This window comes from Psychromonas arctica, from assembly GCF_038155225.1.
GTDB lineage: Bacteria > Pseudomonadota > Gammaproteobacteria > Enterobacterales > Psychromonadaceae > Psychromonas > Psychromonas arctica_B.
The window spans coordinates 1-57,671 of record NZ_JBAKBA010000026.1; the positions used below are offsets into that span (position 1 = coordinate 1).

The window sequence follows — 57,671 nt, forward strand, 5'->3', positions numbered from 1 at the left end:
GTTTAGATATTTGTAGGTTTAGATATTTGTAGGTTTAGATATTTGTAGGTTTAGAGGTTTAGAGGTTTAGAGGTTTGGAGATTTAGAGATTTAGAGATTTAGAGATTTATAGGTTTAGAAGATTTAGGACTTTAGAAAGTGGAGGCTTTATAGGTTTTAAACAACGCTAATACTAATTCCAGTCAGTATACGATAGAGGATTAACCTGTAAGCTAATCGGGTATTGAGTGGAATTATTATTATAATAAATAGTTATAAAGAATGTTAATCGTGCCGCTTATTAAGCAGCACATTTAATCTCGCACCTTAATGTTAGTGCGAGCTCTATAAATATTGAATCGTGATAAGTCTTTCTGAGAAAGGTAATAAGGTTAGAGGGGACCTTATTTTATTTACATATATAAAAATATTTATTCAGTACTGATATTGTCTATTCAGCCTGATTGTTAACCGAGCGGGGCTATTCTGCTCTCGTTAAAAGCGTTGATATACTTCTACTATTTTTCTGATGTATCTTTCTGTTCATTTACTTGTTGCTGATCTTCATCTTTGTTCTGTTGGAACCAAAATCTTTTTCTACCTGTAGAGCGAGCCATATATTTCCTTATGGAGTTAATACCAATTACCTAAAATAGAATGTCTAATGTTCGGTATTGGTTATTTCCGTTGTAACCGTCATATTATTACGCGGTATTTTAGTAACGGAATAGTTATAAATATTATTGTGCAAAAATTGCGTGCGCTGAAGTTGGAATTATTGAATGGTTTGAGAAGTTAAAGATAATACTAAGGACAACGGTGACGATGTAACTGAGGATAACTTGGACTTTATTTGACATTAATAACTCTGATTTTCCAGAGCGAAATGAATAATAATGGATTATTTTTTAAATAGCTAGTTTTATTTGGTTTATTTTCAATCAATGTGTTTATAAAAAAGATATTTAGTTGTTAAGCTTGATTTTGATGAGACCATTTTTTGCTAGCGAAACCCGTAATGTTAATAATAGGGTAATAGTAAGAGAGACACTTAACATGATTAACATGGCGATAAATATAAGTAGTTGATACTTGATTGCTACCATCGGCGTAACGCCTCCGAGTATTTGTCCTGTCATCATACCAGGTAAGGAAACGATACCTGTTGTTGCAATGGTCGCTAAGATTGGTGCTTGTGCTTTTTTTAATGATTGTTGTAAGAAAGGGAAAGCAGCCTGATAAGGAGACGCGCCTAGTGCAAGTGCACCTTCGTATTCATCTTGTTGTTGGTCAAAGGCATTAAATAAGTTTTGTAATGCCACTATGTTTGCACTCAAACTATTACCTAACAACATGCCCGCTAACGGGATCATATAGCGAGCGCTATACCAAGGGGCTGGTTGGATAATCAGAAGTGATAATACTAATAATATTGGTAATAAAGCACAACTAAGCGCGATGCTATTGGCAAAAAATAGATAGCGATTATTTAAACCACTTTTACTGATGATGCTGTAGCTACCGACTGTGATCATGACGATCAACCAAGCAGTATTTAATAGAATGCTGTCGAGTTCAAATATGTATTCGAGATACAGGCCGACTAATAGTAATTGTAAAAATAAACGTACAAATGCAGTGACAGTACTTTTGTTAATACCAAGTTTGAAATAGGCGTTAATTGTAATAGGGACAAACAGCAGTAAACTAAATAGTCCGAGTTGTAACCAACTTATATCGATACTTGTTTGCATATTAAATGCATTACCTTATCAGGTGAGCTTATCGAACAGTCGCTCAATCTTAAACGACTGTTATGTTAGTTATTATTGGTCTTCTAGCGGCAACCAATCTACGGTCACGCCTGATTGAGTAAACATCTCTTCACTGAGTTTAATTTTGTCTCCCCAACGTGATAAAAAGTCTTCACTTTGTGCTGGGCAATGCACTGCTTTAATCCCTGTTTGAATGATTTTTGCTGCGCAATTTGGACATGGAAAATGCGTCACCCAAATTTCACATCCACTTAAATCTCGTTTGGCATAAAGTATTGCGTTTTCTTCTGCGTGTAAGGTTTTGAGTAATTTGATTTCTCGATTATCAGTTTCAGCACTGTCTGAAATACCTTGTGGATAACCATTAAAACCTAGTGAAACAATACGGTTATGTTCGGTGATCACTGCACCAACTTGAGTCGATGGATCTTTACTCCATGATGCAACAAGTTCTGCCATTTGAATGAATCGTAGTGCCCATTTAGAAATCATATGCAATTTAACCTTTTATCATTAGTGTGTCGTTATGTCGCATTGCTTTGTCTTGCTCTGCTCTGCTTTGTGGGGATCGGTGTCTATTAATGTTCGCATAAACTATACCGGTTAAATCATTACCTTTATGCCTAGAATCTGTTTACCTCACGACTTGCTGATTTTGTACCTTGAACGGTAACGGGTATATATTACATTTTTGCTATTAACTTGCGTAGTGAGTTTGAACTTTATGTTAATTTTTTCTTAACGACTAATTAAATTCTTTCGAATATATTTAATCTTAGTGTTTTTATATTATCTAATCATAAAAATGAGGAGGTAATATATGATAGCTAATATTAGCAAAATACAATTTAATAAACACTTTATTCTATTTAGTGTATTAGCTACTTTATGTTTATTTCCTGTTATCTCCTCGCCTATTGCATTAGTACTTGGGTTCACTGTTGCGACCCTTGGTTTAGTCCCTTCACAAATCGATATTGGTCAACTGACTAAGAAGCTATTAGCGTTATCAATTGTTGGTTTAGGGTTTGGTATCAATGTTGAACAAGCGATTGAAGCTAGCTCTGCCAATATTGGTTTAATTATAGGGTCTATTTTTAGTACGTTATTAATAGGCATGTTATTAACTAAGTTATTTAAGATAGATGCTAAGACAGGCCACTTAGTTGCTTCTGGTACGGCCATTTGTGGCGGCAGTGCGATTGCTGCTGTTGCGCCGGCTATTCAAGCTAATAATGAACAAACTTCACATGCTTTGGCAACCGTGTTTATTCTTAATAGTATCGCTTTATTTGTATTTCCATTGGTTGGACATGCGCTAGGAATGAGCCAATATAATTTTGGTTTATGGAGTGCAATTGCGATTCATGATACTTCTTCTGTTGTTGGTGCTGCTTCAGCTTACGGTGATGAAGCACTACAAATTGCAACAACCGTAAAATTAGCACGTGCTTTGTGGATAATTCCAGTGGCTTTTATTAGTGCGCTTATTTTTAAAGGTGATAGTAAAAAGATTACTGTGCCGATGTTTATTATTTATTATTGTGTGGCGATTGCTGTTGCACATTTTTTACCGCAGTTTGATGGTTTATACCAAAACCTCTTTTTTGCTAGTAAACGTTTACTTGTTCTTTGCTTATTTTTAATTGGTTGTGGGATCACAGTAAAAACCATTAAAAGTGCTGGTTACAAACCCATGTTATTAGGTATTTTATTATGGGTAACAGTAGCAACAGTCGTACTGGCTTATATTCAATTTAACCCGTCATAATATGTCTAGACACTGACTCTGATTCATTTTATGCTAGCCCTAATTATTACTTAGGGTCTTAGCATTATGACAAAAATAGAAAAAAGCAGCGATAAACAAAATAACGAACTAAAGCCAGAATCAGGTTTGAGTAGCTTAGAGCGTCGCTTTTATGAAATTCGTAATAACAAAATTTTCGAACTGTTTGTTATTGGAATTATCATTTTCTCTGCCTTAATGATTGGCGCAAATAGCTACGAAGTTTCCCCTACTACATTACAATTTCTATCGGTATTAGATATCGCCATTACGGTTATATTTTTAGTCGAAATTATTATTCGTTTCATCGGAGAACCCAATAAAAAACGCTTCTTCCATAATGCTTGGAACGTCTTTGATACCTTCATTGTTTTGGTGAGTTTGATTCCTATCGAAGATAGTGAGTTGGCTATATTAGGTCGATTAGTGCGTATCTTCCGTGTATTACGTATGGTTTCTATTATTCCTGAACTGCGTATTCTGATTAACTCTTTGATTAAAGCCTTGCCGCAATTAGGTTATGTGATGTTATTGATGTTCATTATCTTTTATATTTACGCGGCTATCGGCACAACTTTCTTTGCTAACATTAACCCTACTTTATGGGGTGATATTGCGGTTAGTTTATTAACGTTATTCCGAGTCATGACCTTTGAGGATTGGACTGATGTTATGTATGAAACCATGGCGGTTTATCCGTTATCGTGGAGCTTTTACTTGAGCTTCATCTTCTTTACTGCTTTTGCTTTCTTGAATATGGTGATTGGTATTGTGGTAAATGTATTGGAGCAAGAGCGTCAATTAGAAGCCGATATAGAGAATAAAGTCTCTGAACAACCTACATTACTTGAATTGAAAGAAGAGCTTGCTGAAATAAAAGCGTTATTGAAAAAGCAGTAAGTTAAAGTAATCAGTAGAGGTAGAAGCAGCAGAGAAAGTGACAAACAGCGTTCATTAAAGGGCGCTGTATTGTCTGGTTATTCGTGTGGTGGTTGATCATTTTTCTGTGTACTGACAAAATAAAATAACAGTGAAAAAGCCAGTAATGAAAATGCAGCGGCAATAATGCCATGGCTTAAAATAGCGACGATGATCGATAGGATCACCAAGGTAATGATAAGTTGTGCTTTAAACATAAATACTTCTATCAGTTGTGTTAAATGCTGTTGTTAGTATGTTGCTTACGAATGCCGCCTTACTATGTAGTTTAAGTATGTAGTTTGAACATATAGCTTTATTACTTAACTTAGCGAACGGTGTCTATTATTAACAAGCTGAGTGGAAAGCGATAATACAAAATTGTTCTAACTAATATCAATCTGCTGTAATTAACCTTTATCATTGGTTTATCTATTATTCATTCCTATTTTAAACCACTCATTTTAGGGTGTAATTTTGTTTTAGGGCGAAACAAATTACTTGCAGTTAACCTCAGTAATGAACAAGCTAATGAAAGATAAGGCAGAATATCTACATTATTTAATATCATTCTTTATGAGTGATAAACAGGATAAACATGAGAAAGACAGATAAAAAAATCGACAACAAATTACGTGGAGTATTAACTGACGTCTGTGATATTGCTTTGGAGACGATACCAGGTTACCAATGGATAACGCATACGGTGAAATACGATGCCTTTCCCGCTTCTTTGCAAGTCAGTTGTGGATTTGCATCAGCTGATGCAATCGAGCAGTTACAGCTCGAACAGCAAGATGTAGTATTAAAGAAACTGATTTTTAAAAAGCTAGCGGCAGTGGACATTAATTTAAAAGATGTGAATAAACAGGTAAAGCTCGTCGTAGCCAAGTGATGTAGTTTGAATCGTCTTGTGAAAAATTGTTAAGTAGTGAGGTTTGTATATTACTGCTAAGTAACCGTGGCTTAAGTAGTGCTATTAGTAAATAGCCGGTAAGCACTTATTAAGAATGAAATAAGCCACTAGCCCAGTACGTAAAAACAGACTAAGTTAGTGGCAATGTTAATGATTAACTAACCTTTGTAGATTTTTGGATTAAATACATCGCGTAACCAATCCCCCAATAGGTTAATCACCAATACTAGGCTGATTAATACAATACCTGGGAAGATCGTTATCCACCATGCACCAGAGAATATGTATTTAAAGCCGATGCTGATTAGTGCGCCTAATGAAGGTTGGTCTACTGGTAAACCAAGACCTAAAAAGGATAGCGCCGCTTCTGACATGATAGCATTCGCCACTTGTACTGTTGATATCACTAGAATCGGTGATAGACAATTAGGTAGAATATGGCGGAACATAATACGCATCGATCTAAAGCCCATCACTTGTGCTGCTTCAACATATTCCTTTTTCTTTTCTGCTAGCACTGAAGCGCGAATTGTACGTGCGTATTGAGGCCATTCAGCAACCCCAATAATCACCACCAACATGATCACTGCGTAATCAGCAAAAAATTCTGCACCGAAACTGGCTTTAAAAATAGCGGTAATAATGATCGCGACCATCATGGTTGAAAATGATAACTGCACATCGGCAAAACGCATTAAGAAACTATCAATACGTCCACCGAAATAACCTGCTGATAAACCAATCACAATACCTAATGTTAGCTGTACTGCCACGGCTAAAAAGCCAATCGTTAATGATAGTCTTGAACCATATAAAATGGTCGACAAGATATCGCGACCTTGGTCATCAGTCCCTAATAAGAATCGCTCTTCGCCGCCCTCTAACCATGATGGTGGTAACTCTGAGTCCATCAGGTCGATGGACATTAAATCATAGGGATTAGTTGGTGCAATGATTGGTGCAAATAACGCAGCAAGAAAAAAAGTTAAGAATAATGCAAAGCTAAACATCGCGACTTTGTCACGCTTAAAGTGATAAATGAAATCTGAATCTTTTAATCGTTTCCAGCGTGAAGGCACTCTGTTCTCTTGAGTTAAGCTAGTCATATTATGCTCCTTTACCAGTGATGTTTACGGTTGGGTTAACCACGCCGTATAACAAATCAACGATAGTATTAGTAACCACAAAAAGAAGCCCAACAAAAATAACGTAAGCTGTAATAAGGGGCGTATCAACACGGTTAATCGCTTCTAAAAATAAGAAACCGGTACCTGGCCATTGAAAAACGGTTTCCGTTAAAATGGTATAAGCGACCATCGTTCCAATTTGTACACCGCCAACCGTTAATACCGGTAACATGGTGTTCTTTAAGGCATGCTGATAATAAATTTTATTCATTGCTAACCCTTTAGCGGTCGCAAATTTCACGTACTCTGAGCTTAATGCTTCTAACATTTCTGAACGCACTAAACGAATAAACAACGGCAACATAATAGAAGCCAATGAAATACAAGGTAACACTAAATGCAATAAACCATCGGTTGTTAAAAAGCCTGTTTCCCAGCCAAGTATTGAAACAGTTTCGCCTCGTCCGTAAGAGGGGAGCCATTGTAGTTCGATTGCAAATATATACATTAAAATGATTGCAGTTAAAAAAACCGGAATGGAAATACCGACACTACTGAGTGCCATGATCATTTTTGTCCACACGCTTTTGGGATGGATCGCAGAATAAACACCGAGCGGAATAGATACTACAACAATGATAATAGCTGCACCCAAAACCAGCTCTAATGTGGCTTGTAATTTATCTAAAATAACATCAACAGCAGGACGTTTAAAGAAATATGAGTTGCCTAAATCTCCTTGTAATGCGCTGGTAATGAAACGGGTATATTTTGTTATGTATGGGTCATTTAACCCAAGATCATCTCGTAAAACTTGTCGCTCTGCTTCTGATACGGATTGGCCTACCATTTCTCGAAGTGGATCGCCTAGGTTATCTTGGATTGAAAATGCGACTAGGCTGATCACAAACATTACTATTAATGCTTGGAAAAGTCGCTGGACCAAAAAGGTAAACATTAGTTGTTTCCTATAAAATGATTAACGGCCCAAACATTGGACCGTTTTGTATTGATTAACATTGATTGAAAAGAAGTTGTTTATGTAGAGGCCTTTATTCAACGACCTCTATTTAACCTTCTTTATTGAACAACCCTTACTTAATAACTCTTATTTAACAACTAAGTCACCAAGGTATGGGAAGTTCATTGAATTAACGATAGGTGTAATATTTACGTTAGATTTTGCACCCCATGCAAGGTTCTGCCAATGAAGCGGAACAAATGCTGCTTCGTTATAAAGAATTTTTTCAACTTCTTGTAACATCGCTCCACGTTTTGCAGGATCGGTTTCAACATTTGCTTTCTCTACTAACTCATCTACTTTAGGATTTGAGTAATGGCCACAGTTATATGCGCCTTTACCTGTTTCTGTATTACGAGTCATAGTTAAGAATTCTGAAAAGTTTGCTGAATCTTCAGTATCAGCATGCCAACCGAGCATCATCATATCTGCAGAACATTTATCAAACTCAGGCCAGTATTGTGCTTTAGGCATGGTTTTTAAATCAACAGTAATACCGATTTTAGCTAACATAGACGCTGCTGCTTGAGCAATTTGAGCATCGTTAACGTAACGGTTATTAGGCGCCATCATTGATAATTTAAAGCCTTTCTCGTAACCCGCTTCTTTCATCAATTGTTTTGCTTTTTTCAAGTCGTAACGCGGTACTAAACTTGCGTCGTAACCTGCGTAACCTTCAGGGCCTTGTTGGCCAGCCGTTGTTGCAAAACCTTTCATTATTTTTTTAACGATAGCGTCATTGTTAATTGCGTAAACAATTGCTTGGCGAACGCGTACATCTTTTAATGCTTCATTTGAGTTTTGGTTCATCTGTAGCGAGATAATACGTGTTCCCGGTAGCGTTACTAAATCGATATTTTTAGTTTGTTCTACTCGTTTTTGATCATTCGGTGCCACTGGATAAATCATATCCACATCGCCCGATAATAAGGCAGCAACACGGGTTGCGTTTTCCTTAATTGGCATTAATGTTAAATTATCAACGTTGCCTGGTGAGTTTGTATCCCAGTATTTATCAAAACGTTTGAATTCTACTTTCACACCTTGCTCACGAGAAGTCACGATAAACGGACCTGTACCTGACACATGTGTTGATGAAAAAGAATTACCGTGTTTAACAATGATTGATTTATCGATACCATCGACTTTACCTGAATAGAATTTACTATCCATTGGGAATAAATAAGTTGCAGTATGTAAAACTAGCGGGAATGGTTCATAAGACACTAAGTCGAAAGTGTAATCGTCAATTTTAGCTACTTTTTCAAATGGTTCGAAGATAGCTTTAAAATCTGCAGACGTTTTTAAACGGTTAAATGTCCATACAACATCATCTGTTGTAAGTTTATTCCCTGAATGGAAAGTCACGTCTTTACGTAAAGTAAAACGAAATGTCTTTTCATCAATACGTTCCCATTTTTCAGCTAAACGAGGTTCAAATTTAAGCTCTTGAGTGAAACGGAGTAGCGGATCAAATAACATGTGTGACATTTGCAACACACCCTCTGAAAGCTGCTCATGTGGATCAAGTGTTACTGGATCTGAACTGTAGGCAATGGTGATATCAGCTGCAGCGGCTGAAAAGCTCAAACCTGTAGCAAGTAATGCAATCGCTAATTTTGTTTTTAAAAACTTCATTTATAACTCCTTTTATGAAAAACAATGTTCGATATTTAATTTTTAATTAATGCTGTTTTAATTAGTTTTGTTAATTTTAAATGGCACTTCTTAACCCTTTAAACTCAGGCATTAATGAAATTAAATGCTTGCTATAAGGGTGTTGAGGCTGTGTAAATAATTGCTCACTTTCATTTACTTCTAATAACTTACCCTGTTGCATAACACCGATACGGTCACATACTTGACGTATTACTGGTAAATCGTGGCTAATAAACAACATGGTAAGGTTTAGCTCATCTTGCAAATCTTTAAGTAAGTTAAGGATTTGCGCTTGTACTGATACATCTAATGCAGACGTTGGCTCATCACAAATCAATAAGCGTGGACGCGTTGCTAAAGCACGTGCAATAGAAATACGTTGACGTTGTCCGCCAGAAAATTCGTGAGGGTATTTAACACCGGCCATTCTTCCTAACCCAACATGGTCTAATAGATCGAATACAATGCTTTGTATTTGGGATTCATTGGCTGCTAGTTTATGAAAGCGAATTGGCTCGGCGATAATGTCGTAAATCTTCATTCGAGGATTCATTGAGGTGTATGGGTTTTGAAATACCATTTGCATTTGGCGTCGGAAAGGTCGTCGTTCGCGTTCTGATTTTATAGCGGTTAAATCTATTCCTTCAAAGGTTATTTTACCTTCGTTAGGCGGATATAAACCAGTAATGACTCGTGCAATCGTTGATTTACCTGATCCTGATTCACCGACTAAACCAAACGTCTCACCTTCATTAATGCTAAAGCTAACATTTTTGTTGGCTTGCACGTATTCACGCTTACTTTCAAAGAACGAGTCTTTAGTGATAAAACGCAAACTGACATCTTCAACATTTAATAGAGGGCCATCATAACTACGCTGTTCTTCGCTTTGTCCTAACCAATGATTTTTAATATCTAACGCTTGATGCTCTTTTGCTTCTTCGATGTAGCTTACTAATGGAAAGCGGTCTAGCTTCCTATCCGAGCGTGGTACAGCAGAAATCAAGCTTCGTGTATATTCATGATCTGGATCACCGAGTACTTTAGCTGTTTTACCAAACTCAACCAGATCACCGCGATACATTACCGCCACTTTATCAGTTACATTTGAAACGACGCCCATGTCGTGCGTTACCAACATACAACCTACATTTTTTTCGATACACAAATTACGGATCAAGGTGAGGATTTGATCTTGAATAGAAACGTCTAATGCAGTGGTTGGTTCATCAGCAATAATTAAATCAGGCTCACCCGATAATGCGATGGCAATAACAACACGTTGGCGCATACCGCCAGAAAACTGATGTGGATATTGTTTAATACGTACTTCAGCTTCAGGAATGCCGACTTGTTGCATTAAGTTAATAGCACGTTGTGCCGCTTCTTCATTACTGACATCTAAGTTGGCATGGATAGTTTCAAGTAATTGTTGCTCAACAGTGAAAAGTGGATTTAGTGATGTCATTGGATCTTGAAAAATAAAGCCAATTTTATTACCACGGACTTTACGCATTTGTTCTAGCGTTAAGCCTGAAATTTTTTCACCGTCTAAAAACACTTCACCACCAGCGATAATACCTGGTGGACTTAGTAAATCGATGATCGCGTTACCGACGGTAGATTTACCTGCGCCAGACTCGCCAACAACACCGACTATTTCTCCTCGGTTAATAGAGAAAGAGAGTGACTTTACGGCTGCATGTGTACCAAAGCGTGATGGATATTCTATGCGTAAGTCTTTAACTTCTAATAATGCCATGTTAGTAATCCCTTACTTTTTGAAAGGACTTTTGTTTGATAAAGCCTTGCATATTTATACTTTTTTGTGATTTAAAACACATTTCTCACGCCCTTTATCTAACTAAGTGTCATAATTTTCAATCGATCACCTTAATTTATGTGATCCGCATCTACAATTATTAAATACTATTTTTGACTACTTGGTCAAAAATAAAAGTTATAAATTACCTTTTTTGTTCGTAATTATGATTTTAATTGCTAATAGTTGACTGAATGGTTAGTTAATTCATTATTTATGTTATTTATTTACTTAATTTTTAAGTTATAAATTATTTTGTGTCCTACTTGCTAAAATTGATTGTGTAATTAGATTGAAAGGCTATAACACTTCGATTCATCCCTATTCAATGTTATATTCACCCTTTGATTTTGATTATTTTTATTTAGGCTCGTTATGAAACACCAACAAGCAGTTTTTTTACAAGAAATGGGCATTACCCACTGGCAAGTAAGAAAACCAACATTATTTAAAACAGAGGAAATGCTTAAGCAATTAAACCTTTCTGTTTGTAAATTACTTGTGGTGTGTACAGAGGCAGATAAAAGTCATGAGTTGATGCCTGCTATTCTCAATGCCTTTAATATTAACGCTGATAGTGTTGTGTATTGTTCTCTTGCTCAATTTGAAAGCCAACAAGGTACACTGCCCGATTTAATTTGGTCAACCATCGGTGAAATAGAAGCTTCAGGAACCCATCAGTTGTTACATTCTCCCTCTTTAGCGACGCTAGCAGTTAATGGTAATGCTAAAAAAGTACTTTGGAAGCAATTCTGTGCCTATCAACAGTAATCAATCTATTATCGCGATGGCGGTGACAGATATACCGTCAGTATTTGCTATCGAATCTTCTGCGCATAGTCATTCATGGTCAGAAAAGCTGTTTTTAAGTAACTTTGGTAAACGTTATATCAACCATGTAATGATGCTCGATCAAGAAATTGTTGGTTATTTCATTGCGAGTTATGTTGCTGGTGAAGTGACATTATTAAATATTGCTGTTTCTCCTTCTCATCAAGGGCAAGGTGTTGGGCGTGCTTTATTATCTTATTTAAAAACATTTGCTAGTACGTTATCGCAAGAAGAAATCTGGCTTGAGGTCAGAGCCTCAAATCAAACTGCAATTAAGCTTTATGAAAATTTAGACTTTGTTGAAGTTGATGTACGAACTGCCTATTACCCAACTCATAATGGCCGTGAAGATGCCCTTATTATGTGTTGTTACTTATAAACGCTATGTGGTGTGCTTATAGCAAGCATGTGTTGTAACTTATAAACAGCCATGCGCTGTTACTTATAATTGGAAATTTCATGATCTCTAAAAATCAGTTAAAACTTATTCACTCATTAGAGCAAAAAAAACAACGTAAAAAGTCTGGTCTATTTTTAGTACAAGGCGAGAAAAATGTGGGTGAGTTATTTAATTCTGATTTTGAAATAGTGAATATATTTGCAACAACGGAATATATTAATAAATATGCCGCGTCATTAAGTGCTCAACAATTGGTTAGTTTAACTGTTGAAAGTACGGTAGAAGAGCTACAAAAAGCAGGCACACTAAAAACCAATAATAGCGTGATTGCGATTGTTAAGAGTAAAGCTTATGAAGCGCCAACGATTAATAATGATGAGTTAATTTTAGTGTTAGATCAGGTAGGTGATCCAGGTAATTTAGGGACTATTATTCGTGTCGCTGATTGGTACGGTATTAAACATATTATTTGTAGTACCGACTGTGCAGACCTTTATAACCCTAAAGTGATTGCAGCGACGATGGGATCTTTCGTGAGAGTGCAGGTTAGCCATACTGATTTATGTGAGTATCTATCGTCACAGGATAAACCTGTCTACGGTGCATTCTTAGAGGGTAAAAACCTCCATAAAAGCCAATTACCTAATAGTGCATTTATTGTAATGGGGAGTGAGTCTCATGGTATCTCTGAAGGAGTGAGTGCATTTATTACGGATAAAATAACTATCCCTAATTTTGGTCAAGCTGAGTCATTAAATGTAGCGATGGCCACTGGTATTATTTTAGATAACTTTATGCGTTAAAAAATAGATGCTAAAAAGCAGCCATCAAAAGACAGTAATTAAAAAATAGATATTAAAAAATATTTTCGAAATATAGACGTTAAATTAAAAAATGTTAAATCAAAGGCCTTAAATATTAATGTCTAAAAATCTATTATCAATCATTCACATGTCTTTTTATTGAAAATGAAGTTTTTATAGCTAACGTCATTAATAAATATTCATATTAAAATCCGATCTCAAGTATCGGATTTTTTTCATTTTAAATACCTATATTCAATACTTTATGATTGTTTTATCTGATTTTATGAACGTTATTTGTTCACTTTATTTATCATTTATTAAAAATACTTTATCTAAAATGTTGACATGTGATAATGATATCTATTATCATTAAGTTGTTGGCAGAGAGACATACTTTCTTGTTTATTATTGTTCAGTCATTTGATATTTCTTTCGTCCAGAAGAAGTGAAAATGAATATAGTTCAGTGTCGAAATAGATAAGATTAAGTATTCTTTGTCCGTGATAGTGATAGGAATCGTCCTATTCTTTTTTCACTATCAGAAACCATCATTATTCATTTCGGTTTCTATTGCCGTTGATAATGGATGATGAGACTGACTTTCATCGCACAGTGAAAGCTTGGTCATTAAGGTAGGCTTTTAATGATGAAAAAGCGTATCTACACCGCAGGGTAAAAGCCATCTGTTGGTGTAATAGTAAAAAAGTAAAATGGTAAAATTAATATTGCAGCTATAAAGGCGGGGGGTTGGAGTAGTTGCAATATTAATCCCATATCAAATTCATGATTAACACCGCTAACTATTTTCTATACCTTCTATCTTCTTATAACTTCTATACTTTCTTTCTATATTTATACCAATCACACTAATTAAGTTATCTATTTCACTTGTTAAAATAACTTATTTCTTCGTTGTAAATTTCGTAAAGGGAACAACCATTTAGCTCAATTTTCGCCTTGAACTAACTCATTTTTCCTGCGCAAAATTTAGATCACTTATTTAATGTAATCGGTATTATTTTCGTTATCGCTTACGTTGAATAATGCTAACTTCTATCCCACTACTTTACCTCGTTTTACTTTTACCTTTTTAAGTTCATCTTTTAAGCGGTTAGTTAAGGTTTTAATACATTTTATTCGTTAGCAGGGGTAAGAGGGGATTTGCATTTCCTGCACAGGTAACTTGTACCTTTTTTTATCTTATTGTGTCGACGTATGGTCAATTGGTGTTCTGTGCATAAGCAACGATAGGGAAATAATTGCCCTTGTACATCGCTAATATCTAATTGATGTGTGGTATTTGCAGGTAATTTAAATACTTGGGTCATAATATTTTGCCACTCTTTACCGTGAGGGCGAACTCTTCCAAATAACTGATACGTGATCAGGTGAGCAATCTCGTGTGCTACTACGTGTTCTATAAAAACAGTTTTATTTTGCAGGTACAAGATAGGGTTAAATTTGATCAGGTTTTTTTGTAGATGAGCGGAGCCAGCACTACGACCTCGTTGGTTAAATAAATAACTAGGGCGAGGAAAAGCACGATCAAAAAAGCACTCTGCTAAAATGAAACAATCTTCACCTTTCACTGCGAGTGCTTTTTTATCTTCAAACGTAAGCATAATTGAAAATTAAATCGTTTTTATAAAACGGTTAATTAAAATGCTGCTGCTTTTAACGCTTCAACTTTGTCTAGCGCTTCCCAAGGGAAGTGCTCACGACCAAAGTGACCGTACGCAGCCGTTTCTTTATAGATAGGTTTAATTAGGTCTAACATCTCAATTAAGCCGTAAGGGCGTAAGTCAAAATGTTCGCTTACTAAGCTAACGATTAAGCTTTTTGCTACTTTTTCAGTACCAAATGTTTCAACACTGATTGATGTAGGCTCTGCAACACCAATTGCATAAGAAACTTGAATCTCACAACGATCTGCTAAACCAGCAGCAACAATGTTTTTTGCTACGTAACGAGCTGCATAAGCGGCACTACGGTCAACTTTTGAAGGATCTTTACCTGAGAATGCTCCGCCACCGTGACGTGCTGTACCACCGTAAGTATCTACGATAATTTTACGGCCTGTTAAACCACAGTCACCTACTGGACCACCGATCACAAAACGACCTGTTGGATTGATATGGAATTTAGTGCGTTCAGTTAACCATTCCGCTGGTAAAACCGGTTTAATGATTTCTTCCATTACCGCTTCAACTAAGTCTGATTGTTTAATATCTTCACGATGTTGCGTTGACAGTACCACTGCATCAATACCAACAATTTTTCCTTCATCATAAGCAAAAGTAACTTGGCTTTTTGCATCTGGACGTAACCAATCTAGTTGACCACTTTTACGTACTTCAGCTTGTTTCTTAACAAGACGGTGAGCGTAAGTAATAGGAGCGGGCATGAATACTTCTGTTTCATTGGTTGCGTAACCAAACATTAAACCTTGGTCACCTGCACCTTGTTCACGTGGGTCTGAACGGTCAACACCTTGATTAATATCAGGAGACTGTTTACCAACAACATTTAGTACAGCACAAGAATCTGCATCAAAACCCATTTCTGAGCTTGTGTAACCAATTTCACGTACGGTATCACGTGTGATTTGTTCAATATCAACCCATGCATCAGTAGTGATTTCACCACCAACCATAACCATTCCGGTTTTTACGTAGGTTTCACAAGCAACACGTGCTTTAGTATCTTGTTTTAAAATGGCATCAAGTACGGCATCAGAAATTTGATCGGCAATTTTATCTGGATGACCTTCAGAAACAGATTCTGAAGTAAATAAGTCACGTGACATGTGAACTCCTATTCGGGCTATTTGATTAAATTATTTTAGATGTTTTTACATCTAGACGTCCATCTTACATTTTTTTGTGATGGATAACACCCTATTCTTTTTAAATAAGATAGAACTGATTACACACATTGATGGTCGAAGTTGCTTAAAATTACTGTTTTATTTTCTTAAAGATACATTGTCTATGGGTTATACTCGCACTCATTTTAATTTTGCGGTTATGTTTTCCCTGTCTAATCGAGATCCTTTATGCCTTTATTGTTTCAATGTAAAAACATGTTTAGAAAAGCACTTTTTTTTATTAATAATCTTCCTCGCCTACATTTTTGGGCCATTATTGCGCTGTTCTTTTTCTTATTGTTTGTGAGCTTGATACCGCCTAGCGATCATAGTAATAAAAACATTAAGAGGGAGCTAACCTTACCAATCAGCGATTCATTGAAAGGTGGGTATGCTATCGCAGAACCTCAGAATGCAATTCGAGATAATAGCGATAAATTATTTCCTGATTTCTCTGGTAATCGTGAAGTTGAAATAACCATTTCTTCTGGCGATACGTTAAGTGAGATCTTTTCTAATGAAAGTATTTCAGCAGCCGTTTTACAAGAGTTATTAGAAGCGGATACTGAATATTTGCGTCTTGCTAATTTAATACCCGGTCAAGTTGTGCAATTATTGGTTAGTCCCGACAATCAATTACTGGCATTAAAAATCATTATTGACCGTGCTAATACCTTAAGTTTTGTTTTGAAGGATGGTGTCTACACTTCCAATCTAGAAATAAAGGAAGGCGAATGGCGTAATAGTTACTACCAAGGCAGTGTGACTGGTAGCTTTTACGTCAGTGCTAAAAAGAGTGGTTTATCGGCTAGTCAAATTCAACAAATTTCAAGTGCACTATCAGAACAGTTTGATTTCAATCGTCAGTTACGTGTTGGTGATACGTTTCACGTGTTAGTTGCAAAGCAATATATTGAGGGCGCTTATAGTTTTGATAGTGAAGTATTAGCTATTATTATTAAAACTCGCTCACGCAATTACACCGCATTTTTAAATGAAGATGGTCGTTATTATGATAAAAAGGGCAGAGGTTTAAGTAAAGCTTACCGTCGTTACCCAGTGAATGGTAAACCTCGTATTAGTTCTCGTTTTAATCCTAAGCGACTACACCCTATAACAAAACGTGTTAGTCCACATAATGGAACTGACTTTGCTGTGCCTGTAGGTACAAATGTATATGCTACTGGTGATGGGGTTGTGCTTCGTGCTGGTTATCACCCTGCAGCAGGTAACTATATTGTGATTAAACATGGCCGTAAATATACGACTCGTTTCCTACATTTAAGTAAGATATTAGTCCATAAAGGGCAGCGTGTTGCGATAGACCAATTAATTGCTAAGTCTGGTAATACAGGACGCTCGACAGGTGCGCATTTACACTATGAGTTCCATGTCTATAATAAACCGGTTAATGCGATGACAGTTGATTTACCGTTGTCACAAGAAATGCCTAAAAAAGAATTAAAAGCATTTAATGCTCGTAGAGATCTTTCTTTACGTGAAATGGGTGAATTTTAACGAGAATATGACAATGCTTAATAATGAATATTAAAATTTAAGCATTGTTTATTAATAGTTTATAACAGGTAGAGTTTAGTAGTTATGTTATTAAAAAGTGAAGCATACGAATCATGTATAGGTTATTTTGCTGATAATTTAAATATCTTCGAAGGGGCTGCAAGCTCTGGGAATGGGCAAGTTATTGCTGATATCGTATTAGATGAAGTAGCGAATTTATTGATGACATTTTGTCAGCAACAACCTCAGTTGAGTAATGAAACGCGCTTAATAGTCGTTGCTGAAGGCGATAGAATTGTTGATGATATGGAACAAATACTAGGTAAATGCTGGGAAAATCGTGCTTCAGAGGAACAAGCGCTTTTTATTAAAGAATATTTTTTATTAGTTAAAAATAGCTTAGATTCTCAAGTACCACACTTGTAAGAAGAACATTTATTTTTGTAGTATAAGCCTTTAGCTTATTACTTGAATTCAAATACTAAAAAACAATCTTCATAGATTGTTTTTTAGTTTCAATTCATTACTTTTTAAATATCAGCTTCATCATGAAAACAAAACTATTCGGCTTACTATGCAAGAGTATGGTTCAGGTGAACGACTTCTAATAATTGATCTTCTCGTTCGAATCGACTTTCCATTATTTGACCCAGTTCAGATAAATCTCTATCAAAATTTAATAGCGTTTTATCAGATGCATTTTCTGCATAAGTATCATTAAAATTTAAAGCAGTATCAGTCGTTGTGGTGATTCTAGAGTATAGCTCTTGTGCTATTTTTAAATTCTCTTCGCCACTTAATTTAGATTTTTCAATGATTTGTTCATAAACTTCAAAGTGTCCCGTTGAAGCATAATCTAATAAACCTTGGCAGAATTCAGTGATTAAGGCTTGATTTGGTAAGCCTTGTTTTTCTTTTTGATACGGCGGTAGCCCTGCTAGTTTACAGTATAAAATAACCAATTTTTGGCGCTCATCTAGCCAGTTATCTAAAACAGCAAGTGTGCCACCCCATTCTTCTTTTGCTTGCTTTATTTTTTTAAGCATAAAAACCTCTTTTAAATGAACTAGCTATAAAATTAACTAGGTAAAAATTAAGTCAAATAGCGGCATCCGTCAATATAAATTTAGTTTATATAGGTAACCACATCATTACTGTGAGCTTATGCCCAATGTAATAGCGTGAAATACACATATTTTACATTAATCGTTGTTATGACTTTTAATTTGTAAGTTTAATGTGTTGTTACCTTGATAAGATAAAAATAACACTTGTTCAATACCTGCTTGATATTGCACTATATTATTTATCACTCCCGAAAATGAGTATTCAGAATGTCAGAGTTAAAAACCGCGTTACACGACAGCGCATGGTGGTTTGTTTTATCAGAAGGAAAATTAGTTGCCTTAGATAAAGGAGAGCTGATCCCTTTTGGGTGTATTGAAGAATTACCTTTTCCTGATCACGTTACAGATAATAAGCGTTTATTAGGAACCTATAATAGTTACTCGTGTTATTTAGTAGAAGTCGATAACCATTTAGATATGGGGTTAGGCGAATATGTTAGCTTACGTTCATTATTAGGAAAAGTTCAGGATTTGTTATTTGAGATGGCAGGGCGTGCATTTCAAGTTGCTTTATTTTATAAAACCCATCGTTTTTGCGGTCAATGTGGCAATCCAATGCAAGAGATTGATTGGGAAGTTGCGATGAAATGTTATCACTGTCAACATCGTGCTTATCCGCGAGTGTCTCCTTGTATTATTGTGGCGATTCGTAAGCAAAAAAAGATCCTTTTGGCTTTGCATAACCGTCATCAAAAAAACAATTACCCTGTTTACACAACCTTAGCCGGGTTTACTGAAGCAGGTGAAACCTTAGAAGCTTGTGTAGAGCGCGAAGTTTTTGAAGAGGTCGGCCTTAAGGTTAAAAATATTCAATATGTTACCAGTCAACCTTGGCCATTTCCTCATTCGTTAATGATGGGATTTACCGCTGATTACGCATCAGGTGAAATAAAAATTCAACCCGATGAGTTAATTGAAGCCAATTGGTACGATATCGATGATTTACCTCTGGTACCAAAACATGGGACAATCGCGCGAAAATTAATTGAAAAAACAATAAAGCGATGCCGTTAAATTTAATTTTAGGTATCGAAGCGATAGGTAATACCAAATTTATTTATGCGAAGAGATAAGGTATATTCTATCAATAGATAGAAATGATTACTCGATAGGCTATCAATAGCTAAAACAGGATAAGGTTACAAATGACAGAATTAAAAAATGATCGTTATATTCGCGCTTTGCTAAACAAAGAAGTAGATAAAACGCCCGTGTGGATGATGCGTCAAGCAGGTCGTTATTTACCAGAATATAAAGCAACACGTGCTCAAGCAGGTGATTTCATGTCTTTATGTCGTAATGCTGATTTAGCTTGTGAAGTAACTTTACAGCCTTTGCGTCGTTTTGATTTAGATGCAGCGATTCTATTTTCTGATATTTTAACAATTCCCGATGCAATGGGATTAGGTTTATATTTCTCTGAAGGTGAAGGTCCTCGATTTGAGCGTCCTATTAGCTGTAAAAAAGATGTTGATAACCTGATCATGCCAGATCCCGAAGGCGAACTTCAGTATGTAATGAATGCAGTTCGTACCATTCGTCGTGATTTAAAAGGCGAAGTACCATTAATTGGTTTCTCTGGTAGCCCGTGGACGTTAGCGACTTACATGGTTGAAGGAAGTGGTTCAAAATTCTTTACTAAGATTAAAAAAATGGCATTTGCTGAGCCACAAACATTGCATCTTTTATTAGATAAATTAGCCGATTCTGTGATTGCTTATTTAAATGCTCAAATTGCTGCAGGTGCTCAATCTGTAATGGTCTTTGATACGTGGGGTGGTATTTTATCGCCACGCGATTATAAAGACTTCTCATTGCAATATATGCATAAAATAGTGGATGGTTTAACCCGTCATTATGATGGTCAAAAAATTCCGGTAACTTTATTCACAAAGAATGGCGGTCAATGGATCGAACAAATTGCTGATACTGGTTGTGATGCAATTGGTCTAGATTGGACAATTGATATCAAAGAAGCGAAAGCGCGTGTTGGTTCGCGTGTTGCACTGCAAGGTAACATGGACCCATCAATGCTATATGCATCACCAGAACGTATTCGCCAAGAAGTGGCGACTATCTTAGAAGGTTTTGGAACAGGTAATGGCCATGTGTTTAATTTAGGCCATGGTATTCATTTGGATGTGCCACCTGAAAATGCGAAAGTGTTTGTTGATGCAGTACATGAGTTAAGTGCGCCTTACCATCGTTAAGATTAGTGCGAGTTTGTTAATACAAGCTACAACATAAAGACAAAGTAAGTTCCGACTTATTTTTCTGAATGTATAAATTGAAAAAACATGCTTCGGCATGTTTTTGTGTCTGACGCTAACGTTACTTTTTATATCTTGTTGTAACTTCACTGTTTTAAATATTTAATAGTTCTGTACATAAAATGAACGATATACTAATACCTATTCACCACTTGTAAGTGACAATGTCAGCACTATAAATGGAGGTAAGATGACGATTTTTGTAAAGCATCATCAACTTAGTATTAGACCTTTTGTTGAATCAGATAAAAGTGACTTTATCGATATTTTACAGCACCGGGCTTGTATGAAATACAGCATCACTGGTGTGTTATCAAAACAACAGGCCGATGACTGCTTCAATATGTTCATCAGTAATAAAAAACATAAAATGTATGCCATTGAAGATCTAGACAATAGTACCGTCATTGGTTGTACTGGCTTACAGGATTGTTTTATTGATGAAGCAGTAGAGCCTTCATTTATTTTACGTCTCTTACCTGATTTTCATGATCATCAAGATCTACTCCCTGTATTACAACCGTTTATAAAACAATTAATTGTTTTATACCAATTGCCTTATTTACAAGCTGTCGTGGCGAAAAACAATCAATTTAGCACTCAATTAATGTCTGATTTGAACTTTGAAAAAATTAAAGCGATTACTTGCCGAGGCATTGACAGTTATTTACATAAAACTTATTAAACACGCAGTTATTAATTATTTTGAATAAATAGCACTATTTTTGTATTTTTATCCAACAAAACGAATAAAAGTCCTTTCAATTCGGGTAGAATGCCGCCCAAGTTTAACTTTATAAAAAAACTCCAGTCATTTGAGTTTTTCACCCATGAAAACATTAACCGAGGAATGTGGAAGATAATGGAAAATAACCGAACAATTAAACGCGCACTGATCAGTGTTTCTGATAAAACTGGTATTGTAGAATTTGCACGTGAATTAGCGGATAAAGGCGTTGAGCTTTTATCAACAGGCGGTACTTGTAAATTATTGGCTGAAAATAATATCAAAGTAACAGAAGTATCTGATTACACTGGATTCCCTGAAATGATGGATGGACGTGTAAAAACATTACATCCTAAAATTCATGGCGGTATTCTTGCTCGTCGTGGTATCGATGAAGCAATTATGTCTGCAAACGATATCCAAGCGATTGATATGGTTGTTGTTAACTTATATCCATTTGCTGCAACAGTAGCTAACCCAGATTGTACATTAGAAGATGCGATTGAAAATATCGATATCGGCGGTCCTACAATGGTTCGTGCTGCGGCAAAAAATCATAAAGACGTAGCCATTGTTGTAAATGCATCTGACTACTCACGTATTTTGTCTGAAATGACAGAAAACGACGGTAGCTTAGTTTATAAAACGCGTTTTGATTTAGCGATTGCTGCTTATGAGCATACAGCTCAATACGACGGGATGATTGCTAACTACTTCGGTACGATGGTACCAAGTTACGGTGAAAACAAAGAAGGTGATGAGGAATCAAAATTCCCACGCACTTTCAATGCGCAATTCCAAAAGAAACAAGACATGCGTTACGGTGAAAACTCTCATCAAGCAGCAGCTTTCTATGTTGAAAATAATGTTCAAGAAGCCTCTGTATCGACTGCAACGCAGTTACAAGGTAAAGCATTATCTTACAACAACATTGCTGATACTGATTCTGCATTAGAATGTGTTAAAGAATTTTCAGAGCCAGCTTGTGTGATTGTTAAACATGCAAATCCGTGTGGTGTTGCCGTTGCTGGAAACATTCTTGATGCATACGAAGGTGCTTACAAAACAGACCCAACGTCTGCATTTGGTGGCATTATCGCATTCAACCGCGAATTAGACGCTGCAACAGCTGAAGCAATTACATCACGTCAATTTGTTGAAGTAATTATCGCTCCATCAGTAAGTGATGAAGCCGTTGCTATTATAGCTGCTAAAAAGAACCTACGTTTATTAGTGTGTGGCAAATGGGCTGACCAAACAACTGAGTTTGATATCAAACGCGTTAACGGTGGTTTATTAGTACAAGATCGTGACCAAGGTATGGTTGATATAGCAGACCTTAAAGTTGTGTCTAAACGCCAACCAACAGAGTCAGAAATGACAGATTTATTATTTAGCTGGAAAGTGGCTAAATTTGTTAAATCAAATGCGATTGTTTACGTTAAAAACAGTGCAACAGTGGGTGTAGGCGCAGGTCAAATGAGCCGTGTTTACAGTGCTAAAATTGCAGGCATTAAAGCAGCAGACGAAAACCTAGTCGTTGAAGGTTCTGTTATGGCATCTGATGCGTTCTTCCCATTCCGTGACGGTATTGATGCAGCAGCAGAAGCCGGCATTAGTTGTGTTATCCAGCCTGGTGGTTCAATGCGTGATGATGAAGTTATCGCAGCAGCAGATGAGCACAACATGGCAATGGTATTTACAGGGATGCGCCACTTCCGCCATTAATCTTATTTTGCTTTGTGCTTTGGCACGTCCTCTACGTTGAAAGTGCTCACTTGCAGTAGCAAGCTCCGCGCTTTCGCCTGATGACAAGCCAAATCCCTTAGCAAAAGAAAGATGAATCTATTTTATTTGGTGGCCTTTTTGCCACCTTATTTACATATACGATAAAACTAATACTCAGTTAAGCTATTTATAGTTGTTTAGCTCTCAGCAGAAGCTGAAAAACACGAGCAAAGATGCGTAAGGAAATAAAATGAATGTACTAATTATTGGTAATGGCGGTCGTGAACATGCGTTGGCATGGAAAGCGGCACAAAATAGTGAAGTTAAAAACGTATTTGTTGCACCGGGCAATGCCGGTAGTGCATTAGAAAACAAAGTAACTAACGTGAATATCGGTGTTGAAGATATCGATGCATTGGTTGCTTTTGCAAAAGAAAACAATGTTGAATTAACGATTGTAGGGCCAGAAGCACCATTAGTTATGGGTGTGGTTGATGCGTTCCGTGAAGCTAAGTTAGCTTGTTTCGGGCCAACCAAAGGTGCAGCACAGTTAGAAGGCTCTAAAGCTTTCACTAAAGACTTTTTAGCACGTCATGACATTCCAACGGCTTGGTACCAAAACTTCACTGAAATTGAGCCTGCGTTGGCTTACGTTCGTGAAAAAGGTGCGCCAATTGTAATTAAAGCAGATGGTCTTGCCGCAGGTAAAGGCGTGATCGTTGCGATGACCTTAAAAGAAGCTGAAGATGCTATTCAAGATATGCTTGCTGGTAATGCATTTGGTGAAGCTGGGCATCGCGTGGTCGTTGAAGAGTTCTTAGATGGCGAAGAAGCATCATTTATCGTGATGGTTGACGGTAAAAATATCGTACCAATGGCAACAAGCCAAGATCACAAACGTGTTGGCGATGGCGATACAGGTCCAAATACTGGCGGTATGGGCGCATATTCCCCAGCACCAGTAGTAACGCCTGAAATGCATGATCGTATTATGGAGCTTGTTATTCGCCCTACGGTTGAAGGTATGGCTGCTGAAGGCAATACTTACACTGGTTTCTTATACGCGGGTCTAATGATCATGGCTGATGGCACACCTAAAGTGATTGAATACAACTGTCGTTTTGGTGACCCTGAAACACAACCAATCATGTTACGTATGAAATCTGACATTGTTACTTTATGCCTAGCGGGTGTAAACGGTGAACTGGAAGATATGGTTGCCGAGTTTGATTCACGCGCTGCGATTGGTGTTGTATTAGCGGCTGGCGGTTACCCTGCTGATTACACTAAAGGCCATGTTATTTCAGGTATTCCTGAAGCAACTGAAGGACTTAAAGTGTTCCATGCTGGTACTGCTGAAAAAGACGGTCAAGTGGTAACAAGTGGCGGACGTGTACTTTGTGCAACTGCATTAGGTAATACAGTGACAGAAGCGCAACAGAAAGCGTATGAGCTAACTAAACAGATTAGTTGGGATGGTATGTTCCATCGCAATGATATCGCTTACCGTGCGATTGCACGTGAAAATAATAAATAAGTTATTTTTACCAAGATAAGCAAGTTTTATTAGTCATTAAAAAGCACCTTCGGGTGCTTTTTTTATTTTTATGAAAGTTGGTATAGAACGGTATTCTTTAATGTGTTGAATGATGCGATAGCAGTAGACCTTAATTGTGTTTTATTTAATACCAGTTACACTAATTACCTGATCTATTTTACTTGTTAAAATAACTTATTTCTTCGTTGTAAATTTCGTAAAGGGAACAACCATTTAGCTCAATTTACGCCTTAAACTAAGTCATTTTTCCTACGCAAAATTTAGATCACTTATTTAATGTGATCGGTATAAGGTGTTTTTGAATGTGTATACCACTCCATATCCCTACTAAAATACCAGCTACAGCAACAAAACCGCCTGGCGATAATATCGGCATCGCTAACAGTAATTGTACACTGTTTCCACCTAAGGCTAATGAAGCGCCTATCCCCATTAATGTTCCCGCACAAAAATGTACCATCCATTGTTGAAATTTTGCTGGTACGAACAAAAATTTATTAGTACGCCATGCAGCAAATAACATGCCTGTTAATAAAGCGATAAAAAATAGGTATTGTTCAAATATAGGCCAGTTGTATAATTTATTTTCTGTTAAAGCGCTGCTTAATTGATTTAATATTGCATTGGGTGACCATCTCGGTTGATAAAGATAAATAAACCCAGACAACAAGCCTATTCCCATCATACTAAACCATAGTTTTTTTCTTCTTTTATTACTGAAAGAAATCCAAACAATGAGCAGTAAAGAGATAGAGCCTAATAATAAATAATGGGATAGTTTATGAATAGGTATCTGCACAAAACCTCGGTCTGGGGACCAATAGGCTAATATTGTCCAGCCCGCTAGCCAACCCAGTATGGTTGCTAACATTTTAATGTCGCCCCTAGTCAGTTTTCCTAATGTCGATATGCCACAACCTTGATTGAGTGCTGCGCCTAATCCAAATAAAAAACCACCAAAGAGAAACCAAATATTCATCTTATACATTGTAAAGTGTAAAGGGATATCGACTAAATAAGCGAATAAAGTGGATACCCATACCAATACACCACTTAACAGAATAGACATTAAATATTCTTTATTGCCATCTCTCCATTCATTAACCCCTTTAAACATACACAAGCCTGTTGTTTGGGCTAGGTAACCTAATGCAATCACTGCTAACAAAACGAGACTCAATAGCATAATGAACCTATTAATAGGAGTTAAAAAAGAGAGAGCTGTTAAGCTCTCTTTATATGTAAACTAGAACTAATGTTAATAACTACCAAGATGCCGCGTTAGCTTCTTGCATATCATAACGCCAGTTTTCAGGTATCGTGGTCTCATCTAACAACGCGTTCTCTGCTATGGTTGGATAAAGCTGAGCGTAATTTTGAACATCCGTTCCCTGTATTCTACGATTGATATGTTTAGGTTTTAGTTCATGAATACCATTAAGTCCTGTTGCTGCTACTAGCTCAACTAAGTTGGCAACTGTTTCTCGATGGAAGTTAGCCACACGCTGTGCTTTGTTTGTAACAACAATCGCTTTATTACGAGAAGGGTTTTGTGTTGCAATGCCCGTTGGGCAGTTGTCCGTATTACAAGTTCGAGCTTGAATACAACCTAAAGATAACATCATGCCTCGTGCTGAATTAACTGTATCTGCGCCTAAAGCGATTGCTCTTAATATATGAAATGCGGTAAACATTTTCCCAGAAGCAATGATGCGTATATGATCTCTTAATCCAAAACCGATTAGAGTATTGTTTACAAAAATTAACGCATCACGAATAGGCGTTCCTACAGAGTTAGTCATTTCAGTGGGTGCTGCACCTGTTCCTCCTTCTCCGCCATCAACAGTAATAAAGTCTGGGTAGATATTGGTTTCTATCATGGCTTTACAAATCGCTAAGAATTCATCATGTCGGCCTATACAAAGTTTGAAGCCAACAGGTTTACCACCTGATAAATCACGTAATTGTTTGACAAAATGTAATAATTCTATCGGTGTTGAAAATGCACTATGAGCAGGAGGTGAAACCACATCTTGTCCCATTGGCACGTGACGAATAGCTGCTATTTCTTCTGTTAATTTTGCCGCAGGTAAAATACCACCATGACCTGGTTTTGCACCTTGTGACATTTTTATTTCTATCATTTTAACAACGTCATTAGATGCATTCTTTTTAAATGTTTCAGGGTTAAAGTTCCCCATATCATCTCGACATCCAAAATAACCAGTACCAATCTGCCATACGATATCGCCGCCATGTTCTAAATGATACGGACTCATACTTCCTTCACCAGTATTATGGGAAAAACCACCAATCTTAGCGCCTTTATTCAGAGCCATAATTGCGTTTTTACTTAATGCGCCGTAACTCATTGCTGAAATGTTTAAGGGTGATGCCATATACGGCTTAAGACAGTCAGGACCACCAAATTTAACTTTAGGGTCTAAGTCTGTTGGGTGTTTAGGTTGCATTGAATGGTTTACCCACTCATATCCTGCACGGTTTGTATCGAAAATGGTGCCAAAAGGGCGTGTATCTCGGTCTCCTTTTGCACGTTGATAAATTAACGATCTAAACTCTCTTGGAATAGGCGTACCGCTTGTATCTGATTCTACAAAGTATTGCTGTATCTCTGGTCTAACAGATTCTAATAGGTATCTAAATCTGCCGAATATAGGGTATAAGCGACGAATAGATTGTTTGCTTTGAAACATGTCATAAAAACCCATCATCATTAAAGGGATTAATACAACTAAACTCCACATCCAAAGATGAGAGATCATGGATAACGCTGCAATTAAAATGAGCGATATGAAAGTAATACTGACGAAAGCTTGGCGCATTGTCATAAATTAATGTCCTTATTTTTTGTATGAATACATTGAGTATAGTAAGTATTTTAAAAATATTTGTTAATTAAGAGACCTAAAAAATCGAGGGTAAATTTCATCCGCTACATCAAAAATGAATAAATAAAAAGAATTTGTAGATTAATGTCGTTGAATAGTGATACTGATTACACTAATTAAGTGATCTCAATTTTGCACAGGAAAAATGACTTAGTTCAAGGCGAAAATTTAGCTAAATGGTTGTTCCCTTTACGAAATTTACAACGAAGAAATAAGTTATTTTAACAAGTAAAATAGATAACTTAATTAGTGTGGTTGGTATGATTATTATCTAAGTTGTTTAGCTTTGAGGCGGAAGGTAAGGTTATTTATTTTTGAGGAGTGAATAAATTTATTGATTCTTGGATTAAGTTAATGAATAACGGAAAGTTAAAATAGTTCAGCTTTCCGTATTAATGACTCTGAATATAATTAATTGTTAACTTATATATCTGCTTACCCATGCCGCAATAACTTCTGCAGCATATTCAGAATCTTTTTTGTCAGTTAATAGGTGATCTGACTTATCTAAACTGACAAAGCTCTTAGGGTGAACCGCTGCTTGATAGATTTTTTCAGCTTCGGAAATATTAACAATACTATCAATAGGTGAGTGCATAACTAATAATGCTTTTTTTAATGTTCTAATATGACTCGTATCGTAGCGATTAATATCTTCTAAGAATTGTTTTTGTATTGTAAATTTCCGACCTGCTAAGCTAACTTCAGCTTCACCCTTTTCATTAATATCATCAATATGAGCTGAAAAGTTGTGTGCAACGTGAGCTGCATCAGATGGAGAACCAATAGTCACCACTGCCTTAGATTCAGGAACTTTAGCTGCCACAGCTAATACTGCTGCCCCCCCTAAGCTATGCCCGATAAGTAATTTTGGTGCGTTATATTCTTGACGAAGAAAATCTGCAGCAGCGTTTAAGTCTTGAATATTTGAAGAAAAGTTAGTATTTGCAAAGTCACCATCGCTGTTACCTAAGCCTGTAAAGTCAAAACGCAACACCGCAATGCCCTTCGCGGTTAATGCTCTGCTAATGCGAGTTGCAGCTGCAACGTCTTTACCGCATGTGAAACAGTGTGCAAATAGTGCGTAACATACAATGTCAGACTCAGGTGTTTCTAATAAACCACTGAGCATATGAGTACCATTAGTGAATTTTACTTTTTGGCGCATGATTTTTCCTTGTTGGATCGTGGGTAAATTGAAACGTTTAATTTCTACATATCATACCAATCATGCTTATACCAAAAGAATTAATAAGGTGATCATTCTTGCTGGTTAAAATCCCCCCTAACTGCGTTGTGAGTTTTGAAGTGAGAACAACTATCTCCTACAACTCACGCCTTATTAGTGTTAATTTTTCCTGCGCAATCTTTGATTACTTATTTAATTCCATTGGTATTATTAACTGTTCTATTTTACTGGTTAAAATAACTTGTTGCCTTGTTGTAAGTTACGTAAAGGGAGCAAGCATTAAAGCATTATCTTCTTTTAGTTAATTCTCCAACAGATGATTAACGAAGTTAATCTTCGAAAGGTCTCAACTTACGCCTTAAACTAAGCTATTTTCCATCTCAAATTTAGAACATTTATTTAATATAATTGGTATTACGTTAGATAATAAGCTGATAACCATTCAAAAGTTAATTGCTTAATTTCTATTAGATCACATTATCGAAGCAATGAATATTATATGTGCGTCGTTTTTATAGAAAATTGACTGAAGGTATGTTAGAAAAGGGGCGTTAAAAGATGAGTTAATATCAATAATTAACGTTAATGATGGAAACTAAAAGAGAGTACATAAAAAACCCTCAGAAGAGGGCTTAAAATAACTTTTTAAAAGTTATAAGATTACATGAAACAAATAGTATTATTTGTTTACAGATTCTTTAAGAGCTTTACCAGCAACAAAAGCAGGCACGTTAGCTGCTTTAATTTGAATGTCTGCACCTGTTTGTGGATTGCGACCTGTACGTGCTGCACGATGATTTACTTTGAATGTGCCAAAGCCGATTAGTTGAACTGGTTCGCCATCTTTTAGACTGTCAGTCACGCTAGCTAAAATTTGCTCTAGAGCTGCTTTAGCTTGTACTTTAGTTAGGTCAGCTTTTTCTGCGATGTCTGCTACAAGTTGAGTTTTGTTCATTATTTGACTTCCGTTAGTATAAAAAAATGCATAAGAATTTAAACACTTAATTAATGTATTGCATTCATTCCTAGCAAGTAAAGCATAATCCGCTTAAAAATGAAGAAAGTAGCAATTTATTTACTTTATTGTGCCAAAAATCACAAAATTATAACATTTAAAGGCTGATTCTATGATGTTGAGATGCCAATATTAGTACTTTCAAGTGATCGTATGTAAGTACGAATTGACTTGATGAGGTCAGGGGTACGCTCATTATCTAGCATTTTTAAGATTGTTTTTTGTACTTCTAACTGCTCAATAAATAACGGTTCTTCAACTAATGTTGTTTCATCAATTTCTTCATCTATCTGTAATTCTATAAAACTAGCAATCGTTGCAAAGCTAGTTTGACTTGCATTTAATGCTTCTTCTTTAGACTTACTGGTGAAGGAATTAAAAATACAATTGGTAATAACACAATAATCTACAGCAGGGTAAACACCATAAAATTCATGATCGCTAGTCTCTGGGATAATCGCATCAAAATTTTCTTCTTGGATAGTAAAGTTAATTTTTGCGCCTTTTACCGTCAGCTTTTCCCAAAAAAGCTGCAAGATATTTTCCGCTATAACATCATGTTCACTTTCTATTGCTTGACTGAACATTTTAAAGTGAGTGATATTTTGCTCAGCTAATGCCATACAAAATACGCTTTGTTGCCAAGCCTGTAAGTTTGTAAGTTGATCATTGATGGGAAGAGATAGCATAGTCGTCCTATTTGCACCTTTAAAAGAAGCTAAGATTATAGGCTAATTTAATAACTGTCTTTAGATATTTAATTATTTCTTTTATTTATCAAAAGATAATGGCAGTTAAATTGAATTTTAGAGCTTAAGACGTTTTAATCTTGAGGCAATATACTGAGTGTAATGAAAGTTGGAGCGCTTAACCCTGTCTATTGATAACAAAGGTGATATTCGCAGAATGACTTGGTTGTTTATATAAAATGAAGGTATAAAAAAAGCGACTCATTGAGTCACTTTTTTAGGATCTAAATAGGGTAGGACTTAGCCCATGCCGTATTTTTTTAATTTTTTGCGTAATGTACCACGGTTAATACCTAACATGGTTGCTGCACGTGTTTGATTACCACGAGTGTACTGCATAATAATATCTAGCATTGGTGCTTCAACTTCCGCCAATACTAATTCATATAATTCAGTGGTATCTTGACCGTTCAATTTTGCCACATAACCAGATACAGCTTGACGTACTGAGTCACGTAGTGGACGTTGAGTTATTTGCCCTGTAGCTGGAATACTAGTAGTTGTTGTCAGTGCTTCTTGAGAAATATTTTGTTCAAACATGGGTATTAACTCTTTTAATTACAATTGATTTAAATAAGTTTCTAATGCATTTAGTTGCTCGCTAGAGCTTTCTATGGCATTAAATTTTCGCTTAAAATTACCTAACCTGTCTTGCTCCTGTAAATACCACCCGACGTGCTTCCTAGCGATTCGAGGGCCCATTACATCACCATAAAAACCATGTAAAGCTTGTACATGATTTAATAGTATTTCTGTAATTTCCATTTGTGCTAAACGCTGAGCATATTGCCCGGTGTTTAAGTAATGGTTAATTTCATTGAATATCCAAGGTGCACCTTGTGCGCCTCGTCCAATCATGATGGCATCCGCTCCTGTATGATCCAGCACATACTTGGCTTTTTCAACTGAAGTAATATCACCATTTGCAATCACAGGGATTGATATACTTTCTTTAATTGTTTTTATTGTGTCGTACTCGGCTTCACCTTTAAACAGGCACTGACGTGTACGACCATGCACTGATAGTGCTTGGATACCAGATTGTTCAGCGATCTGTGCAATCTCTAATCCATTTCTATTTTCCGGATCCCAGCCAGTACGAATTTTCAAAGTGACAGGCACATCAACCGCATCAACTACACTTTCTAAAATAGCTTTCACTAATTCAGGGTGCGGAAGTAATGCCGAACCTGCTTTTTTCTTATTCACCTTTTTGGCGGGACAACCCATATTAATATCAACGATCTGAGCACCTAGCTGTACGGTCAATCGTGCAGCGTTGGCCATTGCTAGCGGTTCTGCGCCAGCAATTTGTACAGAACGAATACCTGATTCATCATGGTAGTCCATTCGTAACTTAGATTTCGTGCTATTCCAAACACGAGGATTCGATGACAGCATCTCTGAAACTGCCAATCCAGCACCTTGCTTACGGCAAAGTTCTCTGAATGGGCGATCGGTAACACCTGCCATCGGCGCTAAAATAAGATTATTGTCTAATTGATACTTTCCAATGCGCATATTCTAAGCGTTCTCTAAGTTAAGGCGGCGTAGTCTACGCATTTTTTCAATCAGAATAAAGGTTAATAATTAACCATTTCGAAATTATTTCGCTTGCAAACTGAGCAACACTTTGTTCTCAGTTATTTATAATCACTTTAAGCGTGCTTAATTCCCGATAAACGAGCCCATTCATCTTTGATTTTTGCAGTATCCATATCAAACCATTGGCCATAAACTGTCAGTAATTCATCTGCTTGTTGTTCTAAAATACCTGATAGCGCTAATTTACCATTGGTTTTAACGAGGCATTCAATACTTGTTGATAATTCACGTAATGGGCCCGCTAAAATATTAGCAACCACGACATCGGCAACAATATCTTTTGGGGCATCTTCAGGTAAGTACAGTTCAAGCTGGTCTGATACATTATTGCGTTGTGCATTATCACGACTGGCAGTAATCGCTTGTGGGTCAATATCAATGCCGATAACACGTTTTGCACCTAATTTAAGTGCGGCAATGGCTAATATGCCTGAACCACAACCAAAATCGATAACCACTTTATCTTGTAGATCTTGTGCATCTAACCAAGCTAAACAAAGCGCGGTTGTTGGGTGAGTACCTGTACCAAAAGCAAGGCCAGGATCTAACATCACATTTACTGCACTTTCATCTGGAACAGGTTTCCAACTTGGGCAAATCCATAAACGTTCGCCAAATTTCATTGGGTGGAAGTTATCCATCCATTCACGAACCCAATCTTTATCTTCTAATTGTTCTATTTTAAAAGCAAAATCATCTGCTAGTAATTCACTGCTCTTTAATACTGCAATAACAGGTAACATGTCAGTTTCTGCTTCGTAAAGCCCTGTTACGTCGGTATCGCCCCATAAACGAGTTTCTCCTGGCATAGGTTCAAAAATAGGCGTGTCTTGCGAATCAGTGAAGGTTGCCGATAGAGCTCCATTATCCATTAGTAATTCGCCAATTTCTTCTGCATTTACGTTATTTGCATTTAATTTAAGCTGGATCCAAGGCATGATTTTCTCTTTTTTATTGGGGTAGGTAGATAGAGGGCAAGAATACAGGGAATTAATAAATTAATATAGCCGTTGGGTAAGTATTCTAGTTAGTGTGTGTAAGTTCAAATACCTTACTTATAATTGCTGCACTATAGACAATTCTACTCCAAAGAAACTCTTTTTTGTATTCGTATACCGTAAAATAGCGTTGGTAATAATTTTTATATTAGAAGCTATTTTTATATATCAATTACCTTAATTTACTTAAGGGATTGTTTTATTTTATAAAATTTTAATAAATAGTTTGTTTTAACCCAGTATGATGAGTAAGTCTTGAATAAGATTAGTATTATCATTAAAAATGACGGCTTGTTACGAAAAGGGTATTTCGATGAACAAAATAGTGATTATTGATGATCACCAGTTATTCTTATATGGCCTAAAATTAACCTTAGAAAATGAAAATAACGTGGTGACAACGTTTGATAACCCAATTAAAGCATTGGCAGAAATAAAAAATATTCAGCCAGATCTCATTTTGATGGATTTATATATGCCTGAAATGAATGGGTTATCAATGATTGAAGCATTAACTGAGGCTGATATTGCTTCTCCAGTAGTGATTTTGTCTGCCTGCGAAGATTATTTGGATGTCCATTATGCTTTACAAAAAGGTGCAATGGGTTTTATTCCAAAATCTTATGCGCCTACAGATATGCTAAATGCTTTACAAACAGTTTTTACAGGTGACATTTTTGTACCTGAAAATGTCCTATTAGAAATTGAAAGCATTGCTTCGTTGGAAGAACAGAATAAAAAAACTTTTCATTTGTCAGAAAGGCAAATACAAATTCTACAATTAATCTATGCTGGGAAAAAGAACCGAGAAATTGCTGATGAATTATGTATTTCGAAAGATACTGTTAAATTTCATCAGAAAGGTTTATATACAGCATTAGAAGTATCAGGCTCTTCGAGCCGATTAAAAGCCGTTGAAAAAGCATTATCAATTGGTTTACTTAAAGTTTAATTAACACTCTTTTTTACACTGGTTGTTAAGTTATTCAGTAAACATTTATTAAGGCTATATGTTTTAATAAAGTATATTTAATAAGTATTTATACCAATCACAATAAATAGCTTATCTATTTTACTAGTTAAAATAGTCCACTTCTTTGTTGTAAGTTTCGTAAAGGGAACAGCCATTAAATAATTAATATCTTTTGGTTAATTTTCCGATAGACGATTAACGAATTTAATCTTCGACAGGTTTAATTTACGCCTTTAATTGAACTGTTTTTCCAGCGCAAAATTTAGATAATATATTTAATGTAATCGGTATTACTTCAATAGCCATTATTAATAATTACTGTATTAATGATACCGATTACTTTAACAAATAATTCAGCTAATTCGTGTGATTGGTATAATAACTACTTTAATAATTGCTTTAGTAAAAACCTCAATGAAGCAGGCTTCACTGGTTTATTAAGAATTTTATAGTTTATTTCTTTACCTGTTGTTTGTACTTCTTTTAATTTACCAGGGTCAGCTTCACCTGTTAGTAATACTGCTGGTATATCATCTTGCTCTTTAATTTTTTTAATAACATCGAGTCCAGTCTTTTGGTTTGGTAGACGATAATCAGATATTATTAAATCATAATTATTTAAATAGTATTTTTCTAACCCCTCTTCAGCGGTATCGGCACATTCTACTGTATATCCCCAATTTTCAAGTAGCATACTTAAGGCATGCAGGATCCCTTGATCATCATCGATCAGCAGGATTTTGTAGTCAATAGAATGGTTGGAAAGCTTATTTAAATTTATATGTTTTTTGGTATTTTCGGCAATGTTCACTGCAAAGCTAAAACGGCTCCCGCGTTGATTGCTGATGACTTCAATTTTTGTATCGCATAATATCGCTTTACGTTGTGCAATGGGTAAGCCTAAACCAATGCCTTTACTTTTATTGTGCAAAGGGTTGTCTGCTAACGATATTTCATCAAATAAATTATCTAAAAGAGAAGTTTCAATTTTGGCTCCTTGGTTCCAAACTTGAATTAATGCTTTGCCTTGATAATGACGAACACTTAATAATATTTGTGTCCCTTTTTTCTGGCTACCGTGAATAATCGCATTATTTAGTAAGGTTTCTATTATCTCTATAAACAGCCGTTTATCGGTTTTAATGGTTAAATTTGGTAAGCGAGTAATAATCTGGATACCGAGTTCAAATGCTTGAAATTGGTATTTTTTGATCGAAGGCAACAATGTTGATGCTAACGTAAATTCACTTATTTGGGGAACAGTGGTATCGCTGTCCATACGTGCTAAATCCAACAAGCTAGACAACCACCTATCTAACTCTTCTGAAGCCAGCTTAATATTTTTTGCTAATTGTAACTGAGGCGTGCCAGTCAGTTTATTTTCTAATAAATGACCGTATAAGGATAAGCTACTCAAAGGCTGTCTGATATCGTGAATAATACGTTTTAAATAATCACCCGTTTGCTGATTAATTATGCTGGGTTGCTCGGGCTTTATTTCTACTGGTTGTTTGTTTTTTTTACTATGACGTGATTGTGTAAAAATAGTGAGGTAGCACATGGTCATTAAAAATGTGCTATTGAATAAAAAAGCTAAAGCGTCTGTATTGCCAATGATTGAAGCAAATATATAGCAAATTGCTAAAAATATATTATTGATGACTAGATGTGTCGTACTGTAGGCAAATAAATAAGAGTAAAAAAGAGGTAGTAATAAGACTAAGTATAAGAAGCTGCTGACGTATAGATGTTCTTGAAAGTGACTATTTATTGAAACAAAAAAGGTGATTGATAAGCAATTAATAGGCATTAATGTTTGCACTATATTGTCTTTTTTCGCTATCAGTCCAACTAAATTTAGGACGCATAACAATAGAATAATTGCTGGAATAAATAATGGTGTTATAAATGTCGGTGATGCTCCAAATCTTGTATAGCTTTGGCCTATTCCAATAAGGAAAAAGAAAACAAAAGAGCATAGTATAATGACATTAAAAGGGCGCAATGATTGCCATCTAAGTTGGCTTTGTGTTGGTATTGCTTCCTGCATTACGATCTCTATTTTCACTATTAGTTAATTAATTCATTTATATACCTATATTTATTATGATTTCCAAGCTTTAAGGTCTCAATATTAGGTATTTCTGAAGGTAATTATCGAGTTGCTTGATAAATGATAGGTAAAAAAAAGCCTAACAAAGTTAGGCTCGCCTGTAATATGTCTTTTTATTACAAATTTGAATAAAAAATCCATTTAAATGGCATCAAAGTGGGTGTACTACTATGCCTCAATTCCTTAAGACTCTTATACAATGCCTCAAGCCTAGTAAAAAAGTAACTACCCGATCGGGTAGTTTTTGAATCATATACTATTTTAATGCATTGTTTGATTGTTTTGTAAGCATTTTAATCTTTTGATGCAGTAAATTGTGCAGCGCTTTGCAAAGCAAATGAATACCCCTTAGCACCCATTCCACAAATAACCGCACAAGCAATATCAGACAGATATGAGTGATGTCTAAATTTTTCGCGTTTATGAATATTAGATAAATGCACTTCAACAAAAGGAACTGCAACACCTAATAAGGCATCACGAAGCGCTACGCTTGTATGAGTAAAAGCAGCAGGATTGATGATAATAAAATCAATTTCTCCAGCACTCTCATGAATTTTTTCAATGAGTTCATATTCACGATTAGATTGAAGGTGTGATAATTGAATATTTAAGTCAGCGGCTTCTAAGTGAAGGGATTCAATAATATCTGTTAAGGTCTGGCTACCGTAAACTTCTGGCTCACGTTTACCCAGCAAATTAAGGTTAGGTCCATTTAATACTAATACTTTCACTTTTTGCTCCTGTCTAACTTAGGCCACATAAAAAAACGCCTCGATAACAGAACCGTTATCGAGGCGTTTAGTATAACCAGAAAAATCACACTTAGTTAATTTCTTGATTCTCTTTGATCAGTTTATCTACAACGCTTGGATCAGCGAGTGTCGATGTATCACCAAGCTGATCACTTTCACCCGTTGCAATTTTACGCAATATACGACGCATAATTTTACCTGAGCGTGTTTTAGGTAGACCTTCTGCCCAATGTAAAATATCAGGGGTAGCAATGGCTCCAATTTCCTTACGGACCCATTGCTTTACTTCTGCATATAGTTCAGGAGAAGAGTATTCACCGGAATTTAATGTGACATAAGCATAAATACCTTGTCCTTTAATCGCGTGTGGTACCCCCACGACTGCAGCCTCAGCAATTTTAGGATGTGAAACTAGCGCACTTTCTATTTCAGCTGTTCCCATACGGTGCCCTGACACATTTAATACGTCATCTACACGCCCAGTGATCCAGTAATATCCATCTTCATCGCGACGTGCACCATCACCTGTAAAGTACATATTTTGGAAAGTAGAGAAATAAGTTTGTTCAAAACGATCATGATTGCCATAAAGCGTACGCATTTGACCCGGCCAGCTATCCAACATGACTAAGTTGCCTTCAATCGCACCTTCTAGAATGACACCTTCATTATCAACCAATGCAGGCTGCACACCAAAAAATGGACGTGTTGCTGAACCTGGTTTGAGATCAGTTGCGCCAGGTAGCGGAGTAATTAATATACCGCCAGTTTCTGTTTGCCACCATGTATCAACAATTGGGCATTGTTTGTTACCAATTTTATCGTAGTACCACTGCCATGCTTCTGGGTTAATTGGTTCACCTACTGAACCTAGGATACGTAATGATTTACGACTTGTACCCTGTATTGCTTCGTCACCTTTAGCCATTAATGCTCGAATTGCTGTTGGCGCGGTATATAACAAAGTCACTTGATGTTTATCAACCACCTCACTCATACGTGCTGGTGTTGGGTAATTTGGTACGCCTTCAAATAATAACGTGGTCGCGCCATTAGCCAATGGTCCGTAAACTAAATAACTATGTCCTGTTATCCAACCTACATCGGCAGTACACCAGTAAATATCACCTTCTTGGTAATCAAATACATATTTGAAGGTCATTGCGGCATACACTAAATACCCACCCGTCGTATGTAATACACCTTTTGGTGTACCAGTAGAGCCTGAGGTGTAAAGAATGAACAGTGGATCTTCAGCATTCATTGCTTCTGGTTCACAATCTGTTGGTTGTGATTGTGTTACTGCTGTCCAATCTAAATCTCGACCTTCAATCCAATTAACGTCACCACCTGTATTTTTAAAGACAATGACATGCTCAACGCAATCAGTACCGTCACGTGTTAACGCTTCGTCAACATTGGCTTTCAATGGCACAGTACGGCCACCGCGTCGACCTTCATCGGCTGTGATCACTAATTTTGAGCTACTATCGATGATACGGCCTGCAATGGCATCAGGAGAGAAACCACCAAAAACAATTGAATGTACTGCGCCTATACGTGTACAAGCTAGCATTGCGACAGCCGCTTCTGGTGTCATCGGCATGTATAAACAAACCACATCGCCTTTTTTAATACCTAATTCTTTTAAAGCATTGGCAAACTGACATACTTGGGTATACAGCTCTTGATAAGTAATTTTTGCATCTTGGTCTGGAGAGTCACCTTCCCATAATAAAGCTACCTGATCCCCTTTGCTGGCTAAGTGGCGATCGATACAGTTAACAGAAACATTTAACTCCCCATCTTCAAACCATTTAATATTGACATTGCCAGGAGCGTAAGAACTGTTTTTAACTTTAGTGTAAGGTTTTATCCAATCTAAAATTTTACCTTTCTCACCCCAAAATGCCTCTGGATCTTCGATAGATGCTTTATATTCAGATAAATATTGGTCATTAGTTAGCAAGCTATTTGCTGCTAGTTCTGGTGAAACAGGGTAAATATTATTTCCGCTCATTGTTCGCTCCGTTATTACATATTAATCAAATGCTCATATTTTTATTATTTGTGTCGTTGTGACTCATATTGTTACTAGTGTTGCTATTGGTACTGTTTAATAAATCATCATTTTATTCTAATTGAGAGATTAAACCGTTATTGTGAGGAATGCCTCTGTTGTTAAATAAATGTTAAAACTCACCTGCTTAGCTGTAATTTTGAGATCAATATCAATAAAAAGTTAACGATAGCTAAATATATTATTTTGTTTTTTACTTACGTTTTTAATTTTTACAACTAAGCTGTAATGACACCTTTAGTTGCTTTAAAGTTGTTTTAGCGGAGAAACCTAAGGGCGTTAGTTTATATGATTAGACTAAAGTGTTAGGGGGACAGGTGAATGAGAAAGCAACAACAGGGTTTTACAGTATTAACGACCGTCGTTATATTGAGTATCGCAGGGATTGCCTACACGACTCATATGGCTTATTTGCAATTAATTGATAATAAAGTGTTGGCTAATTACTATCGAAATAACGAAGCTTTTGCAAACGCTGAGTCAGGTATCAATTTAATTTTGAGTAAATTAAATACAGTGGCCATTGCTACTGAAATGCTCGACAATCTTCCTTTTACTTATCCAGCCCAAATAACGCCCACTACACCTTATCAAGTCTCTGTTATTCCGCTAACAACAAATAAATTACACGTATCCTCTATTGGATATTCGATAGATGGTTCTGCATTACGTAACATATCAGTAGATGTTTATTACTATATTGATTTTGAAACACCCATTGCACCACTCCTTAGTAACGGAAACCTAAAAATTAACGATTTTGATTCTATCAACGATGGGTGTGATGGTTTATCTATATCGGAATGTCGCTCCCCTGGAAATATGGCTAAAAAAGTGATTATTAGCCAACCTATTGCTAACGAACCAATCACTAACCAAGCAAATATAAATATTGATAATCAAATCGATTCAGATATTACTGAAACATCTACTCTTTGTTCAGACGGTCTTACAGTGACAGGGAGTAGTATCGATTTAGATGCAATTAATGGACAACTTATTGATCAAGAAGGGGCCACTCGATTTCAAGAAGTGAGTAGCAATCAATGGGGCTCAGCAGCATCAATAACCAGTCCTATTTTTGATGGAATAACTTCAATCGAAGATGTTACCAGTGCAAGTTCTTTGTTTGAAAGTACTTTTGGTGTGACATGGGAGAATGCAAAAACACAATTTATTCATTCAGAGTCAGTTGCATATATTGATATGACCAATATAAATACGGTGAGTTGCTCAGAGGAGCTGCAATATATTGATGAGGATATTAATATTATTTATATCCAAGGTGATTGCATTGTAGATCCTTTAGATACTTTACTTAGCAACGCATCAGGTATTGCACTCAATAGTCATCATTTTACGATTGGCTCAACGGACAATCCTAAAATGGTATTTATTGAAGGCGGAACGTTTATTGCCCCTGCTCGTACCACTAGCTCAGTGGTAGGTATGTTGTATCTAATACCTGCCAAACATGAAGTGTTGGATACCAATGGTAATGCTGTCTATATCGATGGCATTAAACAAACTCTAGAAGAACAAGATATTGATATTGCAGGTATACAAGTTAGTGGCTCTGTATTGAGTGAATACAATTGTACTGCAAGTGTTGCTGGAGACCGTAATAATAATACTTCAAAACACTTCTCAACTCGCTATGATAAAAATGTATTAAACTTACTATATAAACGATTAGGCATGATCCCCTCCGAAAGTCATTACCAATTAGTGGCTGGCACATGGAGGGACTTCTAATGCATTCAAAAGTAAAAGGGTTTACATTTATAGAGATTTTAATGTCATTAATAGTTGTGAGTTTAACAGCAGTGAGTATTAGTGGCTTACAAATAAAAGTAGCTGAGCAACAAGGTAATAATATTGCTCATGCATCAGCGATATCAATGGCGACTGCGAAGGTAGAGCAAATGATTAGTCTTCTTGATCCCGATGATTTAATCGCATTACATAATTCATCGGAAGCCAACGTGCAGGTGGCTAATACTGAATTTTCTATATTATGGAGCATTAGCAACGTAGCAAGCGAATACAATGCGGGTGATGATTTTAAACAAATTAAAATGGACATTTCTTGGGTTAATAACGAAGGAAACGTGCAATATTATGAGCATTTACAGCAAATCAATTTAGGCTCATTATTATCAAGCACTGATAAGCTATTTCCTACGATCGTGACAACTAACATATCATCTGATCAAATCATTTATTTTGACCCTAATATAGAATATAAAGAAGGAGCATTTACCATTTATGATAGTTATTTATACCAAGCTACATCTGATTATTCGATTGGTAATGATGCTCCTCAGACAACTATAGACCCAGATACAGGCCTTTTTATTAGCAACAGTGGTTGGCAAAGCTATGGGCAAATAGATGATGCTAATCTACTAAATAACAGTAACTTAGCTTCGTTGTTTTAGAAATAATAACAATGTTATGATTTTGTGATAAATAAGCTATTATCAGTGTGTTATTATTGAACTATTAAAGAATAATAATGCCCATAATTTACATATCTTATTTAAGGAATGTTTGGCCAATGATTGAAAGCCAACTTATTATATTACAACAAGCTAAGAATTATTTGGACTCTGTCTCAGAGTCGCAATATACACAAGTTATTACGCCAACTTTTATGAGTTCTGCTGGTGCGCATATGCGTCATATTTTAGATCATTATTATTCGGTGATAAACGGTTTCCCAGAAGGTTTAATTGACTACGACAAGCGTAGCCGTGGTGGGGTTGTTGAAAGCTGTCCAAAAGCGGCACAAAATGCAATTGAAGAAATATCTACTTTTCTAAAGTCATTAACGACAGAGCAACTTCAAAAGACGGTTAAATTATCAACCGAAATATCAGTGGTAGATAAGCAAGTAGCGATTGTAGATACAACACTTGGACGAGAAGTGATTTTTGTTGGAAGCCATGCCGTTCACCATTTAGCAACGATTAAGCACATTGCCCAAGCGCAAGAAGTGGAAGTGGAAGGCGATTTAGGTATTGCACCTGCAACAGCGACTTTTTTACGTACAGGTTAAACCATTATGTGTACATTAACTTATCGTTTAACCGAACAGGGTTATCAACTCTTTTTTAATCGAGATGAACAACGTACTCGCCCACAAGCTATCCAGCCTATCAAAAATAAGTTGTTGAAATCTGTTTATCCTATTGATCCTACTGGTGGTGGAACATGGATTGCGGTTCATGAAAATGGTGTCAGTTTAGCATTATTAAATTATTACCAAGCTCAAATTGATCCATCCTTCAAAAACTTTGTTAGCCGTGGTGTTATTATTCCTCATTTGTTATCTCATATTGATGATATTCATCAGCAATTATTAGCTATGGATTTAAGTGTTTATCAAGCGTTTCAATTATGTGTTTTCAATAGTGATTTATCTATTCAAGACAATAAAAGAGAACAAGCTTATCAATATATTTGGGATGGACAACAACTTACTTTCGTAACATTATCTGCTGAAACGTCACTACCGATTACTTCATCTGGGGTGGATTTTGAAACAGTTTCAGCTTATCGACAACAACAGTTCAATCATTTAATTAGTGCAAAACAAGCAACAGCTGCTGACTATATCAATTACCATCAGCATCAAGGTGAATCAGGAAAGTGTTCAGTTAAGATGTATCGAGAAGATGCAAAAACAGTGAGTTTTACGCAGATTGAAGTGAACCAAGAGATGAGCTTAGGCAGTAAGGTTAGCGTTGAATACGTCGATTATCTAACACCGCTTTCTGATAAGGTTTTATCACTTACCCTCTAAATATGGTCAAAAAAGAGAGCAAGTTACTAGGAAACATAGAGCCAGTTTAAATGAGCTGTTAACGGCTCATTTTTAGCCATTATATTTAATAATGAGGTGGGCGCATCTCTTCTTTTTCAGAAGCTAGTTGGTTCGGTTCACTCTCTTTTAATTTAACCGCTAATAAAGCAACTTGTTCAATAAGCTGCTGAGTACGTCGTTGTTGTTCAAAGATTTCTTTATTCAATGTATCGATATTATCTTCCTGAAACGCTATTTTCATTTCTAATTGTTCGATACGTTCTTCTAATTCTACTTGTGTGCTATTCATGGTCTCTCTTATAAAGGCGCTAACGGCCAAATCTCTAATAATCCTGCAGAACTTTCAGTTACAATTGCTGAATCGTCCCATAATGTTGCAGAGTATACTACAGCTGTTTTAGGACGTGTTTCTTTTCTTGGGGTTACAGTCCAGTCTTGTACTTGTAAACCGGTATTAGTATCCCATAGTACAACAGACTTAGTGGCATTCCCTGTTAATAAATATTGCCCATCTTTAACAAAACGTACCGATGAAAATATTGACTGGCGTGCATGATAAATAAGTGTGCTTTTAAGCTTGCCCGTTTTCAAATCCCATATTTGCGACGCTTTTTGCGTGTCAGCGATAAAAGCAAAGCGCCCATTTTTTTCTAACCTCACCATACTAATGCGTTGGTCAAATTGAAATTGTTGTATTACCTGTGCTGTTTCTGTATCCCATAAAAACGCTTGGTGGTCATTACCGCCAGATAAGACATAACGACCATTGCTCGACATATCAATACTGTTTATTTTTTCTCGATGTAAAGGCGCTTCTAAACGTCGCCCGTTACGTAGGTTTATATGAACTAACTTACCGTTTACCTGTCCATATACTACATATTGGCCGTTCTCAGATAATTGGATATCTCGGATTGGAGAGTCTGATACTTTATAAAAGCCCAACGATTTCCCTGTTTTGGTATCCCAAAGGGCAAATTCATTGCGGCTTGCAGACAAGGCAACGCTATTATTTGAAGATAAACGTACAATAAAAACATCATTATTTTGATTGTTATGGTGATACCAATTAAATAGTAGTTTATTGTTACGGTTATCCCACAGACTGATACCGTGGTGAATGGAAGAAATAAGCGAATAATCTCCATTTTGAGAGATATCCGTACTAAACGCGCCCTGTACAGCATGTTCAAATTGCTGTGAGGGTTGTGAGTATTGCTCACAAGCAGATAATAATAGGGTGCTTAAGAGTAAAAGGGATTTAAAAGTATTAGCTATTTGCATGATTAAATTGTCTTTGTTGATAAACAGCTTTAAGGTTAGTATAAGTTAACTGTTTTAGATACTTGCTTTACAATTTTTTGAAGTGAAATCAAAGCTATTTGTTTTAATTTAATATTTGGAGTAACAATGAAAAACATTTTTAAAGTTTCTTTATTAGCAGCTGCTGTTGCATTAACCGTTGGTTGTAATGAAAAAGAAGAGCAGGCAGCACCGACTCAAGAAGCTGCTGCTGCAACATTTAAAGATGCTAACGAAAAAGCAGCCTATGCAATTGGTGCTTCATTTTCTCGTTACGTTTCGACTACATTAGAGAAACAAGCTGAATTCGGTATGGCATTAGATAAAGAAATTATCCTACAAGGTATTACAGATACTTTACGCGATAACTCTAAATTAACTGATGAAGAGATGATCGAAACATTAAAAGCTTACGATACAGAAGTAAAAGCCGCTGCTGCAAAGCAACAGCTTGAATTAACTGAAAAATCAGCAGCAGAAGCAAAAGCATTTTTAGAAGAAAATGCAAAAGCAGAAGGCGTAACAGTCACTGATTCTGGTTTACAGTACTCAGTGATCACTGAAGCTGAAGGTCCAAAACCTGCTGCAGAAGACACAGTCACTGTACATTACGTAGGTACACTACTTGATGGTACTGAGTTTGATAGTTCAGTTGCGCGTGGTGAACCAGCTAAGTTCCCACTTAATCGCGTTATACCTGGTTGGACTGAAGGTGTTCAATTAATGAGTGTTGGTGAGAAATACAAATTTGTTATCCCTGCTGACTTAGCATACGGAGAGCAAGGTGCAGGTTCAATTCCACCAGATGCAACACTTATCTTTGAAGTTGAATTACTAGGTATCGAGCCAAAAGCTGATGCTGAAGAAGAAGCAGCTAAATAATTAATAGCTAACCATCTTCTATTAAAAAAGGCCACTGATGTGGCCTTTTTTATATCTCATTTATTTTTAACATTAGATGGATAAGAATAAATTTTTGAAAAACTAAATAAAAAACAGCATGGATCTATTTCTATTAACCTATTACTCTTAACCTATTACTATTAAGAGAGATCATTGCGTTCAATGCTTTGTAATATCCACTTTCCAGATTTAAATAATAAATGGCAGACACTGGCATTATGAATATTAAATTGACGAGGTGCATCTACCGGAATGTGTAGGATCTGCTTAATTAACATCACAATTGATAAACCGTGCGTCATCACCGCAATAGACTGACCAGAGTGCGTCGCTTCAATTTCATTGATCTTCTTAAATAAACGCATTTGTACTTCGGCTAATGTTTCACCCTGACCTATTCGATAGTTTAACTCTGCTGAAAATAAGCGTGTTAATTTCTGTTTATCTTCTTCTGATAATTGCTTTTTAGCTTGTCCATCCAAATAGTCATAACTTACTTCTCTTAGTCGAGGGCAAGTTTGTAGTGGTAGTTTTTTTGCATCTGAAAGCGGTGTTGCAGAGATTATTGCTCTACCTAAGTCACTACAATAAAGTTGCTGTAATGGAATAGAATCAAAGTAACTCACTAAATTTAAAGCTTGTTGCTGACCAATGTCTGTTAATGGGCTATCTGAGTGCCCTTGAAAATAGCCAAGTTGATTAAATAAGGTTTCACCGTGGCGGATTAAATATAAGTCAGTCATCGCGTTCCTTAATATAAATGAGCACTAATATTAGCACCTAAAAAAAGCAAATAGTGTATCCTATGCGATAATTTTTAGTGCGACGTTTACAAGGTTTTAGGTGGATAATGTGATTGGTTTTGATGTGATTATTATTGGCGCAGGTGCGTCTGGTTTAATGTGTGCAATTGAAGCGGGTAAACGTGGACGTAAGGTATTGTTAATTGAACATGCAAAGCGCATTGGCCAAAAAATAATAATGAGTGGGGGAGGGCGTTGTAACTTCACTAACTTATATGTTGAGCCAAGTAACTTCCTATGTAGTAATCCACATTTTGTAAAATCAGCGCTAAGCCGTTACACACAATGGGACTTTATTGCGCTGGTGGACAAACATAATATCGCTTGGCATGAGCGTGACCACGGGCAATTATTCTGTGATGATAGCGCAAAGCAAATTGTAGGCATGTTATTAGATGAGGCGAAAGCCGCTAACGTCACCATCAAAACACAATGCGAAGTAACGGAACACCAGCAAGTAGCTGATAATCATTTTACCGTGAACACCACGCATGGTGAGTTTGAGTGCCAATCGTTAGTCGTAGCAACCGGTGGATTATCTCTCCCTAAACTAGGCGCAACCCCTTTTGCTTATCAGTTAGCTGAAAAATATAATCTACCCGTTAAACCTACTCGTGCAGGGCTCGTTCCTTTTACACTACAACCTGTACTCAAAGACAAGCTAACAGAACTTTCAGGTATAAGCCTTCCTGCAACCGCTACAGCCATCAAAAAGAATGCGACAAAGAAAGACTCTCCAATGAGTTTTAGTGAAGCACTTTTATTCACACATCGCGGTTTAAGTGGGCCTGTTATTTTACAAATATCTAACTATTGGCAAGCGGGTGATACCATCTCAATTGACCTTTTACCAGGTGAAGATCTAAACCAACTACTCACTCAAACACAACAATCACGTCCTGAGTTAGCACTAAAAACCGTTTTATCACAACACCTACCTAAACGTGTAGTGGAGTGTTTATTAGGCTTCGCTGAAATCGAAAGCCGCCCATTAAAACAGTTTAATGAAAAAGAACTCTTACAAGTCGTTGAACTCTTCCACCAATGGCAACCACTGATCAACGGCACCGAAGGCTACAGAACAGCAGAAGTGACGTTAGGTGGTATCGATACTGATGTTATCTCTTCTAAAACCATGGAATGTAAATCAGTTAAAGGGTTATATTTTGTCGGTGAAGCAATGGATGTAACCGGTTGGCTCGGAGGCTTTAACTTCGCATGGTGTTGGAGCTGCGGCTGGGCTGCAGGACAAGAGGTTTAATTGTAGGAAAGTATTATAAATTTAGACAAACTAAGGCTTGTCTAAATTTACCTGTAGTAGTTGGAGTTAAAAGGGGGCATATCTACTGACTTAAACTTCTTCTGAAAAGCCTAAGCTCATTCTCAATGTCGAGCGTAATTAGCTAAATTGCTTTCGCCGCCAAAGCGACTTACAAAGTCATAAATATGTGACCAATATTACCTAGCAACAACACTGAAAGGAAAAATAAGAAATAACATATCTACTGAATATACCTTTTTCTCCCCTATAAGAAAGGTTATAAATATTTCAAATAAATACAATTGGTATCACACATCACCAACTAGACATTATCTGCAATAAACGCCATACTGACTTTAAGCGGTTCAACCGTGAAGCGTCAGGTGTAAAGCTGTAATAGTTTAAACAATCGAATACTAAAATTAAAAATACTCGAAGACAAAGCTTAAAATAATCGAACACTAAAACTTAAAAATAATCGAATAATAAAACTTAAATATAATCGAACACTAAAACTTAATCATACTCGAACATAAAACTTAAAAATAATCGAATACTAAAAGTAATTCATTATTAGAAATTGAGAGAGTCGAATATGAAATTTAAGAAGAATTGAATAATAAAATTAAAATGAATCGAATACTAAAATTAAAAATAATCGAATAATAAAATTAAAGTTAATCGAATACTAAAACTTAAAAAATAATCGAAAAAACTAAAATACGACTAAACCTGATAGTCATCAAATCCAATAGGAATTGACTATGAAAATAAGTTTTAGTATTTCAGCTAAGTTCAGAGCTTGGTTTGTAAAATTAGAGTTTGGTTTGAATAATAAAGACTCTGAATAAAAAATAGTAGATTAATCCTAAAGCCCGCTGTTAATACTAAGCGGGCTTTTTTGTATGATTGGTGGTAGATTTCCTAGGCTATTTTTGTGCCCCATTTTGAATTAGATTTCTGAGGTGCTAACGCCCCCAAAGCGCCTCAGGCGGCTATAAACTTGTGACTAATATTACTAAAGTTACTAGGGTCTGTTGAACTTTCGAGTTCGTTTTTACAGCAATTTGTTGACTATTTATACAGAGCTGAGCTTATGTAATGTGGTTGTTCCACATAAATAAGCGAAAAAGCACTATAAATTGTCAAAAAATACTGTCCTCAGGATTGTTATGCTCTTCGTTAGGCAAGATTTGCTTAGAATCACTAAGCTACACCTTACTAGCCCTGATCAAAACGTGTTGGATTGAACAAAATTCGAACGGCAAAGATCAACAGCCCCAGTAAACTATTCATGCTGACTAATTAGAGTGATTTTTTAATCCGTTAACAATAGTTCTATTTTATCAAACAGTGGTTTAAAACTATTAAAGTGATTGCTATCAAGGTCTACTAGTTTCTTCCAAAACTTAGCCTTTTCCCCTTTAAATGCAGTTATGGTTGCAGAGACACCTGCAATAGGAACATCTTTCTTACTATCAATAGAATTTAAAACATCGTCTGTAAACAATAACTCTACTTCCAGCTGAGATTTATCACCGAGTGACTTGTTAGCATAATGGCTTCTAAAATCAGGCACTGGTAACACTAGGGCATAAAAATACTCATGATCTTTGCGCTTTCTATACAAGCAAGTTATTTCATCACCTTCTATATTTTCCCACCTATACGCTTTCAAACCATTAAACTTGGTAAATGCTTCATCAAAATCAAACAAACCAACGATTCTTTTACCCTGCCATTCAGTAATTGCAGCCTGATCTAACATTTTATTTAATTCTATTTGTCCATTTTTAGGATATATATCAAATGGAGAATGCTCATTAAAAGTAGCAATAAAATTATTTTCAGTAAAATCTATGTTCTTCGCTTTTAAATACGCAACTTTATATATCTGATCACATTTATCTTCAACAAACAATAACCATTTACTCGTCTTCTCGTATTGTTCTCTTAATGATATTTTTTCTTCTTCAAACTGTTCCATTTTTGCTATGAACTCATTTTCTTTTTCTTTAAGTTCTTTTGAGTACTTAGCCCTTATTAAGGATGTGCCAATATCATTCTCTAAGTCAGATTTTACTGTAGCGAAATCAAAACTTTGATTATCAACATCAAATTGCTTTACTGTTGAATACTCAATTTCTTTATTCGCTTCCTTTACCTTCTTAATGTTCTTTTTTACATGATATAAATTTGCTGTACGCTTATCCTTGTTAACATCACTCCCATCATATATTGATAAAAATTCTTCTGAATGAGTTGTTAAAAATATTTGCTTTTCTTTAGAAAATATATCTTTTAGTTTCTTGGCTAATATCTGTTGGTTCTTATATTCAGCAGAGTTTTCAGGTTCTTCAAATCCCCAAATAAAATACTTTTTCTCTGTGGAGATAGAGTCCATAAAGTTAAGCATTTCGGGAATAAATCTAGCCTGAACACCATCACCTCTAAGACGTAGTGACAGGTCTTTTTCTCCACCAGTGCCTATATCGAAGCTTTCAAAGAATGCGATTAAGTCTGAACCAACTTTAAATTTAGAGGATAAAAATTCTACAGAAGAAAAAAGGTTATCTGAAAAAGTGTTAATTTGTGATTCAAGTTCTTTAATGGCATCATCAAGACTTGATATGCCTGATATTTGATTATCAATCTCGATTAACCTAGCTTCACGCCACGCTTCATCTTCAAGGTTTTCTAAAAAGTCCTGCTTTTCTGATTTGTTTTTTTGTGTTCTTTCCCATCTTTCTATCTTCTTATACTCTGTTGATAGATTTTCTATAAGCCTCTCTTCATTCTGTTTGATTTTGTAAATTATCTTTCCATATAAATGAGAAAAGAATTGCGCCTCTCGAATTGCAGGTACGTATGAGAAAGAAACAGATTGCATGGCTCTTGTGGCAGCTCGTTTATAACCACTTTCTTTTTTTAGTACAGCCTCATTATCTTTATATCTTGTTTTGTTAGTGTTCGGTCTTGAGTCAATAACAATTTCTTCATCACTATCTTTTTCAGTAAAACTATACTCAAAATTTCTATACCCATCTCTGTTATAAAATTTACTTATTGAAAATTTTCTTTTATTAACTATGAAGTAAATTTTTATCTCAATTACTTTTTGAACTGTATCTTGCTTAAAAACATTAAAATCAGAGTTAAATCTGAATTTATTTACGTTATCAATTTCATCATTAAAGAAAAGGTTAAGTGCCCTTAGTAGGTTAGACTTTCCTGAGTCATTAGAGCCAGAAAAAATATTTAAGTCTGTAATGCTCAGTATTTCAGCTCTATCACTTACCGTAGTCCCTAAAAATGATCTGAAATTTTTAATTTCTACTTTTCTTATAACCTTCACTGTATTAGAAACCTTATCGTATGATTTAATTACCTGTATAGAGAAAGGATATAACAATAACAAAATGCAGAGTATTTCTTTATAAGAAATATGAGATATTTACTAAACAAGTATTTCCTTATGAATACCTTAATTTGTTGCGGTTAGATTATTTGAGCCACAAAGTTAGAGTTAGATTTGTTGTTTTGTTAAGGCGCTTTGTGCCCCAAAGTGCCTTGGTTAATCAATTTCACGCACGTTTAATTCACGGGAATATTTAATTGTATTTGCTGTTTTTCAATGAGTGATTCTATTCAAGTGTAGTGAGCAACTAACTTTGGTCACCTAGTTAGAGAATAATCACAAACATCATTTTTTAGAAAATAGGCTAGTTAGGTAAAAAGGTAAAAAGGTAAAAAGTTAAAAAGGTAAAAAGGTAAAAAGTTAAAATGAAAGGCTCTGTGAAGTTTTTATAGTACCCAAACAAAAAAACGCAGCGTAAGCTGCGTTTTAAGAGTGTTGTTTAATAAAGTAGGTTAATTTTAGTTAATTTCTTCTTCTACTTCATCCGTACTTTCAGGTTCAATCAGCTCAGGCTTTTCATGTAAATCTGCTTTTAATTGACCTTTACGGTGTTTTAACACGGTATCTAATTTTTTAGCGGCACTTGCAATAGCAGGGTACATAACTGGGTCATTACCTTTAGCAGCAAGGCTGGTTCCTTCATAGTTGGTGCGAATTTCAACATTAAACTCACCATGCTCTTTGGAAATGATAATATCGAGCGAGATAAGCGAGGGAAAATGAGTAGATACTTTAGCGAATTTTTCTTCTAAGTGCTCTTTAATGCTATCAGTAATATCAACATGGTGACCGGAAGTATTTATTTTCATAGATTGCCCTTAATAGGTTTAACGTACATTACGTTTGTATACTTGCATAAATAAAACCTCTGTACAAATACAAACATATATAATTAGAAATCAAATAAATAGATTGTCTTATCCTACTCTACGTCCACACTATTAACATAGTGCCCATAGCATTAATTAAAAAATAAGAGAGCCAATAGGACCTAAAAATATCTCAATTGGTAAAATCAACATGATCTCTTTTCTCAAAAGCCAGCCTCATATTGGTAAATCAACTTAGTCACTATCTTTATGATTTGTAAGTCGTGACATTCTTGACATCCTCTTAGATTATTCCGAGGCCATCGTTCAATGCCAGTCTTATAATGGTTAATGGATTCAGATGGTATTTGAGGTTTCTAAACAGGTATTAGAGGAAAAGTGAGTTATTCAATAAGCGATTAAAGTTTGTCTTCGTTGTAATCTCATGAATACACAACAGGTTTTATATGTGACCTATCGAATGCAATCACTTCAAGTCTTTTTAGACTATCTTCATTGTTAGATTCTATATAGCCACAGTTGGATTCTATATAGTCAACAGTTGGGAAGCCGTCACTTTTAGCTTTGTTTTTTAGCGGCTAAAATAGCCTCTACCAATTGATTTGGAATGTCTGCTTTATCTGTATCATTTGCAAATATGGATTTACTTAATTGGATACGGTACTCGTAATTTTTTAAATATACTCTACAAGCCGGGCATTCATTTAAATGGTGTATAAAAATGCGTTTTTGGTTATCTTGTAAGTTATCGTCTATATAATCAACGATAAAGGTATCGAAGCTTTCGCAACTAATCGAATGCTCTTGTGATGGATAACTTGATTTATCTTCTATATTCATAATAGCTCAACGTAATTGATGTTCGATCTTTTTCTTTAATAATAATCTTGCTCGATGTAAACCCGTTTTAACTGAAGGCAAAGAAATATCCAATAATTCAGCTATTTCTTTTGTACTATAACCTTCTATATCCTTTAATAATAAAAGGTTTTTCGCCATTTGAGGAAGCTGCGTTATTTGGGTTTTAATATATTCTCGTTGGCTATCGTCAGCCATTAATTCTTCCAGTGATAATGTTATTTCAGTCTCTGTTTCAATTCGTTTACCATTAACATCAAAGAAAGAAGCATTATCATCGATCAGCTCAACAAGTTTACGTTTGTTTGAACGTATCTTCATTAAGGAAATATTAATGACAATTCGATGCAACCAACTTTTTAAGCTAGAACGTCCTTCAAAGGTTACAATAGCACTAAACACGTGCAAATAAGTATCTTGTACCGCATCCTGAGCATCTGCTTCACTGGTTAGATATCGTTTTGCAATGATTAATAAATAGCCACCGTATTCTCTTACAATAAATTCAAAGCTGTTAACATTGCCTTTTTTTAGTTGAACTATTAATTCATCTTCACTTAAATACGTATTAATTCTTTTAGACAAATCCATTCGTTTATATAGCCAATTTTAATGATAATAAAAGTTTAAGTTTATTATGGTACACAAAAACGCTAATTATACATTCGATTATTATTGTAAAAATACTCAACTATCTATTTTTATAATATTAAGTCACAGAATCAATAATTTTTATCCACTAATCAAACTAACTTTTATGGAAAAATCCAGAAACTAAGGTATACAAGAAAGCGCTGTTGGGAGTGTTGTGTCTATATAATCGATGAAATTATTAACTTTATGACATGCTATTAAGGATAAATATTAAAATTTTAAGTTGTTTTTAAAGAAACTAACAAGAGAGGAAGCTAAGCCTTTATTAAAAAGACTTAGCTGAGTAACTTTATTTAATTTTAGCTGAACCTAAAGAAACGCTAAATTGGTCACACCAAATAAAAACTTCGTTGAAGTTATTAACATCAACAGATGCAGGGATTAGGTAAGCTGATTGTCCATTGTTAGAAATCAATTTTCCTAATAGTGCTTTTGGATCATATTGACCATTTTTACCTAAGCCAACTTTAGGATCTGGAGCACCATCAAGCGAAAAATCAGAACCTAAAACAACTGCATAACCTTCAGGTGTTTGCACAAGGCTTACTTGGCCTGTAGTAATATGATCGTTAGCGCCACTAAATTCACCGGTTTTTACAGCTGTTGCTGCATTACCCATTAAAGAAAATGTCATTAAAGATAGTGCAACTAGAAAACCTGCGACCGTTTTAATTTTTAATAAAGATTTCATTGATAACTCCAAAATAATAAATAATTAATTAGCAACTAAAGTGTTGTTATGTATTAGATGCCGCTCGTTAAAGTTTGGTTACAATTAATTAGCATTTATTTTGAAATTATTTTTAATAAGATTAAAAAACATGAAAAATTTATTCAATGAAGTGCCAACGTTGTATTGGTTTTCCTAAAGCGGACACGTTTTGTTAATTGATATATTGTTCGAAAGGATCCAATTTTGTTTGCTTTGATGATGTTTATACCAAAAGAATTAATAAGGTGATCATTCTTGCTGGTTAAAATCACTCCTAACTACGTTGTGAGTTTTGAAGTGAGAACAACTATCTCCTACAACTCATTAGTGTTAATTTTTCCTGCGCAAAATGTAGATAACCTCTTTAACCTCAGTTCTGGATAAGCAAAGCGATACAACACCGCTATTTCTGCGGATTTCTGCGTTAAATTATCTCTCAATAACCCGTTATTGCTTCAATAATTCGCCTTGAACTACGCAAAACTAACGACACTGACTAGTAAAAAATAGTACCTTATGATTTGAGAAACAATTCCGCTTTCATTAACCATAATTGAGGTTATTTAAGGTAATCGGTGTAAACATAAAAAATGAAGATCAATTTTAAGCTATGTCATAGAAGGCACCTTATGACTATCTTCGTTTGAATATCATGATTATATTGGTTATAGGAAGGTGTTATAAAGTTAAAGAATAACTCATTTATCTAAAGTTATGGAAAGTCATAGGAGTGATGTTAATCGTTTAGTTGGTGTAAACAGGGAAGCATATATGGGAGTTGGTTATCTATGATACTTTACCTCCCAAAATATTTTATATAATAAAGTTTATGCTTATCCTTCCCCTGTTTATCGTAAACTCGTTTTTTATATTACTTGCTTACGTTTATCAATAATTTGTTGAGCATGCTCTACTACTCCGTCCATAGAAAGCTCAGTCGCTAAGTATCTAATACGGTATAGAGATATTAACGGTAAATCTTCTATAGGCTGATCGAGTAATGCTTTAAGTTGGTTTTTGTCACTATTCGGGTTACTTTCTTGGTTGTTTAAACCTGACATAATAAGTCGCGTCCTTGTAGTATTGAAATCGCTCTCTCAAAAGAGGGAATATAATACGTGGTGTTGAATTACTCTTAGATATTAAGAGGTTAAATTAAATATTAAAGTAGGTATAAGCGTCGTGTGTAGGGCGCTCTTGATAACCATTTACTTTATTCACTAATTTTATCTTACGGGGACCAATAATTATAGTACATAGTGGTGCTATATCTTGATTCAGGGATAAAATAATAGGGTCTCTTGTTTAGATAATGACTTTCTAGCTCTTTTAGGTTCAAACAAAACGAGTAAGTTAAGTGTATTTAAAGTTTGGCTTATGAGTTGTTGAATAATGAAATAGTTTATTCATATTCTTAGATAAGTCCTACTTTTAAAATATTATTTTATAATAATAGTATTTTCTTGTTTACATAATTATCGCATAGCTAGTTGTGAAATTTTCTTTAAGCTATTGTATTTAAGTTAATTTTTTGATTTTATTTAAATTTATATTATTGAGTTTATTTGTGAAATCACTAAGCTATTTTTTAATAAATTAAAGTCAATAAAATATCACGTTAAGTGATTGTGTTTAAAAAATAGTCTATATAAAAATGAGTTAGACTGGTATACGTATATTAAATATAAATTAAGTTCATTTTTTTCTTCGCTTTTTTTAAAATTACCTTTAATATCATCAAATAACTACCACTATGGTGGTGTTTTTTTGTAGTGCAAGTTATTTGTAAATGAATCAAAGGTGAATGGATGCAATGCGAAGATATTAATTCAAGTAATAACGTTGGCACAACAAAACTTGTAAAGTTAAAAAATATTGCCTTTACGGTTGTATTAGTCATGTTATCTCTTGGCCAGTGGAATGATACTAAAGTCGCATTGGTTGATGCTTATGAAGAAGTTATTTCTCGCTTTACTAACGAAATCGAATATAAGCGTATTAATAAATTACGCATCGGTTTGACTGCACAATACACTAAGGAAATTCTAGGTTCAGCCCAAGTCATCAAGCCTTCGCATATTGTTAATGAGTTAAAATATTATTACTACAATAGCAGTAAATTTATGCTTGTTACTTTTATCCAAGAGTCTCGATTGGTTGGTTTTACTGTGATCAGCAAAAAGCCTGACTTTTTTGCTCCGCTTGTTTATATAAATAAACAACTTAATAGCGCGCCAATTGATGAATACCTACCAACACAAGATACTATCCTTACTAATATTGGCAGCCTTGAGTATTTCTCAGAAAGTTACGAGTTAAGCCGTGACCTGATGTTTTATAACTTATTATTGGGCCATGTTAATTATGGAGGTGGTGAATCTCCGTATAGCCAAACTATTATTGATATTAACCAACAGTTAGATCTTGGCGAAGACTTTGATGTCGCTTCTACTTCATTTCCTCTGCCGTTAGTCCCTAATTTTTATTCTATTACTGAATTATCAAATGAAGTGATGCAAGAGTCTTTATTAAGCAACTATGAAATGAATGCGCTATTTGGGATGAAATATTAGAGTTTATTGATTGTTAACTTCGTACCTCGCTGTTAATTAAGCTGTGTTGGTAGAACGAGTAAAAACAAAAAAAATCATTTTATTTATCTATTTAAAAGGACAAAAAATGTTTAAGAAAACAGCACTAACATTCTCGTTATTAACCGTTTTAAGTGGTTGTCAAAGTACCTCAAGTGTTAATGATGTGCAGTCTTTGGCTTGTTTTTATCCTGATGCACCAACAGAGCAAGCACCCCAGTGGATATGTGGTGTAACACCTACAGGATTAGAAATCAGTGCGACAGGATATGCAAAGAAAAATGTAGCAGGGGGAAGTATCATGAACGATATTTCAATTAATGATGCTCGCGTTAACTTAGGACGCCAGTTCGAAGTAAATGTCCAAAGCATTTTAAAAACTGCATCGACTGCTTCTACCAATACAACCGCAGACTCTGTGACTGAAAACGTCAATGAGTACTTTGAGAATGTAACAAAAAGTATTTCAAGCACGACTTTAAATAACTCAAGAATTATTACTAAACGTACTAGCCCTGCTGGTGGTTTGTATACGTTAGTGGGGATGGATAAAGCGACTTTCGATATGAACTTTTCCAAAGTTATTCAAAAAGCTGAAGCAAAAGATGCAGAGTTATGGGCTAAGTTTAGTGATAAAAAAACGGCTGATGAGCTTGCTAGTGTTCTTTCTAAATTAAAAAATAAATAATATAAAAAACGATAGGGCCTTAGTTCTATCGTTTTCGAGGTCATATGAAAAAAATTATATCTAGCATATTCATTATTTCTTTAGCATTTAGCCCAATGACTCATTCAGACAATGTTTTTGATGAGTTTGATGCGGAAATGACAGCTTTCGAGTCGCCTGATAACGAGAAAATAATGGAAGAATATATTTCTTTCGTTAGTGATTATTTGGCTGAATATGATGCTTGGAGAAAAGATTATTTAAATGGCTTCGATTATCAACAATCTCAAATTATCATGCAATGGGGAGAGACTCCTAGCCAAGACATCAATGATGTCACTTATTCAGATGATTTAAAAACGAGACAGTTAGTTGATTATGATAAAAATGAGGCTGTAATTGAAATCTTAGTCCCTGTCGCTACGACCCAAGCAGAAAGTAAAAGTATCTTAACTTCTTATCTTGCTAAGAATAAAACCTCGCCAGTAAAACAGCAAACAGTTGATTTAGGCAACATTCAGTTAAATGAAGTTAAATTTGATGACGAACAAGAAATAAATGCCAAAAATATTATTAAAAAACAAACTATTGCATATAAAAATGAAGCTGATTTAAAAGCC

Annotated in this window: 52 protein-coding genes and 1 pseudogene (1 of these 53 running past the window's edge); 23 read left to right on the forward strand and 30 right to left on the reverse strand. The window is 35.5% G+C overall.

The window, feature by feature from the left end:
• Positions 1–944 precede the first annotated feature (944 nt).
• Together V6255_RS11580 and V6255_RS11585 are read right to left on the reverse strand one after the other, a co-directional pair.
• The gene (locus V6255_RS11580) at positions 945–1,733 is read right to left on the reverse strand and encodes an ABC transporter permease (protein WP_341628308.1); all 789 of its coding nucleotides are present in this window, start codon (positions 1,731–1,733) and stop codon (positions 945–947) included.
• A 72-nt stretch (positions 1,734–1,805) separates the two neighbouring features.
• A complete protein-coding gene (locus tag V6255_RS11585) occupies positions 1,806–2,246 on the reverse strand; it encodes a dCMP deaminase family protein (protein WP_160064152.1) in 441 nt (146 codons plus the stop codon).
• 328 nt (positions 2,247–2,574) lie between these two features.
• Here V6255_RS11585 and V6255_RS11590 point away from each other — a divergent pair, with 328 nt between their 5' ends.
• Together V6255_RS11590 and V6255_RS11595 are read left to right on the forward strand one after the other, a co-directional pair.
• Positions 2,575–3,525, forward strand: coding sequence for a YeiH family protein (locus tag V6255_RS11590; protein WP_341628309.1), 951 nt, complete (start codon positions 2,575–2,577; stop codon positions 3,523–3,525).
• Between the two features lie 66 nt (positions 3,526–3,591).
• A complete protein-coding gene (locus V6255_RS11595; protein ID WP_341628310.1) occupies positions 3,592–4,443 on the forward strand; it encodes an ion transporter in 852 nt (283 codons plus the stop codon).
• Between the two features lie 77 nt (positions 4,444–4,520).
• On the opposite strand, the gene V6255_RS11600 is transcribed toward V6255_RS11595, so the two are convergent.
• Positions 4,521–4,679 carry a hypothetical protein gene (locus V6255_RS11600; protein WP_341628311.1) on the reverse strand — a complete coding sequence of 53 codons (159 nt, stop codon included), beginning with the start codon at positions 4,677–4,679 and terminating at the stop codon, positions 4,521–4,523.
• 380 nt (positions 4,680–5,059) lie between these two features.
• On the opposite strand from V6255_RS11600, the gene V6255_RS11605 reads away from it, so the two are divergent.
• Positions 5,060–5,356 (forward strand): Fis family transcriptional regulator, encoded by a 297-nt coding sequence (locus tag V6255_RS11605; RefSeq protein ID WP_341628312.1) that lies wholly within the window; start codon positions 5,060–5,062, stop codon positions 5,354–5,356.
• 179 nt (positions 5,357–5,535) lie between these two features.
• Here V6255_RS11605 and V6255_RS11610 read toward each other — a convergent pair whose 3' ends face one another.
• From V6255_RS11610 to V6255_RS11625, 4 genes are all read right to left on the reverse strand, one after another.
• Positions 5,536–6,483: an ABC transporter permease gene (locus V6255_RS11610; RefSeq protein ID WP_160064142.1), complete on the reverse strand. Its 948-nt coding sequence runs from the start codon at positions 6,481–6,483 to the stop codon at positions 5,536–5,538.
• A gap of 1 nt (position 6,484) precedes the next feature.
• Complete coding sequence (locus V6255_RS11615; RefSeq protein WP_160064140.1) at positions 6,485–7,462, reverse strand: ABC transporter permease; 978 nt, start codon at positions 7,460–7,462, stop codon at positions 6,485–6,487.
• Between the two features lie 150 nt (positions 7,463–7,612).
• The gene (locus tag V6255_RS11620) at positions 7,613–9,163 is read right to left on the reverse strand and encodes an ABC transporter substrate-binding protein (protein ID WP_341628313.1); all 1,551 of its coding nucleotides are present in this window, start codon (positions 9,161–9,163) and stop codon (positions 7,613–7,615) included.
• 76 nt (positions 9,164–9,239) lie between these two features.
• The gene (locus V6255_RS11625; protein WP_341628314.1) at positions 9,240–10,946 is read right to left on the reverse strand and encodes an ABC transporter ATP-binding protein; all 1,707 of its coding nucleotides are present in this window, start codon (positions 10,944–10,946) and stop codon (positions 9,240–9,242) included.
• A gap of 435 nt (positions 10,947–11,381) precedes the next feature.
• On the opposite strand from V6255_RS11625, the gene V6255_RS11630 reads away from it, so the two are divergent.
• The 3 genes from V6255_RS11630 (at position 11,382) to V6255_RS11640 (ending at position 13,040) form a co-directional block, all read left to right on the forward strand.
• Entirely contained in the window at positions 11,382–11,777 is a 396-nt protein-coding gene (locus V6255_RS11630; protein ID WP_341628315.1) for a DNA polymerase III subunit psi, read from the forward strand.
• Positions 11,761–12,216 (forward strand): ribosomal protein S18-alanine N-acetyltransferase, encoded by a 456-nt coding sequence (gene rimI / locus V6255_RS11635; RefSeq protein WP_341628316.1) that lies wholly within the window; start codon positions 11,761–11,763, stop codon positions 12,214–12,216. The genes V6255_RS11630 and rimI overlap by 17 nt, the downstream gene beginning before the upstream one ends.
• 80 nt (positions 12,217–12,296) lie before the next feature.
• A complete protein-coding gene (locus V6255_RS11640) occupies positions 12,297–13,040 on the forward strand; it encodes an RNA methyltransferase (protein WP_341628317.1) in 744 nt (247 codons plus the stop codon).
• Positions 13,041–14,176: 1,136 nt separating this feature from the next.
• Here the strand turns inward: V6255_RS11640 and V6255_RS11645 are convergent.
• Both V6255_RS11645 and metK read right to left on the reverse strand, forming a co-directional pair.
• A complete protein-coding gene (locus tag V6255_RS11645; RefSeq protein WP_341628318.1) occupies positions 14,177–14,665 on the reverse strand; it encodes a SprT family zinc-dependent metalloprotease in 489 nt (162 codons plus the stop codon).
• A 35-nt stretch (positions 14,666–14,700) separates the two neighbouring features.
• Positions 14,701–15,849 (reverse strand): methionine adenosyltransferase, encoded by a 1,149-nt coding sequence (gene metK / locus V6255_RS11650; protein WP_025564182.1) that lies wholly within the window; start codon positions 15,847–15,849, stop codon positions 14,701–14,703.
• A 249-nt stretch (positions 15,850–16,098) separates the two neighbouring features.
• On the opposite strand from metK, the gene V6255_RS11655 reads away from it, so the two are divergent.
• Positions 16,099–17,427, forward strand: a complete 1,329-nt coding sequence (locus tag V6255_RS11655) for a peptidoglycan DD-metalloendopeptidase family protein (RefSeq protein WP_341628319.1) — start codon at positions 16,099–16,101, stop codon at positions 17,425–17,427.
• A gap of 84 nt (positions 17,428–17,511) precedes the next feature.
• A complete protein-coding gene (locus V6255_RS11660; protein WP_341628320.1) occupies positions 17,512–17,853 on the forward strand; it encodes a DUF3802 family protein in 342 nt (113 codons plus the stop codon).
• Positions 17,854–17,999: 146 nt separating this feature from the next.
• Here V6255_RS11660 and rsd read toward each other — a convergent pair whose 3' ends face one another.
• Positions 18,000–18,473: a sigma D regulator gene (gene rsd, locus V6255_RS11665; protein ID WP_160064124.1), complete on the reverse strand. Its 474-nt coding sequence runs from the start codon at positions 18,471–18,473 to the stop codon at positions 18,000–18,002.
• A gap of 288 nt (positions 18,474–18,761) precedes the next feature.
• Here rsd and nudC point away from each other — a divergent pair, with 288 nt between their 5' ends.
• The 5 genes from nudC (at position 18,762) to purD (ending at position 24,816) form a co-directional block, all read left to right on the forward strand.
• A complete protein-coding gene (gene nudC / locus V6255_RS11670; RefSeq protein ID WP_341628321.1) occupies positions 18,762–19,568 on the forward strand; it encodes an NAD(+) diphosphatase in 807 nt (268 codons plus the stop codon).
• Positions 19,569–19,699: 131 nt separating this feature from the next.
• Positions 19,700–20,764: a uroporphyrinogen decarboxylase gene (hemE, locus tag V6255_RS11675; RefSeq protein ID WP_341628322.1), complete on the forward strand. Its 1,065-nt coding sequence runs from the start codon at positions 19,700–19,702 to the stop codon at positions 20,762–20,764.
• Between the two features lie 250 nt (positions 20,765–21,014).
• Positions 21,015–21,509, forward strand: a complete 495-nt coding sequence (locus V6255_RS11680) for a GNAT family N-acetyltransferase (protein ID WP_341628323.1) — start codon at positions 21,015–21,017, stop codon at positions 21,507–21,509.
• Positions 21,510–21,686: 177 nt separating this feature from the next.
• Positions 21,687–23,279, forward strand: coding sequence for a bifunctional phosphoribosylaminoimidazolecarboxamide formyltransferase/IMP cyclohydrolase (gene purH, locus V6255_RS11685; RefSeq protein ID WP_341628324.1), 1,593 nt, complete (start codon positions 21,687–21,689; stop codon positions 23,277–23,279).
• A 250-nt stretch (positions 23,280–23,529) separates the two neighbouring features.
• Positions 23,530–24,816 (forward strand): phosphoribosylamine--glycine ligase, encoded by a 1,287-nt coding sequence (gene purD / locus V6255_RS11690; RefSeq protein WP_341628325.1) that lies wholly within the window; start codon positions 23,530–23,532, stop codon positions 24,814–24,816.
• 286 nt (positions 24,817–25,102) lie between these two features.
• On the opposite strand, the gene V6255_RS11695 is transcribed toward purD, so the two are convergent.
• The 8 genes and pseudogenes from V6255_RS11695 to prmA all read right to left on the reverse strand — a co-directional run bounded on the left by V6255_RS11695 (position 25,103) and on the right by prmA (position 33,242).
• Positions 25,103–26,023, reverse strand: a complete 921-nt coding sequence (locus V6255_RS11695) for a YeeE/YedE thiosulfate transporter family protein (protein WP_341628326.1) — start codon at positions 26,021–26,023, stop codon at positions 25,103–25,105.
• A 79-nt stretch (positions 26,024–26,102) separates the two neighbouring features.
• A complete protein-coding gene (locus V6255_RS11700) occupies positions 26,103–27,680 on the reverse strand; it encodes an FMN-binding glutamate synthase family protein (protein ID WP_425355925.1) in 1,578 nt (525 codons plus the stop codon).
• Positions 27,681–28,170: 490 nt separating this feature from the next.
• A pseudogene (locus V6255_RS11705) lies at positions 28,171–28,914 on the reverse strand (alpha/beta hydrolase family protein); the annotation flags it as partial.
• Between the two features lie 700 nt (positions 28,915–29,614).
• Positions 29,615–29,890: an HU family DNA-binding protein gene (locus tag V6255_RS11710; RefSeq protein ID WP_025563269.1), complete on the reverse strand. Its 276-nt coding sequence runs from the start codon at positions 29,888–29,890 to the stop codon at positions 29,615–29,617.
• Positions 29,891–30,060: 170 nt separating this feature from the next.
• The gene (locus V6255_RS11715; protein WP_341628328.1) at positions 30,061–30,639 is read right to left on the reverse strand and encodes a YjaG family protein; all 579 of its coding nucleotides are present in this window, start codon (positions 30,637–30,639) and stop codon (positions 30,061–30,063) included.
• A 300-nt stretch (positions 30,640–30,939) separates the two neighbouring features.
• Positions 30,940–31,239 carry a DNA-binding transcriptional regulator Fis gene (fis, locus tag V6255_RS11720; RefSeq protein WP_025563271.1) on the reverse strand — a complete coding sequence of 100 codons (300 nt, stop codon included), beginning with the start codon at positions 31,237–31,239 and terminating at the stop codon, positions 30,940–30,942.
• Between the two features lie 18 nt (positions 31,240–31,257).
• Positions 31,258–32,220 carry a tRNA dihydrouridine synthase DusB gene (dusB, locus tag V6255_RS11725; protein WP_341628329.1) on the reverse strand — a complete coding sequence of 321 codons (963 nt, stop codon included), beginning with the start codon at positions 32,218–32,220 and terminating at the stop codon, positions 31,258–31,260.
• Positions 32,221–32,357: 137 nt separating this feature from the next.
• Complete coding sequence (gene prmA, locus V6255_RS11730; protein ID WP_341628330.1) at positions 32,358–33,242, reverse strand: 50S ribosomal protein L11 methyltransferase; 885 nt, start codon at positions 33,240–33,242, stop codon at positions 32,358–32,360.
• Positions 33,243–33,615: 373 nt separating this feature from the next.
• Here prmA and V6255_RS11735 point away from each other — a divergent pair, with 373 nt between their 5' ends.
• The gene (locus V6255_RS11735) at positions 33,616–34,254 is read left to right on the forward strand and encodes a response regulator transcription factor (RefSeq protein ID WP_341628331.1); all 639 of its coding nucleotides are present in this window, start codon (positions 33,616–33,618) and stop codon (positions 34,252–34,254) included.
• Positions 34,255–34,657: 403 nt separating this feature from the next.
• On the opposite strand, the gene V6255_RS11740 is transcribed toward V6255_RS11735, so the two are convergent.
• The 3 genes from V6255_RS11740 to acs form a co-directional block, all read right to left on the reverse strand.
• Positions 34,658–36,325 (reverse strand): hybrid sensor histidine kinase/response regulator, encoded by a 1,668-nt coding sequence (locus V6255_RS11740; protein ID WP_341628332.1) that lies wholly within the window; start codon positions 36,323–36,325, stop codon positions 34,658–34,660.
• A 356-nt stretch (positions 36,326–36,681) separates the two neighbouring features.
• Complete coding sequence (gene aroQ, locus V6255_RS11745; RefSeq protein WP_341628333.1) at positions 36,682–37,122, reverse strand: type II 3-dehydroquinate dehydratase; 441 nt, start codon at positions 37,120–37,122, stop codon at positions 36,682–36,684.
• Positions 37,123–37,213: 91 nt separating this feature from the next.
• Positions 37,214–39,163, reverse strand: a complete 1,950-nt coding sequence (gene acs, locus V6255_RS11750) for an acetate--CoA ligase (protein ID WP_341628334.1) — start codon at positions 39,161–39,163, stop codon at positions 37,214–37,216.
• 381 nt (positions 39,164–39,544) lie between these two features.
• Between acs and V6255_RS11755 the strand changes: the two genes are divergently transcribed.
• From V6255_RS11755 to V6255_RS11770, 4 genes are all read left to right on the forward strand, one after another.
• Positions 39,545–40,978 carry a hypothetical protein gene (locus tag V6255_RS11755; protein ID WP_341628335.1) on the forward strand — a complete coding sequence of 478 codons (1,434 nt, stop codon included), beginning with the start codon at positions 39,545–39,547 and terminating at the stop codon, positions 40,976–40,978.
• A gap of 41 nt (positions 40,979–41,019) precedes the next feature.
• Positions 41,020–41,664 carry a hypothetical protein gene (locus V6255_RS11760; protein ID WP_341628336.1) on the forward strand — a complete coding sequence of 215 codons (645 nt, stop codon included), beginning with the start codon at positions 41,020–41,022 and terminating at the stop codon, positions 41,662–41,664.
• Between the two features lie 119 nt (positions 41,665–41,783).
• Positions 41,784–42,284, forward strand: a complete 501-nt coding sequence (locus tag V6255_RS11765) for a hypothetical protein (RefSeq protein ID WP_341628337.1) — start codon at positions 41,784–41,786, stop codon at positions 42,282–42,284.
• 6 nt (positions 42,285–42,290) lie between these two features.
• Positions 42,291–43,031 (forward strand): NRDE family protein, encoded by a 741-nt coding sequence (locus V6255_RS11770; RefSeq protein WP_341628338.1) that lies wholly within the window; start codon positions 42,291–42,293, stop codon positions 43,029–43,031.
• 85 nt (positions 43,032–43,116) lie between these two features.
• On the opposite strand, the gene V6255_RS11775 is transcribed toward V6255_RS11770, so the two are convergent.
• Together V6255_RS11775 and V6255_RS11780 are read right to left on the reverse strand one after the other, a co-directional pair.
• A complete protein-coding gene (locus tag V6255_RS11775; protein WP_298939779.1) occupies positions 43,117–43,341 on the reverse strand; it encodes a SlyX family protein in 225 nt (74 codons plus the stop codon).
• A gap of 8 nt (positions 43,342–43,349) precedes the next feature.
• Complete coding sequence (locus V6255_RS11780) at positions 43,350–44,336, reverse strand: beta-propeller domain-containing protein (protein ID WP_341628339.1); 987 nt, start codon at positions 44,334–44,336, stop codon at positions 43,350–43,352.
• Positions 44,337–44,462: 126 nt separating this feature from the next.
• On the opposite strand from V6255_RS11780, the gene fkpA reads away from it, so the two are divergent.
• Positions 44,463–45,236: an FKBP-type peptidyl-prolyl cis-trans isomerase gene (fkpA, locus tag V6255_RS11785; protein ID WP_341628340.1), complete on the forward strand. Its 774-nt coding sequence runs from the start codon at positions 44,463–44,465 to the stop codon at positions 45,234–45,236.
• A 161-nt stretch (positions 45,237–45,397) separates the two neighbouring features.
• On the opposite strand, the gene V6255_RS11790 is transcribed toward fkpA, so the two are convergent.
• Positions 45,398–46,000 carry a histidine phosphatase family protein gene (locus V6255_RS11790; protein WP_341628341.1) on the reverse strand — a complete coding sequence of 201 codons (603 nt, stop codon included), beginning with the start codon at positions 45,998–46,000 and terminating at the stop codon, positions 45,398–45,400.
• A gap of 109 nt (positions 46,001–46,109) precedes the next feature.
• Between V6255_RS11790 and V6255_RS11795 the strand changes: the two genes are divergently transcribed.
• Complete coding sequence (locus V6255_RS11795; protein ID WP_341628354.1) at positions 46,110–47,321, forward strand: NAD(P)/FAD-dependent oxidoreductase; 1,212 nt, start codon at positions 46,110–46,112, stop codon at positions 47,319–47,321.
• Positions 47,322–48,639: 1,318 nt separating this feature from the next.
• Here the strand turns inward: V6255_RS11795 and V6255_RS11800 are convergent.
• The 6 genes from V6255_RS11800 to V6255_RS11825 all read right to left on the reverse strand — a co-directional run bounded on the left by V6255_RS11800 (position 48,640) and on the right by V6255_RS11825 (position 54,854).
• Positions 48,640–50,676, reverse strand: a complete 2,037-nt coding sequence (locus tag V6255_RS11800; protein WP_341628342.1) for an ATP-dependent nuclease — start codon at positions 50,674–50,676, stop codon at positions 48,640–48,642.
• Positions 50,677–51,197: 521 nt separating this feature from the next.
• Positions 51,198–51,548, reverse strand: a complete 351-nt coding sequence (hpf, locus tag V6255_RS11805) for a ribosome hibernation-promoting factor, HPF/YfiA family (protein ID WP_341628343.1) — start codon at positions 51,546–51,548, stop codon at positions 51,198–51,200.
• A gap of 579 nt (positions 51,549–52,127) precedes the next feature.
• Positions 52,128–52,409 (reverse strand): zf-HC2 domain-containing protein, encoded by a 282-nt coding sequence (locus V6255_RS11810; RefSeq protein WP_341628344.1) that lies wholly within the window; start codon positions 52,407–52,409, stop codon positions 52,128–52,130.
• A 6-nt stretch (positions 52,410–52,415) separates the two neighbouring features.
• The gene (locus V6255_RS11815) at positions 52,416–53,012 is read right to left on the reverse strand and encodes an RNA polymerase sigma factor (protein WP_341628345.1); all 597 of its coding nucleotides are present in this window, start codon (positions 53,010–53,012) and stop codon (positions 52,416–52,418) included.
• 358 nt (positions 53,013–53,370) lie between these two features.
• Positions 53,371–53,772 (reverse strand): DM13 domain-containing protein, encoded by a 402-nt coding sequence (locus V6255_RS11820; RefSeq protein ID WP_341628346.1) that lies wholly within the window; start codon positions 53,770–53,772, stop codon positions 53,371–53,373.
• Positions 53,773–54,659: 887 nt separating this feature from the next.
• Positions 54,660–54,854 carry a hypothetical protein gene (locus V6255_RS11825; RefSeq protein WP_160064068.1) on the reverse strand — a complete coding sequence of 65 codons (195 nt, stop codon included), beginning with the start codon at positions 54,852–54,854 and terminating at the stop codon, positions 54,660–54,662.
• Positions 54,855–55,601: 747 nt separating this feature from the next.
• On the opposite strand from V6255_RS11825, the gene V6255_RS11830 reads away from it, so the two are divergent.
• From V6255_RS11830 to V6255_RS11840, 3 genes are all read left to right on the forward strand, one after another.
• Complete coding sequence (locus V6255_RS11830; protein ID WP_341628347.1) at positions 55,602–56,366, forward strand: ETEC_3214 domain-containing protein; 765 nt, start codon at positions 55,602–55,604, stop codon at positions 56,364–56,366.
• Between the two features lie 106 nt (positions 56,367–56,472).
• A complete protein-coding gene (locus V6255_RS11835) occupies positions 56,473–57,072 on the forward strand; it encodes an LPP20 family lipoprotein (protein WP_160064064.1) in 600 nt (199 codons plus the stop codon).
• A gap of 44 nt (positions 57,073–57,116) precedes the next feature.
• Positions 57,117–57,671 carry the 5' portion of a transglycosylase SLT domain-containing protein gene (locus V6255_RS11840; protein WP_341628348.1) on the forward strand. Its footprint extends 771 nt past the window's final position, so 555 of the gene's 1,326 nt are visible here — the first part of the coding sequence; it begins with the start codon at positions 57,117–57,119; the stop codon falls past the right edge of the window.

What these genes read in the sequence shown, in the direction of transcription:
- V6255_RS11580 (WP_341628308.1), bottom strand. Translation starts at nt 1,733, where the DNA reads ATGCAAACAAGTATCGATATAAGTTGGTTACAACTCGGACTATTTAGT.
- V6255_RS11585 (WP_160064152.1), bottom strand. Translation starts at nt 2,246, where the DNA reads ATGATTTCTAAATGGGCACTACGATTCATTCAAATGGCAGAACTTGTT.
- V6255_RS11590 (WP_341628309.1), top strand. Translation starts at nt 2,575, where the DNA reads ATGATAGCTAATATTAGCAAAATACAATTTAATAAACACTTTATTCTA.
- V6255_RS11595 (WP_341628310.1), top strand. Translation starts at nt 3,592, where the DNA reads ATGACAAAAATAGAAAAAAGCAGCGATAAACAAAATAACGAACTAAAG.
- V6255_RS11600 (WP_341628311.1), bottom strand. Translation starts at nt 4,679, where the DNA reads ATGTTTAAAGCACAACTTATCATTACCTTGGTGATCCTATCGATCATC.
- V6255_RS11605 (WP_341628312.1), top strand. Translation starts at nt 5,060, where the DNA reads ATGAGAAAGACAGATAAAAAAATCGACAACAAATTACGTGGAGTATTA.
- V6255_RS11610 (WP_160064142.1), bottom strand. Translation starts at nt 6,483, where the DNA reads ATGACTAGCTTAACTCAAGAGAACAGAGTGCCTTCACGCTGGAAACGA.
- V6255_RS11615 (WP_160064140.1), bottom strand. Translation starts at nt 7,462, where the DNA reads ATGTTTACCTTTTTGGTCCAGCGACTTTTCCAAGCATTAATAGTAATG.
- V6255_RS11620 (WP_341628313.1), bottom strand. Translation starts at nt 9,163, where the DNA reads ATGAAGTTTTTAAAAACAAAATTAGCGATTGCATTACTTGCTACAGGT.
- V6255_RS11625 (WP_341628314.1), bottom strand. Translation starts at nt 10,946, where the DNA reads ATGGCATTATTAGAAGTTAAAGACTTACGCATAGAATATCCATCACGC.
- V6255_RS11630 (WP_341628315.1), top strand. Translation starts at nt 11,382, where the DNA reads ATGAAACACCAACAAGCAGTTTTTTTACAAGAAATGGGCATTACCCAC.
- V6255_RS11640 (WP_341628317.1), top strand. Translation starts at nt 12,297, where the DNA reads ATGATCTCTAAAAATCAGTTAAAACTTATTCACTCATTAGAGCAAAAA.
- V6255_RS11645 (WP_341628318.1), bottom strand. Translation starts at nt 14,665, where the DNA reads ATGCTTACGTTTGAAGATAAAAAAGCACTCGCAGTGAAAGGTGAAGAT.
- metK (WP_025564182.1), bottom strand. Translation starts at nt 15,849, where the DNA reads ATGTCACGTGACTTATTTACTTCAGAATCTGTTTCTGAAGGTCATCCA.
- V6255_RS11655 (WP_341628319.1), top strand. Translation starts at nt 16,099, where the DNA reads ATGCCTTTATTGTTTCAATGTAAAAACATGTTTAGAAAAGCACTTTTT.
- V6255_RS11660 (WP_341628320.1), top strand. Translation starts at nt 17,512, where the DNA reads ATGTTATTAAAAAGTGAAGCATACGAATCATGTATAGGTTATTTTGCT.
- rsd (WP_160064124.1), bottom strand. Translation starts at nt 18,473, where the DNA reads ATGCTTAAAAAAATAAAGCAAGCAAAAGAAGAATGGGGTGGCACACTT.
- nudC (WP_341628321.1), top strand. Translation starts at nt 18,762, where the DNA reads ATGTCAGAGTTAAAAACCGCGTTACACGACAGCGCATGGTGGTTTGTT.
- hemE (WP_341628322.1), top strand. Translation starts at nt 19,700, where the DNA reads ATGACAGAATTAAAAAATGATCGTTATATTCGCGCTTTGCTAAACAAA.
- V6255_RS11680 (WP_341628323.1), top strand. Translation starts at nt 21,015, where the DNA reads ATGACGATTTTTGTAAAGCATCATCAACTTAGTATTAGACCTTTTGTT.
- purH (WP_341628324.1), top strand. Translation starts at nt 21,687, where the DNA reads ATGGAAAATAACCGAACAATTAAACGCGCACTGATCAGTGTTTCTGAT.
- purD (WP_341628325.1), top strand. Translation starts at nt 23,530, where the DNA reads ATGAATGTACTAATTATTGGTAATGGCGGTCGTGAACATGCGTTGGCA.
- V6255_RS11695 (WP_341628326.1), bottom strand. Translation starts at nt 26,023, where the DNA reads ATGCTATTGAGTCTCGTTTTGTTAGCAGTGATTGCATTAGGTTACCTA.
- V6255_RS11700 (WP_425355925.1), bottom strand. Translation starts at nt 27,680, where the DNA reads ATGCGCCAAGCTTTCGTCAGTATTACTTTCATATCGCTCATTTTAATT.
- V6255_RS11710 (WP_025563269.1), bottom strand. Translation starts at nt 29,890, where the DNA reads ATGAACAAAACTCAACTTGTAGCAGACATCGCAGAAAAAGCTGACCTA.
- V6255_RS11715 (WP_341628328.1), bottom strand. Translation starts at nt 30,639, where the DNA reads ATGCTATCTCTTCCCATCAATGATCAACTTACAAACTTACAGGCTTGG.
- fis (WP_025563271.1), bottom strand. Translation starts at nt 31,239, where the DNA reads ATGTTTGAACAAAATATTTCTCAAGAAGCACTGACAACAACTACTAGT.
- dusB (WP_341628329.1), bottom strand. Translation starts at nt 32,220, where the DNA reads ATGCGCATTGGAAAGTATCAATTAGACAATAATCTTATTTTAGCGCCG.
- prmA (WP_341628330.1), bottom strand. Translation starts at nt 33,242, where the DNA reads ATGCCTTGGATCCAGCTTAAATTAAATGCAAATAACGTAAATGCAGAA.
- V6255_RS11735 (WP_341628331.1), top strand. Translation starts at nt 33,616, where the DNA reads ATGAACAAAATAGTGATTATTGATGATCACCAGTTATTCTTATATGGC.
- V6255_RS11740 (WP_341628332.1), bottom strand. Translation starts at nt 36,325, where the DNA reads ATGCAGGAAGCAATACCAACACAAAGCCAACTTAGATGGCAATCATTG.
- acs (WP_341628334.1), bottom strand. Translation starts at nt 39,163, where the DNA reads ATGAGCGGAAATAATATTTACCCTGTTTCACCAGAACTAGCAGCAAAT.
- V6255_RS11755 (WP_341628335.1), top strand. Translation starts at nt 39,545, where the DNA reads ATGAGAAAGCAACAACAGGGTTTTACAGTATTAACGACCGTCGTTATA.
- V6255_RS11760 (WP_341628336.1), top strand. Translation starts at nt 41,020, where the DNA reads ATGTCATTAATAGTTGTGAGTTTAACAGCAGTGAGTATTAGTGGCTTA.
- V6255_RS11765 (WP_341628337.1), top strand. Translation starts at nt 41,784, where the DNA reads ATGATTGAAAGCCAACTTATTATATTACAACAAGCTAAGAATTATTTG.
- V6255_RS11770 (WP_341628338.1), top strand. Translation starts at nt 42,291, where the DNA reads ATGTGTACATTAACTTATCGTTTAACCGAACAGGGTTATCAACTCTTT.
- V6255_RS11775 (WP_298939779.1), bottom strand. Translation starts at nt 43,341, where the DNA reads ATGAATAGCACACAAGTAGAATTAGAAGAACGTATCGAACAATTAGAA.
- V6255_RS11780 (WP_341628339.1), bottom strand. Translation starts at nt 44,336, where the DNA reads ATGCAAATAGCTAATACTTTTAAATCCCTTTTACTCTTAAGCACCCTA.
- fkpA (WP_341628340.1), top strand. Translation starts at nt 44,463, where the DNA reads ATGAAAAACATTTTTAAAGTTTCTTTATTAGCAGCTGCTGTTGCATTA.
- V6255_RS11790 (WP_341628341.1), bottom strand. Translation starts at nt 46,000, where the DNA reads ATGACTGACTTATATTTAATCCGCCACGGTGAAACCTTATTTAATCAA.
- hpf (WP_341628343.1), bottom strand. Translation starts at nt 51,548, where the DNA reads ATGAAAATAAATACTTCCGGTCACCATGTTGATATTACTGATAGCATT.
- V6255_RS11810 (WP_341628344.1), bottom strand. Translation starts at nt 52,409, where the DNA reads ATGAATATAGAAGATAAATCAAGTTATCCATCACAAGAGCATTCGATT.
- V6255_RS11820 (WP_341628346.1), bottom strand. Translation starts at nt 53,772, where the DNA reads ATGAAATCTTTATTAAAAATTAAAACGGTCGCAGGTTTTCTAGTTGCA.
- V6255_RS11825 (WP_160064068.1), bottom strand. Translation starts at nt 54,854, where the DNA reads ATGTCAGGTTTAAACAACCAAGAAAGTAACCCGAATAGTGACAAAAAC.
- V6255_RS11830 (WP_341628347.1), top strand. Translation starts at nt 55,602, where the DNA reads ATGCAATGCGAAGATATTAATTCAAGTAATAACGTTGGCACAACAAAA.
- V6255_RS11835 (WP_160064064.1), top strand. Translation starts at nt 56,473, where the DNA reads ATGTTTAAGAAAACAGCACTAACATTCTCGTTATTAACCGTTTTAAGT.